The sequence below is a fragment of the Stenotrophomonas sp. HMSC10F07 genome (genome assembly GCF_001807895.1).
GTDB classification, from domain to species: domain Bacteria; phylum Pseudomonadota; class Gammaproteobacteria; order Xanthomonadales; family Xanthomonadaceae; genus Stenotrophomonas; species Stenotrophomonas sepilia.
Genome location: NZ_KV791378.1, coordinates 1 through 51,073 on the forward strand (window position 1 = coordinate 1; position 51,073 = coordinate 51,073).

Genomic DNA, 51,073 nt, shown 5'->3' on the forward strand with positions numbered 1-51,073 from the left:
TGGCCGGCTTCCCCAACAGCCGGCCAGCGGCCGGCTCTACAAAGGGGCCGCTCCGCAGAATCCCTGTAGAGCCGAGCCCACGCTCGGCTCCACGGCAAGCGGTTTACCCGCGCAGCGCCGCCAGCGATTCGGCCTGCAGCCGCTCGTAGATCTCGAACTCGTCGTTCACCGCCACGCCCAAGGCCTGCTCGAAGGCTTCGCGGTTGGCATGCGCGGCATAGGCGCGCTGTTCTTCGCCGCCCAGGTTCGACTGGAAGATGCCCGCGGCACTGACCGGCAGGAAATCCTCGTAGACGATCGGGTCAGCCGTGGCCAGGCCGGCGGCCACCAGCACTTCAGCGGGCAGATCGGCCACGCGCTCCGGCGCGGCGCGGCCAGCGTCGGTCAGCTGGTAGCGGTAATACCCCAGGCCTTCCTGGCGCAGGGTGTCATGGTCATCCGGGAAGCTGGCGAACACCGCCTGCAGGCGCTGGCCGTAGTCGCCGCCGGTGCTGCCTTCACCACCGGCGTCGCGGGCCTGCGACAACAGCTGGTCGTACAGCGCGCGGCCCTTCGGGGTCAGCGCCAGGCCGCGTTGTTCGATCTCGCCGAAGCGCGCGGTATGGGTGCCGGCATCGCCACCTTCGGCATCCGGGAAATGCACGGCTTCTTCCAGCGCCTTGAAGCTGGTCTGGCGCAGCAGGATCGGGCAGGCACGGCGCGGCGGGCCTTCGATCACGGCCTTGGCCGCCATGCCATGCTCGATCATTGCCGCCTGTGCAGCGTCGATGTCCAGCGTGCGCGGGGTCAGGTGGTTGATGTGTGGGCCGCGGAAACTGACCACGTCAGCCACCAGGCGGTGCGCGTTGTGCAGTGCGTGGTAGGTCGGCAGATCGACCGTGGCATCGCCGTGCCAGCGGAAGGTTTCCAGCGCCTGCTGGACGAAGCGCTCGGCATCGGCCTGCGACAGGCCACCGTCGCGCTCGGCCTGGTCGATCAGCGCCAGCGCGCCGTCGGTGAAGATGCGACGGCGCGCCAGGATCTTCGCCGACTCGGCACGCAGGGCTTCGTCTTCGATCAGCTCCAGGCGCAGCAGCGAGGTGAACACGCGGAACGGATTCTGCGCCAGCGCCGCGCCGGTCAGCGGGCGGAACGCGGTGGAGTGCACCGGCACGCCGGCCACCGACAGGTCGTAGTAGCCGACCGGGTACATGCCCATCACCGCGAACAGGCGGCGCAGCGTCGCCAGTTCCTGCACGGTACCGACGCGGATCGCGCCATGACGCTCTTCATCCAGCCGCGCACGCTCGTCGTTGCGCTGCAGCTGCGCGGCCAGCGCCGGGTCCTGGGCAAGCACCTGCGCGTTGATCCGCTCCACCAGTTCCACCAGCGTGCCGTACAGCGGCACTTCGGTGCGGTACATGCGGGACATGGCCTGCGCAAACAGGCGGCGGATCACATCAGGCGAAACGAAAGAGGCGCTCATCAGTCACTCGATTACGGGAACGGGGAACAGCTCGGACCCGTATTGTCGCCGGAGCGCCCGGCGGCGGCGATACGCAGAGCAACATGACGGGGTAGTGCCGGCCGCTGGCCGGCAACCCCGGATGCCTGGAAAGGCTGCAATTGCCGGCCAGCGGCCGACCCTACCGCTTCAACTGGCGCTTCAGCGCGGCATCCAGGGTGATCGGCCGGTCCCAGTGCTGGTAGCTGGCCACGATGGCATGGCGCACAGCCCGGTAGTGCAGATTGTCCGGCTTGGTGGGCATTCGCTTGACCACCGCCTCCCAGCCGCCCTCCGGGTCCTGGCTGAAGGCACGCACGCTGTCGCGGCAGGTCTGGCCACTGGCCTTGGCCCAGAAGCAGGCGAAATAGATGTCTCCGGCCTGCCAGCCGTGGGTGGTGAACAGCGCGCTGATGTAGCCGCGCGGCACGTCGGCATAGCGCGACACTTCGTCGAGGAAGGCGTCGGGGTAGCGTTCGGCGTAATGGTTGATGTCCTGCAGCTGGGCATCGACCCAGCTGTCGCCGGTGTCCACGTCGTAGGCGCTTGAGCGCTCGGCGGTCTGCTGGGCCAGCACGGTGGCCGGCGCCAGCAACAGGAACAACATCAGCGCGCGCAGTCGGTGGTTCATGCCCCGATTCTGCCGCAGCCGACGGGCCCTGTCAGGCCGCAGCGGCCTTTGCCTCGATCGCCGCCAGTGCGGCCGGCCAGTCGTGGGCGGTATCGGCGGTGACCATGCGCGGCTCGTCGTCGGCCACGCCATGCTGGGTCTCGTGCGCCCAGGTCACTGCGTACGGGGTATGCACGCCCCAGCCACCCAGGGTCACCACCGGCTCGATGTCCGAGCGCAGCGAGTTGCCGACCATCACGAAGCGCTGCATCGGCAGGTCGAATTCAGCCAGCACGCGGGCGTAGGTCTCCGGGTCCTTCTCGGAAACGATCTCGATGCGCGGGAACAGCTCGCCCAGGTTGGCGACCTTGATCTTCGCTTCCTGGTGGAACAGGTCGCCCTTGGTGATCAGCACCACCGGGTAGTGCTCGGCGATGGCCGCCACCGCTTCGCGTACACCATCGATCAGCTCGACCGGGTGGCGCAGGGTGTCGTGGCCGATCTCCAGGATGCGCTGGATGTCCTTGGCCTCGATGCGCTGGCCGGTGATGTCGATGGCCGCTTCGATCATCGACAGGGTCATGCTCTTGACGCCGTAGCCGAAGGTGCCCAGGTGGCGCTGCTGCACTTCCAGCAGGTGGCGGGCGGTCTGGGTGTCATGCACGTCGACATAGCGCGACAGCAGGTCAAGGTAATCCTGCTCGGCCTTGCGGTAGTAGTCCTCGCTCTTCCACAGCGTATCGTCACCGTCAAAACCGACCAGGCCGATGGCGCGCGACGGCGCAGGCGTGGGGGTGTTCATCGCGCAAGGATACAGGGGCCATGGTGACGAAAAAAACCCGGGCGGCCGAAGCCGCCCGGGTTCCCATACGCCCCGACGCAGGACTTACCTGCCCTGTGCACCCTGCGCTGCGCCACCGGCGCCGGCCTGCTGGGCGGCCACGTAGGCCTTGTACTCATCGGCGCTCAGCTCGCCGTCCTTGTTGGTATCGGCCTGGTCGAAGACCTGGGCAAGGCCGGCGTTCACCTGCGCCTCGGTCTTGCTGATGGTGCCGTTGCCATCGGTATCGATGCTGGCCCAGGTCTGGCCACCGCCATTGGCCTGTGCCGATGCCGCTGCGGCCGCATTGGTCGCCTGGTCGGCGGCCTGGCCGGCCTGTGCAGCCGCCTGCTGGGCCTGAGCGGCCTCGTTCTGCGCGTGCGCGGCCTGCTGCTTGGCCGACTGGGCCATCGCCGGGATGGCCAGCACGCTGCCAGCGGCGACGATCAGCGCGATCAGGGGCTTGCGGTTGCGAATAGTCATCAGGGGTGTCTCCTACCGATTGGGTGGTGTTGCGCGGCGTGTTGACTCCGCACGGCACCTACCCTGCCACCGCGTTTCTGAATCGATTTTGCGCCGCGACCGGCCCGCACACATGCGATTAACCACTCGCCTCCACGCATGCTTTAGCGCGGTGGTTAGGGTGAAGTGAGTGGCTCATAAGATGCGCATTCAGCGCCTCTGCATTTAACCGGCAGGCAACGAAAAACCTGCGTCAGTCGACGGTTTTTCCCGATGACCGCGAACTGAACAACACCCATGCAAGAGCAACACCGGCGAGCGCACCGGCGATTTCCAGCACCACACGGCTGCCAAGTTCGTTCGGATCGTGGATGGTGGCCAGGAAGATGCGCGCGTACAGCGGCGATTCCAGCCGCACGATGCCCATGTAGAACAGCTTCCACGCATCGATGCCGGCGGCGATGATCACGGCGATGACGCAGGACCAGCCGATCGCGTGCCCCATCGACCACCGCAGCAGGCGGCACAGCTGCGACCACAGGAAGTACACCAGCAGCCCAACCAGCATGGCGATGGCGCCGGCTTCCAGGGTACCGAGCAGGCCGAAGTGCAGAGGAAGGTTCATCGGATGGGCAACGGTGGGATGGCGGCCAGTGTAAGGGATCTGCTTCGGACCCAATCCGCTGGCCCCGGTAGATCCACGCCATGCGTGGATGAATCTCCATCGAGATCGAATATCTCCGGGGTTGAACGGAGAGCATCCACGCATGGCGTGGATCTACCGTGTCGACCAAGGTCGACAGCTACCAAGAGCAGCGGGAAATTGTCGAGGGCGCCCCCTGCCAACAAACGCTAAAGCACTGGGACGTCGTACGCGGTGCCGGGATCCGGTTCCGGCTGGAACGTGTAGTGCCACCACTCCTGCGGATAGTTCACGAAGCCACGCCGTGCCATTGCCTGCACCAGTTGCCGCCGGTTCGCGTGCTGCGTCTCACTCAGCCCGCTCGTCTGCGTATACGCACGTGGCCCGAAGAAGTCGAAGTCAGTGCCCATGTCCAACGGCGCACATGCACCGCTTCGGCAATCCAGCAGGCCCAGATCCACCGTGGCACCGCGGCTGTGGCCGGAGCGTTCGGCGATGTAGCCATCGGCCAGCAGGCGCGGCTTGTCCAGGTCCGGATACTGCTGTGCCTTGCGCGAGAGCTCGCGCGGATCGTTCACCCAGGCCACGAAGGCCTGCACCGAACGCACCGGCCGGTAGCAGTCGTAGAGGCGCAGGCCGAAGCCATCGGCGCGCAGGTCCTGTTCCACCTCGGCCAGCGCCTTCGCCACCGGCGCCAGCAGGTAGCACGAAGGCGCCTCGTAGCCGGGCACGCGCGCGCCGGTGAAGTTGTTGGCGCCCGCATAGCGGATGTCCAGGTCGATGCGCGGCGACAACGTACGGATCTCCACCAGCCCGGCGCTGGCCGCGTCGGTGGCCGGTGAAACGCGCGGTGGCTCAGCGGCGCTGGTGGTCGCTGCCAGGGCAATCGCCAGTACGAGTGAAATGCAGGTCCTGGAAGTCATAGCTGAAGTCGATGTCCGGATCGATGGCGCGCAGGTCCAGTGTCGGTGCCAGGCCTTCACCCGGCTGCAGCCACGCCTGCGCGTCTTCGCCCAGCGTATCCCAGCGCAGCAGCCAGCGCCCCTGCAGCTGCAGCACAGCCCCTTCCAGCCGGGGCGACTTGTCCACGCTGAAGCGCAGGCCGTCCTTGCCCGGGCACAGCGAGGCCGGCCCCAGCCACGGATCGGTGTAGCGGCCCTGCCAGCGCGGCAGATCGGCGTCCGATGTCGGCCGTGCCTCCGACGTCGCCGGCCGCTGATGGCCGCCTGCCGCCCGCATGGCCTGGTCAGCCTTCAGTTCGGCCAGGTACGCCAGCGCCGGACGCGCCTCATCGGGGGCGGTGAAGCGCTTCAGTGCGGCCTGCATCAATGCGATGCGCGCATCCTCGCCTTCACCGTTGATCAGCATTACCACACCCACCTTGCGCTCAGGCAGCAGCGCCAGCGACGAGTACATGCCCGACAGTGTGCCGGTGTGCGCCACCTTCCACTGCCCATCCATGTCCGACACGCGCCAGCCATAGCCGTAGCCGTAGAAATGCGCGTTGTCCCAACGCCTCTGGCGTTCACCCAGCGGCATCGGCATGTGCAGGGTCCACAGCGTACGGCGCTGCTCAGCATCCAACCAGCCAGGTGCCAGGGCGGGATCGAGCAGCACCTGCATCCAGCGCGTCATGTCGCGCAGCGAACAACGGATGCCGCCGGCGGCCATCGACGGCAGGTCCGGGCTGATCGCACCATCGGCGTTCACCACCGTATTGTGGTCGCCACGCCAGGCATGTGGCTGCGCCACGTTGCCGACCCGCTTCACCGACCACGTCCCCACTTGGCAGCGGGTCATGCCCAGCGGCTCGAACACCTGCTCGCGCATCAACTGGTCATACGGTTTGCCACCCGTCGCAGCGGCCAGTTCGCCGGCCACCACGTACATCAGGTTGTCGTAGGCGTAGCGGCTGCGGAAACTGCTGACCGGCTTCAGGTGCGCCAGCCCCGCGATGATGTCGGCACGGGTGAACGCGTTCGGCTCCGGCCACAGCATCAGGTCACCGGCGCCCAGGCCCAGGCCGCTGTTGTGGATCAGCAGGTCGCGCACCTGCATCTGCTCGCCCACCCACGCATCGTGCATGCGGAAGCCCGGTAGATGCCGCCGCACCGGATCCTCCCAGCGCAGCTTGCCCTGCTGCACCAGCCGCGCCAGCAGCGCGGCGGTCATCGCCTTGCTGTTGGAGGCGATCTTGAACAGCGTGTCCTGGTCGATGCGGCCGCCGTCGCCGCGCGCGCCCTCGGCATGCTGGTACACCACACGCCCCTGCTCGACCACCGCCATGGCCAGCCCGGGCAGGTGCTCGTGCTGGACCACGGCGGCGACGTCGGCATCGAGGGAGGCGATGTCGGTCGCCGAAGCGGACGGTGCGGCCAGTGCCGCCGCGACGATCAGCAGGTGGTACATGCGCGCAGCCCCTCCATTGCCCGCGCCGTCACGGTGGACGGCGCGGATCGTGGCCTCAGAAGTTCCAGGTCACCACCAGCTGGGTGTAGCGCGGGGCCTGCCAGCGCGTCCCGGTGGCGAACGTCGCCTCGCGGTACTGGCCGGGCTGCGCTTCATAGCGCTGGTGCACGTTGATGGTCTTCTGGTTGTTGAACAGGTTGTACACCGACAGCCGTGCACTGAGGTCGATGCCCTCCACCGGCAAACGCCAGGTCACATTGGCGCCCATGGTCCAGGTCCACGGCAGGCGACCGAACGCACCGCGTGGGCTGTACTCGAACTGCCGCTGGTTGTACGGGCCGGAACAGTTGGCCACGCACAGCCAGCCGGTGCCACCACCGCTACCTTCGCTGGAGGTACTACCACCGGCGATGGAATCGTTTGGCCACATCACGCCGTAGGCCGTGATGGGACCACCGGACTGCACCTGCAGCGTGGTTCCGAACGACCATTGCTTGTTCAGCGCGTAAGCGGCACGCAGCTTGAACTGGTGGCGGAAGTCGTTGAACAGCACGCCATAGCGCTCGTTGGTGGCCGGATGGTCCCAGAACTGAACCATGCCCGTGTCGCCGTAGTTGGTATCGGAATTCACAGGGCCTTCGAAATTGCCCTCGCTTTTCGACCACAGGTAGGACGCGTTGAACATCCACTTCTCGTCCCATGCACGGTCGATCTGGAACTCCAGTGCCTTGTAGGTGCGCTTGGGCTTGGAGTAACCGATCACCTCACCGCTGCCACCCTTGCGATAACCGCTGTTGGCGGTATCGATGGTGATCCAGCCCTCGTTGGCGCAGCCGATGCTCTTATCACCCCAGATCGTCAGGCTCTCGCTCGGGTTGGCGATCGGCCACAGCGTGCTCGGGGTCGGGCCGCACGGGGTGTAATTGATACGGATGTCGTCCAGCGCACGGGTCATCCGTCGATAGGTGGCGTTGACGCCCCACGACCATGCCTGGTTGATCATGTTCTGGAAGCCCAGGATGTACTCGTCCTGGTAGACCGCCTTGAGGTCGCGATCCACACTCAGGCGCAGGTCGGCACCGCCGGTGTTCATGCGGGTGTCGGTCGGGCCGATCTGCTGGCCGACGATCGGTGCCATGTACGGTGAGCCTGTCGGCGAGGTTTTCCGCTCCCAGCCGTTGAGCACGTAGTAGCTGTATTCGTCAGTGAGGCCACCGGCGAAGTTCACGTTGATGTTGTTGGTAACCGGAAGGTAGTAGCGGCCGGCGTTGCCGAACAGCTTGGTGCTGCCATCACCACGCATGTCCCACGAGAAGCCGACGCGGGGTGCGATCAGGTCATCCATCTTGATGAACGCCTTGCCGGCGGCGGTGCGGTTTTCGAAACGGTCCCAGCGCACGCCGAGGTTGAGCATCAGGTTCGGCGTGATGTTCCAGATGTCCTCCACGTAGAAGGCATTGGCTTCAGTCTCGAACGTGCCGCCCGATTTGCGGTTTCGCGCACGCAGCATTTCGGTAACGCCAGCCGGTACGTAGGCATTGGCACCATCCCAGACTTCATCGCCGGGTCGCGCCACGTAGGCGGTGTAGCTCAGTTCGGTCGGGCCGGGGTAGCGGGTGGACTGCTTTGTGGTCATCAGCTCACGGTCGACACCGAAGCGCAGCAGGTGGTCACCCAGCTGCCATTCGAAGTCCAGTCGCGCCACGTCACGAGTATCGTCACGCTCGGCCACTGCCGTGCCCGTAGGGTGGCAGCCTGCGCGCAGGCCCTGCAGCTTGCCCAGGCGCGGGCCGTAGGTACTGTCGGTGAACACCGGGCTGCAGGCCTGATCCAGCGATGAATTGGTGAAGGCACGCTGGTTGTTCTGGCCGACCATGGCGCGCGCGGTGAAGTTCTGCCCGAAGTGGCCGGTATACGTTGCCGACCAGTTGCGTCCCCCCGTCTCGGTGACCGAATCACCGCCCCATGCACCGAGCTCGTCTGCGTTCCAGTTGTAGCCATAGGAGGCATTGGTGACGTCTCCCTCGTCGGAGAACGCCAGCAGCGCCAGGCTGTGGTTGTCGTTGATGTTCCAGTCCAGCTTGGTGCCCCAGAAGCCGTTGCCGGAATCATTCTTGAACCAAGTGCTGCCGTCGGACGAGGTGTTGTGTCCCTTGTCGTTGCGGTCTTCGTACATCGCGAACAGGAACAGCTTGTCCTTGACGATCGGCCCCGAGCCCCAGACGTTCGTCTTCAGGAACGAGTTGTTGTCGCGGCTGCCATACGAATGCGGGGTTCCATCACGATGGAAGTGGTCGCCGCCACTGGCGCGCCACGCACTGGGCTCGGCGGTGACTTCGACGCCGCCCTCGAATTCGTTGCTGCCCGAACGGGTCACGGCATTGATCACGCCACCGGTGGAGCGGCCGAACTCGACCGAGTAGCCACCCGTCTTGACCTGGAATTCCTTGAAGAAAGCGAACGGCGCGGTGCTGAAGCCGCGACGGGTGTACATGTCGGTGACATTCAGGCCGTTGATGAAGACCGCATTCTCGGCCACCGATGAACCGGCGAACGACAGGCCGCCGAATGACGAGTTGCCGCCGACCACGCCCGGCGCCATCAGCGCGACCGCAGACAGGTCCTGCGCCACCGGCAACCGCGAGATTTCCTGACGGTTGATGTTGAACGATGTCTCGGTGGAGTAGACGTCCACGCGGTTGACCACTCGGGTGCCGACCACCTGCAGGGCATCAAGATTGGTGACGCCGCCGCCACTGGCCAGGTTGACCGTGGTGGTACCACCTACCGCCACACTGACAGCAACCTGATCGCCCAGCTTCTGGCCATCGCGGCTGAGCTGCAGCCGGTAGTCACCTACCGGCAGCTGGCCGAGGCGGTAGCTGCCGTCGGCGCCGACGGTAACGGTACGAGTCAGACCCGTACTGTTGCTGACCACGGTCACTTGGTCACCAGCGGTTGCACGGCCGGCAACTGCGCCGCTCACGTTCTGTGCCATCGCGATGCCGGGCAGCACTACGCCCAGACACGCCCCAAGGGCGACGCACAACGCCGCCCGCTTGATGCTGTAAGCCTTCATCCCCTGCTCTCTCCTGCAAGAATTGAATGGTGTGGAATGCGATGTGTCGCGCTAGCGTTGCCTGGCTGGCAGTACCCGCCACTGGAAGTCGTAGCTCCATTGGTCGAAGTACAGGTTGCCGCCTGCCCACTCGGCCTCGCCGCGCTGCGAGTCGACCGTTTCCGAGCGGAAGTGCTGCTTGGCCGGCACGAAGGGCTGGCCGAAATCGTCGTTGAAGGCGATGCGGTAGCCATCGAGGCCACCCAGATAGAAGTCACGGAGGGCCGGCACATCACTGGCCAGTGCGCCGGTGGTCACGTCCATCGGCAGCCAGCCATACGGCGCCAGGTAGACCTGCCCCCAATCATGCAGGTTGTTGTAGCCGCTGCCGTCGCCGGAGAACACCATGCCCGACTGCCAGCGTGCAGGAATACCGTTCAGGCGCAGCAGCGCGATCAGCAGCAGGGTCTGCTGCCCGCAGTCGGCATGGCCGGCCCGCAGCGCGTAATCGCTGATGTTGCTGATCGTGGAGTACTCGCGCGCACCGGCCCAGGGAATGCGGTCGACCGCAGCAAACAGCCTGCGCACCACTTCATACGGGCGCGTTTCACCCTGCAGCACCTGGTCGGAGAACAGCTTCAGCGCGGGAGTGAAGCGCACATGCGGCAGCTGCTCGGCCAGGTAGGGCTTCAGGGCCGGGTCGGCCGGGGTCGGTTGCACTACGGCCGGGTTGATCGCGGTATGCCGGGCGAAGATCGTGACCGCGTAGCGGATCTCGAAGCGGGTTGGCCGCCCGGCAACCGCTTTGGCTTCGAGGTAGGCGGTGCGCTGCTGGGTATGTGCCGGAGCCACCCGCGCCTTGCCCGGGGTGCTGCCCAGCCACTGCACCTGCTCCTGCTGGCCGGGGATCTCGCGGGGGTACGGAATCCACGCGCGGATCGTTTCACCGGCGGGCACCACATCGGCTTTCACCGTAAGCGACTGGGTGAATTCATAGCGCTGCGGCAATACCGACGCCTGGCCACTCTGTTCGGCCGCGGCAACCACGCCTGCATGGTGGGCGTTGAGCACTTCGTTGGGGCCCGGAGGCGGCACCGGTGCATCCGTGCGGCGGCGCGCGCGTGCTTCGTCGCTGAGCAGGAACAGGTTGGAGGGTGCGCGCTTGAAGTACCAACGCTCGCCATCGATATCGAGATGCTCGATCAGGCCGAGTTGGTCCCAGCGCCCAAATTCCTCGTCGGTCAGATCGGGAATGCCGCGCCGTACGGCGTCTTTGGCGGCGTTTTCGTCGAGGGCGAAATCCAGGCGGACACGGCGCATGCGCTCGCGCTGGAACGGCTCGTCTGTGGCGGCGGGTGTAGTGGCCAGCAGCGCATCGGCGTCGCGGAAACGGCCGCTGTCGACCAGGTCGATCACCTGCACTCCTCGCGCGCGCTGCTGGCTGCTGCGCTCGCCTGCTGCGTGCGCGGTCGACACCCACAGCAGCAGCGCGGCACTCAGGCCGGCGGCGGCAGTCAGACGCGGTTTGCGAACGGCAGGATCCACAGCGACACTTCCCCAGCGCGGGTGGTAACGGCTGTGTAACACGGGCCGGGACGCTGGTCAATAATTTATTCTTGCTTTCGCGGCCAAAAGGAATAAATATTCCAACAGGCATTCGAGGAGGGTGTGCACCGCATGAGCCTGGCTTTCCGCGAACGGCACCGGCATTGGCCGCGCCGCTTGACCCTGGCCCTGTGCCTGCTGGCCGCCCCGGCCTTTGCACAGGCGGCCCCACCGCCCGACCCGGGTGCGCCGCTGCCCTATGTGATCGGCCTGCACGAGGCCTATCTGACCCCGCAGTACTGGGCCGCGCGCCTGGACGGCGCCGATGCACCGATTCTGGATCGCGCCCAGATCGCAGCGCAGAACGCGCGGATGCGGGCGCAGGACAGCCACATCCAGGACATTGCCGCACTGCCCGTCCAGCTTGATGCGGCGACGGTGCGTGCCAGCATCACCGCGCTGTCGCGCTGGCCCACCCGCGCCCTCTACAACGACAAGGGCCAGGCGATCGCACCCGCGCTGCGCAGCGCGATCGAAGCCAACCTCGGTCTCGATGCGATTCCCGTCCAGGTGGCACCGGCCTACGGGATGGTGGTGAAGCGTGCCGCGCTGCGCACCTTCCCCACCCGCGAGCGCGTCTTCAGCAGCGTCGGTGACACCGACATCGACCGCTTCCAGGAATCGGCACTGTTCCCCGGCGACAAGGTGGCCGTGGTCCATCGCAGTACCGATGGCCGTTGGCTGTTCGTGCACAGCGAGCGCTACAGCGCGTGGATCGAAGCCGACGCCATCGCCAGCGGCGACAAGGCCACGGTGCTCGGCTACGGCGCGAAGGGACCGTACCGGATCGTCACCGGCGCCACCGCGCAGACCGCCTATACCCCGGAGGAGCCGCGCGTCTCGCGCCTGCAGCTGGACATGGGCGTGCGCCTGCCGGTGCTGGCCGACTGGCCCGCGTCAGAGCCGGTGAACGGCCAGCAGGCCCACGCCTCGTGGGTGGTGCAGTTGCCGGTACGCGAGGCCGATGGCCGATTGAAGCTGGTGCCGGCGCTGCTGCCGCGCTCGCAGGACACCGCCGCCGATTACCTGCCGCTGACCCCGCGCCTGTTGCTGCAGCAGGGCTTCAAGTTCCTCGGCGAACGCTACGGCTGGGGCCACGACTACGACACCCGCGACTGCAGCGGTTTCGTCTCCGAGATCTACCGCAGCTTTGGCGTGCTGCTGCCGCGCAATACCAGCGCGCAGGCGGTCAGTCCGGCGCTGGACCGCCTGCCGTTCACCGGCAAGGACGGCAAGGCGGTGCGCGACCGTGCCGTCGCCAGCCTGCAGGTGGGCGACCTGGTCTACATTCCCGGTCATGTGATGATGGCCATCGGCCACGTCGAGGGCCGCACCTGGGTCATCCACGATACGGCGGGCGGCAGCTGGTTCGGTACCGACGGCAAACGCGTGCAGGCCCATCTCAATGGTGTTTCGGTCACGCCGCTGGAGCCGATGATGGCCAGCGACACCGTCCGCTACATCGACCGCATCACCAACATCCAGCGCCTGCGGGCCAAGACTCCTGAATGAAGATCACCGCCATCGAACTGGGCATGCTGCGCGTGCCGTTGAAGACACCGTTCAAGACCGCGCTGCGCACGGTGGAGACCGTGGAAGACGTGGTGGTGCTGATCCGCACCGACAGCGGCAACACCGGCTATGGTGAAGCCCCGGCCACCGCAGTGATCACCGGCGATACGCACGGCTCGATCATCGAAGCGATCCGCCACTTCATCGCCCCGCGCCTGATCGGCCAGGACGTGGTCAACCTCAACCACCTGTGCACGCTGGTGCAGACCGCGATGGAGCGCAACACCAGCGCCAAGGCCGCGGTGGAGATCGCGCTGTACGACCTATGGGCGCAGCTGCACGGTGCCCCGCTGTACCAGATGCTCGGTGGCGGCGACCCGGTGATCACCACTGACATCACCATCAGCGTGGACTACATCGACAAGATGGTGGCCGATTCGTTGTCGGCGATCGAACGCGGCTTCGAGTCGTTGAAGATCAAGGTCGGCAAGGACATCGGACTGGACATCGAACGGGTCAAGGCAATCCACGCCGCCGTGGAGGGCCGCGCCCTGCTGCGCCTGGACGCCAACCAGGGCTGGACCGCCAAGCAGGCGGTGCATGCGATGCGCACGCTGGAGGAAGCCGGCGTGGTACTGGAGCTGCTGGAGCAGCCGGTGAAGGCCGCCGACATCAGCGGCCTGAAGTACGTCACCGACCGCGTCAACACGCCGGTCATGGCCGACGAGAGCGTGTTCAGCCCGAGCCAGGTGATGGACCTGATCCAGCAGCGCGCGGCCGACATCATCAACATCAAGCTGATGAAGACCGGCGGGCTGTCCAACGCGATCCGCATCGCCGACATCGCCGGCATCTACGGCGTGCCGTGCATGATCGGCTGCATGATCGAATCGAGCATCAGCGTGGCCGCGGCCGTGCACCTGGCCGTGGCCAAGAGCGATGTGATCACCAAGGTCGACCTCGACGGTCCCTCGCTGGGCCAGTTCGATCCGGTCAGCGGCGGCGTGCATTTCAACGAATCGGAGATCAGCATCAGCGAGGTGCCGGGGCTGGGTATCACCGAAGTGCGTGGGCTGGAGATGCTGGGGTGATTTCTGCCTTGCGGTTGGCCTGGCGTGCCACTGACGTTGGGTCGGGCGTTACTTTTCTTTTCGCGAAAGGAAAAGTAACCAAAAGAAACGCTCCGCCGACCGCGAGCCGGTGCTACGCACCGGTTCCCTGCGCTCCTCGGCCCGTCGAGGGACGGCGCGGGAACTCGCTGCGCTCAGACACCCGCACCTCTTCGCCCTCGCCGGACCTGCGGTGCTCGGCTCGCTTGAAGGCGGACTCAACGTCAAAGGCAACAACTGCGCTCCGTAACCTCTTCGAGGCTGGAACCCGCCCGACCCATTCCATGACACGCTCTACGCTGCCAACCGCAACGCGCCTACACATGCCCGGACGCCCCGCATGCCGCCCCTGCTGAAGATCCGCACCGAGCGCGGGCAGATGTCTGCCATCGAGCGCCGCATCGCCGACTTCATCCTCGACAACGCCCACCTGCTGCGCGACTACTCATCGCAGCAGCTGGCCAGTGCGCTGGGCATCAGCCAGTCCAGCGTGGTGAAGTTCAGCCAGAAGCTCGGCTTCAAGGGCTACCCGGACCTGAAGTACTCGATCGGCCAGGACGTGGCCCGCGCCGGTGCCGATCCACAACAGGTGCCCAGCGAACCCGACAGCGGCGATGACTACCTGCGCCTGGGCGAGGCCCTGCGCCGCAGCAAGGCGCAGGCCGAGGAGGAAACACGCCAGGCCAATCCACGCGAGGAGATCGAGCGCATCGTGCAGCTGCTCGACGGCGCACCCAAGCTGTTCGTCCATGGCCTGGGTGACGACGGCCTGTTCGCCCGCGAGTTCGCCATGCGGCTGTCGCTGCTCGGCCTGCTGGTCGTGCCGCATACCGACCCGATCCTGATGCTGGCCAACCTGTCGGCCGCACGCCCCGGCGATGTGCTGCTGGTGTTCTCCGAATTCGGCAACCTGCCGCAGCTTTCGCAGCTGTCGCGGCAGTTCCAGGACATGGGTGGCAAGGTGATTTCCATTACCCGCCACACTGCCAACCCGCTGCGCGCGCATGCTGATGCGGCACTGGCGGTCTGCGCGCACGACCGCACGCCGCAGGTCGCGCAGCTGCTGTACCGTAGCGCCATGCACGCCCTGCTCGATTTCCTGTTCGTGCTGCTCTGCCACACCAATCCGGACCGCCAGCAGCAGCTGGCGGTGAACCTGGAGCGGATCGACCACCTGCTGGATTCCTGACCGGAGCACCTGTTGATGAAATCGCTGGTTCGCCTCGCTACCGCTGCGCTGCTGCTTGCTGCGACGGTGTCCGTTCAGGCGGCGCCGCTGGATGGCGCGCGCCAGCTGATCGTGGTCACCAGCGATGGCTGGGACAGTACCCAAGGGCAGCTGCAGGCCTATGTGCGCGATGGCAAGGGCTGGCACACGCACGGACAGGCGTTCCCGGTGGCGCTCGGCCGTACCGGCAGCGCCTGGGGACTGGGCCTGCATCCGGCACAGGCCGATGGCCCGCAGAAGCAGGAAGGAGACGGTCGCAGCCCGGCCGGCATATTCGCGCTCGGCAGTGCGTTCGGCTATGCCGTCACACGCCCCGGCACCGCAATGCCTTACCAGCCGATGCTGGACAGCAGCTACTGCATGGACGTGCCCGGTTCGCCGTTCTACAACCGCATCGTCGATGAGAAGAAAGTCGGCAGTGCAGCGATCAAGGGCTCCACCGAGCCGATGCGGCTGGATCTGCACAACAAGGGCGACGTGCGCTACCGGGAGGGCTTCGTCATCGCCCACAACCCGGACAACCAGCCCGGCAAGGGCAGCTGCATCTTCGCCCATCTGTGGCGCACGCCCGGCGAGGCCACCGCCGGCTGTACCGCCATGCCACAAGCGCGCATGCAGGCGCTGCTGGACTGGCTGCGGCCGCAGGATACGCCGCGCTTCGTGCTGCTGCCGCGCACCGAGTACCAGCGACTGGAGGCGCAGTGGCAGCTGCCCGCGCTGAGCGGAGACGCCCGTTGAGCGCGCAGGACGAACCACAGCTGCAGCGCGCGGTCAGCCGCTGGCAGATCGTCGGCCTGTCGATCAACGATGTGATCGGTAGCGGTATCTACCTGCTGCCGGCCGCCACCGTTGCCCTGCTCGGCCCCTTCAGCCTGTGGGGCGTGGTCGCCGCTGGCATCGTCGTCGCGCTGCTGGTGCTGTGCTACGCGCAGGCCGCCAGCTACTTCGATGAACCCGGTGGCAGCTACCTCTACGCACGCGAGGCCTTCGGCCGCTTCGCAGGGTTCGAGATCGGCTGGATGATCTGGCTGACCCGCATCAGCTCGGCGGCCGCATTGAGCAACGCGCTGGCCGATGCGGTCGCGCGCTTCTGGCCGTGGGCCGGCGCCGGCATGGGTCGCATCGCGGTGATCGTGGTGTCGCTGGGCTTCCTGACCGGCGTCAACATCATCGGCGTGCGCTCGGCCGCGCGCACCGGCGTGGTGCTGGTGATCGGCAAGATGCTGCCGCTGTTGCTGTTCGTGGCCATCGGCGCGTTCTATATCGATCCACAGCTGGCCTTCTCCGGCCAGCGCCCGGACCCGCATGACCTGCAACGGATGGGCGAGGCCGCCCTGCTGCTGCTGTACGCCTACGCCGGCTTCGAGAACATCCCGGCCGCGGCCGGCGAGTACCGCAATCCACGCCGCGATATTCCGTTCGCGCTGATCACCATGATCATCACTGTCACCGTCATCTATGGCGCGGTGCAGGTGGTGGCGCAGGGTACGCTGGCCGGCCTGGCCAGCTCGGCCACGCCGCTGGCCGACGCCGCAGCCGGTTTCGGCGGCGAGGCCCTGGCACTGATCCTCACCATCGGCGCGACCATCTCCATCCTGGGTACCAACAGCAACACGATGATGATGGGCCCGCGATTCCTGTTCGCACTGGCCCGCGATGGCTACGGCCCGAAGATCCTGGCGCAGGTGCATCCGCGCTTCCATACGCCGGCCGCATCGATCCTGTGCCAGGGCCTGATCGCGCTCGGACTGGCGCTGTCCGGTTCGTTCGTGCAGCTCGCCCTGCTGTCGATGACCACGCGCCTGTTCGCCTACATCGGCACCGCTGCCGCCGTCCTGGTGCTGGCCAAGCGCTACGCGGATCGCCCAGGCGCGTTGAAGCTGCCCGGTGGCCCGCTGATTCCGATACTGGCGCTGCTGCTGTGCCTGGCCCTGTTCGCCAGTGCCAGCTGGCAGAACATCGCCGCTGCACTGGTCGCGTTCGTCATTGGCGCGGTGATCTACACGCTGCCGCGCAAGGATGCGGACGCCGGGTGAACGGAGCGCCGGGCCATGCCCGGCGGATTGATCTGGCAATCACGCTGTCGGACCGGACCGTTAACCGCCACGCAGGCACGATCAGGCTTCGTCCACAACGGAGCCTTTTCATGACCGAGTACCAGATTCCCGGCCGCGTACCGGACGACAGCACGCCGCGCGACGCGGTCAGCGACTATTGGCGCGAGCGCTACACCGCCGAGCCGTACTACGACGACCAACTGTTCTTCGAGGACTACGAGCCGGCCTACCGGATCGGCCATGCCGCGCGCGCGCAGGACATGATCCGCGCCTACGAGGAAGTGGAGCGCGAACTGGAATCGCGCTGGGCCAGCGAACGTGGCCGCAGTCGCCTGGACTGGGCGCAGGCACGCAACGCCGTGCGCCGTGGCTGGGACGAAGCGCAGCTGGCGGATCCGCGCTTGAAGCGATAGCACCAGGCTGCTGTAGAGCCGAGCCTACGCTCGGCTCTCGCCCCACGTTTAGGGTCGAGCCATGCTCGGCTGAGCCGAGCATGGGTTCGGCGCTACCGAATCATTCCTGTTCAGGCAGCGGCGGCACGATCGCGCTGCGCTTGCTCTCGCCACCACCGGCGGCGATCAGGTCGCGGGTGTTCTTCTGCACAGCCACCGCACCGAACAACGACAACGCATACGCCATGCCGTAGAAGCCCTTCTCGCTGGGTGCCAGCGTGGCGTTCCACAGGCCGACCAGCAGCAGCATCAGCGCCGACAACAACGCGAACCAGCACAGCGCGTAATACAGGCCGCTGACCGGAATGCCTTCGACGCGGTCGCGCACGCTCTTCTGCAGCGACACCGCCGCGAACAGGCCGAACAGCAGCAGGGTCAGGTAGTAGCCCTTCTCGTTGAGCGCCATCGTGGCATTGAACAGGCCGATCAGGTACGCCGCCGCACCCAGCAGCAGGGCCACCCACGAGGCGGCGATGAAGGCGGTGGAGGGCTTGTGAGGCATGGCAGTATTCATTGCAGGTCCTTGGCAGGCAGACGGGCATGCTTGCCCGGGCGTGCCCACCCTAGACGATCCCGCCGCTGCCGCACAGGGGGCGCAGGACCTTCGGGCCACGACGGTAACGGCTGCGGTGGTATACAAGGAGCAGCCCGGCCATCCGCATCCCCGCCCTGGAGATACCCATGACCCGTACGCCCCTGCTGCTCGCCCTCGGCCTCGTACCGATCCTCGCCACCTCCGCCTGCAACGCCGCCGATCCGGCTTCGGGTACCGCCCAGGCCACAGCGCCTGCAGCCACCGCCACCGACCAGCGGCCGTTCACCGCCACCGACGTCAGCCGCTTCGACCAGCCCTGGGCGATGACCTTCCTGCCCGACGGCAGCCTGCTGGTCACCGAAAAGCGCGGCACGCTGCAGCACCTGGACCCGGCCAACGGACAGAAGCACGAGATCACCGGCGTTCCCAAGGTCGCCTATGGTGGCCAGGGTGGCTTCGGCGACATCATCCTGCACCCGGACTTCGCCCAGAATCATGTTGTTTACGTCAGCTACGCCGAGGAAGGCACGCTCGACACCCGCGGTGCCGCGGTGGCCCGGGCCACGCTGGCACTGGATGCCGACGGGGGTGGCCAGCTGAAGGACCTGAAAGTGATCTGGCGGCAGAGCCCCAAGGTCAGCGGCGAGGGCCACTACGGGCATCGCCTCGCGTTCGGCCCGGACGGCAAGCTGTGGATCAGTTCCAGCGAGCGCCAGAAGTTCGATCCGGCCCAGGACATGGGCAGCAACCTCGGCAAGATCATCCGCCTCAACGACGATGGCAGCCTGCCCGCCGACAACCCGTTCGCCTCACAGGGCGGGGTTGCCGCACAGGTGTGGTCGCTGGGCCATCGCAACATCCTGGGCATGGCCTTCGACGCCAACGGCAAGCTGTGGGCGCATGAGATGGGACCCGCCGGTGGCGACGAGTTGAACCTGATCGTGCGTGGCGCCAACTACGGCTACCCGATCGTTTCCAACGGTGACCACTACGACGGCCGTCCGATTCCCGACCACGACACCCGCCCGGAATTCGCCGCCCCGAAGGTGACCTGGACGCCGGTGATCTCGCCGGCCGGCTTCATGATCTACAGCGGCAGCCTGTTCCCGCAGTGGAAGGGCAGCGGCTTCATCGGCGGCCTGTCGTCCACCTCGCTGGTGCGCGTGGCCTTTGATGGCGACAGCGCGCGCGAAGCCGAACGCTTCAACATGGGCGAGCGCATCCGCGAAGTGGAACAGGGCCCGGATGGCGCCCTGTGGCTGCTGGAAGACGGCAGCAAGGCGCGCCTGCTGAAGCTCACGCCGAAGGCATGAGGTGCCGCCGGCCGCTGGCCGGCACGTTTCTCCGCAACGGCCCCGCGTGCGGGGCCGTCTGCGTTCACTGGATGGTGATGACCTTCACCTCGGTCTGCGTGCAGGCCTTGTCCAGGCACGTTCCGTTCAACCACACCTGTCCATCGCCAATCATCACGCCCTGCTGGTTGACGAAGACCTTGCCGAAGTCTTGCTCCGACACTGCCTTGACCACCGCCGGGGTAATGATCTTCTCGTAGTTCCGCTGGAACTCACCGGGGCCAGTGATCTTCTTTCCGTCGCTGATGTTCAACGGGAAGCGCACTTGCTCGACCACCGCGGCACGATCACCGCCGACCACGGCGGTCTTGAACGCGTTGAAGACCTTCTCGAACTGCGCGGCATCGCCGAGCAGCGATTCGATGCGCGCACGCGCGTCCTCGGCGGGCGCCTCCGCAGCCGGTGCGGCGGCGGCAGGTTCGGCAGCCGGCGCCGCCGGTTCAGCGGCAGGCGTCGCTGCCGCGTTCGCTTCCATCGGCGGCGGCGCATCCGCCGCAGGCTGCGCCGGCGGCTCAGGCTGCGAACAGGCCGCGAGCAGCAGAGCGGGAATCAGGTAGGCCATCCGGCGCATACGCGCACTCCATCGAAACAGGAAGCCCGATGGTAGCGCCGCCACAGTGACGGCAACAAAAAGGGGACGGAGGGGATTAAGTCGTTAGTGGCACAAACGACTTAATCCCCTCCGTCCCCTTTTTTCTGATCAGGCCTTCAGCAGTTCGAACTGCACGGCTTCGCCGGCGGCCGACGAGGCGCAGACCCACAGGTCGAACTGGCCCGGCTCGGCACGCAGCACGCCATCGCGGCCGGTGAACGCCAACTGCTCGCGGGTCAGGGTGAACACCACGTCGGCAGACTCGCCCGGCTGCAGCGCCACCTTGCGGAAGTCCTTCAGCTCACGCACCGGACGTACGCGGCTGGCCACGCGGTCGTGGATGTACAACTGCACCACTTCCTCCCCGGCCACATCACCGCTGTTGGTCAGCGTGGTGGTGATGGTCAGGGTGTCGTCCCAGCCAAGCTGCACAGCACTCAGCTGCGGCACGCCGTAGGCGAAGGTGGTGTAGCCGATGCCGTGGCCGAACGGGTACAGCGGCTCGTTCGGAATCTCGCGCCAGCGGGCCTTGAACTCCGACATGGTCGGCAGCTCCGGACGGCCGGTGCGCGGGTGGTTGTAGAAGTACGGCTGCTGGCCGGACACCTGCGGGAAGCTGACCGGCAGGCGGCCGGACGGGCTGTAGTCACCGAACAGCACATCGGCCACGGCATGGCCGGTCTGCGTACCCAGGTACCAGGTCACCGCCACGGCCTGCGCATTGCGCACCGCGCCCTGCAGCGCCAGCGCGCGGCCATTGCGCAGCAGCACCACCAGCGGCTTGCCGGTCATCGCCACGGCCTCGGCCAGTGCCTGCTGTGCCGGCGGCAGGGTGATCTCCACGCGCGACTGCGCTTCACCGCTGTAACGCTGCGGTTCGCCCAGCGCCAGCACCACCACATCGGCGCGCAGCGCGGCAGCCACCGCCGCTTCGGTACCGCCCGGAATGGCCGCTTCCAGTTCGCAGCCCGGCACGATTTCCAGCAGCGCTTCGTCGCCGATGGCGGCACGCACGCCGGTTTCCAGGTCGACGTAACGCTGCTTGTCGCCGAACAGCGTCCAGCAGCCTTCGATGTTCTCGCGGTCCTGCACGAACGGGCCGATCAGCGCGATCTTCTGCCCGGTCTTCTGCAGCGGCAGCACGTTGTCGCGGTTGTTCAGCAGCACGATCGAACGGCGCGCGGCATCGCGCGACAGTTCATCATGCGCAGCGATATGCGAGGTATCCGCTTCGCGCGCCGGGTCCAGCGAACGGTACGGGTCGTCGAACAGGCCGATGGTTTCCTTCAGCCACAGGATGCGGCGCACGCCTTCATCCAGCACCGCCATCGGCACTTCGCCGCTCTCGACCAGGCCCGGCAGGTGCTCGGCGTAGAAGCCGCTCTGCATGCTCAGGTCCAGGCCGGCGGTGAATGCCTTGGCGGTGGCATCGCGGTCGTCGGCTGCATAGCCGTGGGCGACCAGCTCCATGTCGGCGGTGTAGTCGGAGATCACCACGCCCGGGAACTTCCATTCGCCGCGCAGGATGTCGGTCAGCAGTTCAGCGTTGGCACTGGCCGGCACGCCGTTGATGTCATTGAACGAGGACATCACGGTGATCGCGCCGGCCTCGAAGGCGGCCTTGAACGGCGGCAGGTGCACATCGCGCAGGGTCTGCGGCGAGATGTCCACCATGTTGTATTCCATGCCGGCCATCACCGCGCCGTAGGCGGCGAAGTGCTTCGGCGTGGCCAGCAGCGAATCGGCGGCGCGCAGGTCGCTGCCCTGGAAGCCACGCACGCGGGCGGCGGCGAACGCACAACCCAGCACCACGTCCTCACCGGCACCTTCGGCACCCCGGCCCCAGCGCTGGTCGCGGGCGATGTCCACGGCCGGGGCATAGGTCCAGTGCAGGCCGGCAGCGGTGGCTTCGATGGCGGTGGCGCGCGCGGTGCGCTCGGCCAGGTCCGGCTCGAAGCTGGCGGCCTCGCCCAACGGAATCGGGAACACGGTACGCATGCCGTGGATGACGTCGGCGGCCAGGATCACCGGGATGCCCAGGCGGCTCTCCTCGGTGGCGACCTGCTGGATGCGGCGGCCCAACTCGGCGCCCACGCCGTTGAACAGCGAGCCGACCTTGCCCTCGCGCACCTGCTGCAGCACCTGGTCGGCATTGCGCACGTTGGCTTCCGGGTTCACGTCCGGGGCGAACGGGCGGACCATGTCCGCGAAGACACCCAGCTGGCCGACCTTTTCCTCGACGGTCATCTGGGCAATGAGGGATTCGATGCGATCGGAGGCCACCGGCAGTCCTTGATGAAAACGTTTACAAGCCCGGCATTCTAGCGATCCCGAGCCATTTGGCGAGAGGTTTCTTCGTTCAGTTTCAGCCAACAGCGGGGCCCGTATGGTCCCACCGGGAGCACCGCAGCTTACTCCGAGCCGGCCATCTGGCGCTGCCCGGCCATCAACATGGCATCGCTGGAGGCCTGGAACACCCGCAAGCCGAACGCCGGCAGAATCGCCAGCAGGTGGTCGAAGATGTCCGACTGCACGGCCTCGTACTCGCTCCAGGCGGTGCTGCGGGTGAAGCAGTACAGCTCCAGCGGCAGGCCTTCGGTGGTGGGCTGCAGCTGCCGCACCAGCAGGGTCATGTCGGTATGGATGCCCGGGTGGCTGCGCAGGTAGCGCTCCACGTAGGCGCGGAAGGTGCCCAGGTTGGTCACGCGGCGGCTGTTGACCTCGGCCACGCCCTGCTCGCGCAGGCGCCCGTTCCACTGCCCCAGCTCCTGTTCCTTCTCACGCAGGTAGTCGCGCAGCAGCGCGAATTCGCCGAGGAAGGCCAGGTCGCCCTCGTCCAGGAAGCCGACGCTGTGCTGGTCCAGGTACAGCGCGCGCTTGATCCGGCGGCCACCGGCCTCCTGCATGCCGCGCCAGTTCTTGAACGACTCGGTCACCAGCTTCTTGGTCGGGATGGTGGTGATGGTCTTGTCGAAGTTCTGCACGGTGATGGTGTGCAGGGCGATGTCGATGACGTCACCGTCGGCGTTCTGGCTGGGCATCTCGATCCAGTCGCCGATGCGCACGCGGCCATCGCCACTGATCTGCACGCTGGCCACCAGTGACAGGATGGTGTCCTGGAAGATCAGCATCAGCACCGCGGTGGCGGCGCCAAGGCCGGTCACCAGCGGGCCCAGCTTCACCCCAAGCAGGGTGGCGACGATGGACAGGCCGGCGGCCACGAACACCACGATCTTGACCACCTGCAGGTAGCCCTTGATCGGCTTGTTGCGCGCATCGGGCTTGCGCTCGTACAGGCTGTTGGCCGCGTCCAGCGCATGCGAGAACGCCATCGACACCGTCAGTACGGCCCACACGATGCACAGCTTGATGATGACGTTGACCAGGCTGGGCGGCAGGTCGGGGATGAGGGTGATGCCCGAAGCGATCACCTGACTGGGCACCACGTTGGACAGGCGCGAAATCACCCGCATCAAGTGGCTGCCGCGGCCGGACTCGGCACCTGGAAGGCGCTGCAACAGGCGCCGCAGGCCACGCAGCAGGATGCGCTTGGTCACCCAATTGGCCAGGCCGGCGGCGATCAGCAGCGCCGAGATCATCAACGCCAGGTAGGCGCCGGGATAGGGTTCCAGTGTGTTCTGCAGCCGTTCCAGCCACTGTACCGCCACCACCGCATCCACCATCCGTTGTCTCCTTGCTTTGTCGTTGTTGTTGGGGTTGCCGGCCGGCGGCCGGATTTACCGGATCAGTCCCGCGAGCGTTCGATGATCACGCCCACCGCGCGCGCGCCGCGCACCGCGCCCGGCTTGCTCAGCTTCAGGCGCAGCCACTTCACGTCGAACTCGTCCAGCACGATCTGCGCGCAGCGCTCGGCCAGCGTCTCGACCAGGCCGAACTCCGACTCGCGCACGAACTGCTCCAGGCGCTTGCTCACCGCCTTGTAGTTCAGGGTGTGGGCGATGTCGTCGGTGGCCGCAGGGCGACGGTTGTCGAAGCCCATTTCCAGGTCGAACACCAGGTCCTGGCGGATCCGTCGCTCCCAATCGTAGATACCGATCAGGGCGTCGATCGTCAGCCCCTCGATGAAAACCTTGTCCATTGCGGTTACCAGCGCCAATACAGGCGGCCATGGTAACGGCACGGCGGTGACCCTGCCCGGAACGGGCGGTGAGCGGCCGACAGGGAGACGGCGCCGGAAAAAACAAAGGGCCCCACTAGCAGGGCCCTTTGGTACTACCGTTTGTCCCCGGGGGGGCTGTTGAACAGCCGCGGGTCCGGTGGCGCAGGCTTTGAAATTGAAGCAGGTCAGGCCTGCTGAACAAGAGGCGATTACGACTGTGCCGGTGTCTCAAAAGACAAAGGGCCCTGCTAGCGGGGCCCTTTGGTACCTCTCAACGTCCCCAGGGGAAGCTGGAATCCAGCCGCGAGTCCCGGAGCACACGCCGCAAGGTTAGGAGTGCCCCCCAGACCAGTCAATTGGCAAATGCGTCACGGCAGACGACCGGCCGAAAAACCGAGCCGATCCACGAAAAAACACTGACGATCATGATGCCGTTTTCTGATGTTCCTACCTCGTTCCCAGGGTCAACGTGAAACCACGTTCCCTGGGAGTGAGTTGATGAAGGAAAGCAGGATCCTGCAGGCAGCACTATCCCGGCAGAGATGGTCGACCTACGAGCGCATCGCTTCTCGTTGCGAATCCGATCCCGCCACGCTCTATGCCTGGAACATGCAGATGTGTGCTGCTCTCCTGCCACCGTTGCACATCTGTGAAGTTGTGATCCGCAATGCAGCCGCTACGGCACTGGTGCATCGTTATGGTCGATGCTGGCCCTGGCATCCAGCGCTGCTGCGCAGCCTTCCTGCCGAAGGCGCCCTTGCCTCGCTATGCAAAGTCCGCGGCAGCGCCGGAGCTCCGCGGGATGTACCGGAGGTCATCGCCAAACTGCGATTCGGCTTCTGGCAGCAATTGTTCGCTCGACGGTTCGAGCATTCGATCTGGGCCGGGACCATGGGCCTGGCGCTGCCACACGCACCCTCGGTGCCGCTGTCCGTCCTTCGTCGGTCCATCCATGCCGACCTCGACCGCATCCGCCACCTGCGCAACCGCATCGCCCATCACGAGCCCATCCTCGAGCGCGACATCGGCGCCGATCTGGCCGCGATCGGGCGGCTGATCCATGCGCGCTGCCCGCACACCCTGGGGTGGCTGCAGCGCCATGAGCGGGCGACGACGGTATGGGCGGCGTCGCCGTTGGCCGGGCGTCCGTAAAGCGTCCGCCGGGCGTGGCCCGGCGCTACCGGCTCAGACCGCCGGCAGGGTCGCCATGTCCCAGCGCGGGGTCACATCCACCTTCGGCGGGCTGTGCTGGCCAGCCTGCAGCCGCAGTGCGCCAGCGAAGGCGATCATCGCGCCGTTGTCGGTGCACAGTGCAGGCCGCGGGAAGCAGGCGCGGCCGCCGAGGCGCTCGGCCATCTGCTGCAGGCGGGCGCGCAGGCGCTTGTTGGCACCTACACCGCCGGCAACCACGATCACGTTGGTCCCGGCCGCTTCCAGCGCGCGCTCGCACTTGATTGACAGGGTCTCGACCACCGCGTCCTCAAAGCCCCGGGCAATGTTGGCGCGGGTCTGCTCGCTCTGGTCGCTGTCGCGCCAGGCCATCAGGACCTGGGTTTTCAGGCCGGAGAAGCTGAAATCCAGCCCCGGGCGGTCGGTCATCGGCCGCGCGAAGCGGTACGCGCCCGGCGTGCCCTGCTCGGCCAGCCTGGCCAGCTGCGGGCCGCCCGGGTACGGCAGGCCCATCAGCTTGGCGGTCTTGTCGAAGGCCTCGCCAGCCGCATCGTCCAGGGTTTCGCCCAGCAGGCGGTACTGGCCGATCGCGTCCACCGCCACCAGCTGGGTATGGCCACCGGACACCAGCAGCGCCACGAACGGCGCTTCCGGCGGGTCGTCTTCCATCAGCGGAGCCAGCAGGTGGCCTTCCATATGGTGTACGCCGACGGCCGGTACCTCCAGCGCCCAGGCCAGCGATCGGGCCACGCCGGCGCCGACCAGCAACGCGCCGACCAGACCAGGCCCGGCGGTGTAGGCCACACCATCGATATCGCCCACGCCCAGGCCGGCGTCGGCCAGGGTCTGGCGCACCAGCGGCAGCAGCTTGCGGACGTGGTCGCGGCTGGCCAGCTCGGGCACCACGCCACCGTATTCGGCGTGCAGGGCGATCTGGCTGTAGACCGCATGGGCGCGCAGGGCCGCGCTGCCGGCCAGGTCGGTGTCATACACCGCCACGCCGGTCTCATCACAGGAAGATTCGATGCCAAGGACTCGCATGCCTGCTATTATGACGCCCCTGCCGCCCCCTCGGGGGACGTGCAGATCTCACTGCTTTCGAACCGCCGGCCCGTATTCAGGGTTGGCCGCTTGCAGTTTGTCGATTCGCCGCTATAATGTGCGGCTCGCCGGGCGTGACCCGGTTCTACTGTGTCCCGGAGATTCCATGCCCAGCGTCAAAGTCCGCGAGAACGAGCCCTTCGAGTTTGCTCTTCGCCGCTTCAAGCGCACTTGCGAAAAGGCCGGTGTGCTGGCCGAAACCCGCAAGCGCGAGTTCTACGAAAAGCCGACCCAGGAGCGCAAGCGCAAGGCCGCCGCTGCTGTGAAGCGTCAGCTGCGCCGCTCGTCGCGCGACGTCACCAAGCGTCAGCGCCTGTACTGATCGGACGCATCTTCATTGCGGCGGGCCTGCCCGTCGCGATGGAGCCGGAGCCGGCACGCGCGAGCGTCGCCGGCTTTTTGCGTTTCCGGGTTCGGGCATCCGCCCCGCCCCACCTACCACCACGAGGTTCCTCATGAGCATGAAGCAGCAGCTCACCGAAGACATGAAGGCCGCCATGAAGGCGGGCGAGAAGCACAAGCTGGGCGTGATCCGCCTGATCAATGCCGCCATCAAGCAGCGCGAAGTGGACGAGCGCATCGAGCTGGATGACACCGCCGTGATCGCCGTGCTCGACAAGATGGTCAAGCAGCGCAAGGACTCGGTCAGCCAGTACGAAGCGGCCAACCGCGAAGACCTGGCCGAGATCGAGCGCGCCGAGATCGTGGTCATCGAAGCCTATCTGCCGGCCAAGATGGGCGAAGCCGAGATCGTGGCCGCCATCCAGGCCGCCATCGCCGAGACCGGCGCCTCCGGCCCGGCCGACATGGGCAAGCTGATGGGCGCACTGAAGCCCAAGCTCGCTGGCCAGGCCGACATGGGGCTGGTGTCCAAGCTGGTCAAGCAGCAGCTGGCGTAATCCGGTACACGGAGTCGGATCCCTTTCGCAACGCGAAAGGGCTCTGACCCCATTGATGCACCCGCTTCACCGCACCTTCGTCGCTCGCCTGCTACAACCACACCCATGGTTGAACCCGAGCCCAACGTTCCCGTGTCCCTGCACAAGTACCTCAAGCGTCTGCAGGACAGTTTTCCGATGGCGGTGGCCAAGCGCTTCATCGACGTCGACGTGCTGACCCAGGCCGCCTCCGTTTCCTTCTACGCCCTGCTGTCGATGGCCCCGCTGCTGGTGCTGCTGCTGTGGTTGACCGCTTCGCTGTACCCGCCGGCACAGCAGGCGCTGATCGACCAGATCAGCTCGGTGGCTGGCAGCAGCGCGGCTACGGTGGCCGAAACCGTCCTGAAGAACGCCGACAACCAGCCCGACGTCGGCTCGTTGGCGGGGCTGTGGAGCACGCTGCTGCTGTTCGTCGGCGCCACCGCCGTGTTCGCGCAGCTGCAGAACGCGCTCAACCTGATCTTCCGCACCAGTGGCGAGCGCCTGGAGGGCATCAAGGCCTGGCTGCGCAAGCGTGTGTTCTCGTTCGGCGTGGTGCTGGCCCTGGGCTTCCTGCTGATCCTGTCGATGACTGCCACCACGGTACTGCAGGTGGCCTTCGCGCAACTGCCCTCGATCCTCCCCGCGCTGGGCTACGTCACCAGCCTGCTGCTGTACGCGGTGGGGTTCGCCTTCATGTACCACTACCTGCCCGACCGCCGCGTGGCATGGCGCCAGGCCTTCATCGGCGGCGTCATCACCTCGGCACTGTTCGCACTGGGCCGCTACGGCATCGGCGTCTACATCGCCACCGTGGCCCCCGGCAGTGCCTACGGCTCGATGGGCGCGCTGGTGATCTCACTGGTCTGGATCTATTACGCGACCGTGGTCTTCTTCGTTGGCGCGCTGATGACCGCGGTGATCGATGAGCGCCTGCGCGCGCGCCATCACCTGGCCGCCGCCGGCATCGATCCGGCCACCGCCAGCCAGGTGCCCGACAGGGGGTAAACTAGGGCAACCGCCCCCGGTTCCGTCGCGTGGTCCTGTACCGCGCCCTGCCCTGTTGCCCATGGCCCGTATCCCCGACGCTTTCATCGACGACCTGCTGGCCCGCACCGACATCGTCGAGGTGGTGGGCAGCCGCGTGCCGTTGAAGCGCCAGGGCAAGGAATACGCCGCACGCTGCCCGTTCCATGACGAGCGCTCGGCCTCGTTCACGGTCTCGCCCACCAAGCAGTTCTATCACTGCTTCGGCTGCGGCGCGCACGGCACCGCGATCAGCTTCCTGATGAGCTACGACCGCCTCGAGTTCCTCGACGCGGTGGATGAACTGGCCAAGCGTGCCGGCATGGACGTGCCGCGCAACGAAAACCCGCGCAGCCCCCAGCAGCAGGACGACAGCCGCGAGCTGTACTCGGCGCTGGACGCCGCCACCAGGTTCTTCCAGAAGAATCTGGAAGGCAGCGAGAAGGCACGCGCGTATCTGGAAAGCCGTGGCGTGGACGAAGCGAACCGCGCGCGCTTCCAGATCGGCTACGCACCGGATGGCTACAGCGGCCTGCGCGATGCGCTGGGCAAGGACGAGCGCCGCATGAAGCTGCTCGACCGCGCCGGCCTGTTCTCCAAGAACGATCGCGGCCACGTCTACGACAAGTTCCGCGACCGGGTGATGTTCCCGATCTTCGACCGCCGTGGCCGGGTGATCGCCTTCGGTGGCCGCGTGTTCGAGAAGGACGACGGCCCCAAGTACCTCAACTCGCCCGAGACCGCGCTGTTCCACAAGGGCCGCGAACTGTACGGCCTGTGGCAGGTGCGCCAGGCCAACCAGAAGATCGAGCGGTTGATCGTGGTCGAAGGCTACATGGACGTGGTCTCGCTGTTCCAGTTCGGGGTCACCCAGGCGGTGGCGACGCTGGGCACGGCGACCACGCCGGACCATGCCGAGCTGCTGTTCCGCAACGCGCCGGACGTGTTCTTCTGCTTCGACGGCGATGCCGCCGGCCGCCGAGCCGGCTGGAAGGCCCTGGAGTCGGTGCTGCCGCGCATGAAGGACGGCCGCCAGGCGTTCTTCCTGTTCCTGCCCGATGGCGAGGACCCGGACAGCATCGTGCGCAAGGAAGGCGCCGAGGCCTTCAACGAGCGCCTGAAGCAGGCCACGCCGCTGTCGCAGTTTTTCTTCGATGAACTGACCCGCGAGATCAACCTGGGCACGCTGGACGGCAAGGCACGCCTGGCCGAACGCGCAAAGCCGATGCTGGCGCAGATTCCCGACGGTGCCTTCGGCGACCTGATGAAGCAGCAGCTGGCGCAGCTGACCGGCCTGGGCGGCACTGCCCAGGCCACGCGCGCGCCGATGCCGCAACGCCAGCCACAGCGGACAATCCAGCCGGTGGCCAAGCGCAGCCTGGTGCGCGGCGCGATCGCCGTGCTGCTGCAGCAGCCGTCGCTGGCGCTGACCCTGGGCGGAAAGCATCACTTCCAGGGCCTGCGACTGCCGGGCGTGGAGCTGCTGCTGGAACTGCTGGGGCTGGTCGAACAGCGCCCGGACATCAGCACCGGCGCCCTGCTGGAACACTTCGACGGCCGCGAGGAACAGGCGTCGCTGCACACCCTGGCGGCACAGACTCTGCCTGGCACCGAGGCCAGCTGGACCCAGGAACTGCACGACGCGGTGGCACAGCTGGAGAAACAGCTGCTGGTGCAACGTCTGGAGGAGTTGTTGGCAAAGCAGCGCCAGCAGGGCCTGGATGATACTGACAAATACGAACTGCGCGAGCTGCTGAAGGCCCGCGCCGGGCTGCGCCTGTAGCGGCAGAACGTTTTCACGGAGAGGACCATGCTGCTGCGCCTGACCTGCCTGCTGTTGTTGTCGCTCTGCCTGCCACTGGCGGCCCTGGCCGCAGATGGCCCGCTCAGGGAAGTCCGGCCGGGCCTGTATGCCGGCGGCCAGCCCTCCGCCGCACAACTGGGCGAACTTGCCGCGCAGGGCGTGCGCACCGTGATCGACCTGCGCCAGCCCGGCGAGGACCGGGGGTTCGACGAAACGCGCGTTGCCGAATCATTGGGCCTGCGCTACGTGCGCATTCCGGTGGCCGGTGCCGAGGGGCTCGATGCCGCCAACGTGCGCGCCGTGCACCAGGCCCTGCGGCAGAGCCAGGGGCCTGTGCTGCTGCACTGTGCGTCCGGCAACCGCGCCGGCGCCGTGCTCGGCCTGGTCAACGCACGCTACGAACATGCCAGCCCCGAACAGGCCCTTCAGCTGGGCCAGCGTGCTGGCCTGACCTCGCTGGAAGCCGCCACCCGCCAACGCCTGGCCACGCCGGTCACCTCACCCTGAACCCTCCGCACCAAGGACTCTGCCCACCATGACCCGCTGGTGGTCGCGCCTGCGACCGGACAACTTCACCCTCGCCCTGCTGTGCACCGTCGGCCTGGCCTCCCTGCTGCCGATGAAGGGCGCCGCCGCCATCGTCCTGGACGATGTCACCACCGTCGCCATCGCTGCACTGTTCTTCCTGCATGGCGCGCGCCTGCCACGTGAGTCGATCATTGGCGGCATGCTGCACTGGCGGCTGCACCTGACCATCCTCGCCTGCACCTTCCTCCTGTTCCCGCTGCTCGGGCTGATGTTCAAGCCGCTATCGGGCTGGCTGCTGACCCCGGAGCTGTACCTGGGCGTGCTGTTCCTGTGCACCCTGCCCTCCACCGTGCAGTCGTCCATCGCGTTCACCTCGATGGCGCATGGCAACGTGCCCGCAGCGGTGTGCAGTGCCTCGTTGTCGAGCATTCTCGGCGTATTCCTGACCCCGCTGCTGCTGACCGCGCTGGCGGGCACCTCCGGCGGCGTGCACGACCCGCTGCATGCGATCGGCGGCATCATGCTGCAGCTGCTGGTGCCGTTCGTGGCCGGCCACCTGCTGCGGCCGTGGATTGCCGGCTGGGTGGAAAAGCAGCGCGCGCTGCTGCGTTACACCGACCAGGGCACGATCCTGCTGGTGGTGTATTCGGCGTTCGGCGAGGCGGTGACCGAAGGACTGTGGAGCAAGACGCCGCTGCTCTCGTTGCTGGCCGTAGCAGTGGTGGCCGCCGTGCTGCTCGGCATCGCCATGCCGCTGATCACCTTCATCGCCCGCCGCCTGCGTTTCAACCGCGAGGACGAGATCGCCATCGTGTTCTGCGGCTCGAAGAAGAGCCTGGCCACCGGCGTGCCGATCGCCAAGGTGCTGTTCGCCGGCGGCAGCCTCGGCGCCATCGTGCTGCCGGTGATGATCTACCACCAGATCCAGCTCATCGTCTGCGGCGTGATCGCGCAGCGGTACGCGAAGCGCGCGCCCTGACCCGACGGGAGGACATCCACGCATGGCGTGGATCTACTGTAGAGCCGAGCCCGCGCTCGGCCAACACCTGTGATCCGGAGTAGATCCACGCCATGCGTGGATGGTTTGCCTGACGCTACGGATCCACCAGCGTCCCGACGCTCAATTCCGGCATCCATACCCATAGGTCGTACGGCCGTTCCGCACCGGCAGCGACCCGCGGCCCCGTGGCAACCTGCTCTCGAAGTGGCCGCGCCATGCAACCGCCCGCGCATCCCCACGTCTGACCACGTTGCGCGCCCAACCGTACGCTGTAGATATCCAGGTCCCGCAGCTGCGACGCCATCGGATGCATCTGCATTTCTGGCGGCATACCTTGCGGCCTTTGCAGCATCGCGTGCACGTTACCAGTCAGCACCAGCATGCGCGTATTGGCCGGTAGGCCTCGATAGAGCCGCCGCAACTCGGCTGCCATGAGGTCACCGCGTACCTGGTTGCCGCCTTTGCTGGCGTTGACGTCATAGCCAACGACGTCGATCACACGTCCCTGCGACTTCAGCACGCGTAGGCTTTCGATCATTGCCAGCATGTCGCGGCTGCGACGGCCATCATGCTGGTCATCGCGCACGGTCCAGAACGCACGCCCGCGCAGATGCTGGCGTGCCTTCTCCCCGCCATCGGAAGCCAGGTAATCGCGCAGCGTGGAGGTTTCCCCGCGTGGCAGTTCCAGCGCCAGCAGGACCGGCCCGGTGCGGCTGTAGTCATCCACCAGCTGCCGCACCAGCAGCGGCGTCTCGCGGGTTCCATGGAATTCGCCCAGCACCAGCAGGCGGTGATCACCGGCGTGCTGGCGGATCTGCGCGGCGGTGTCGTCGGCATGCGCGGTCACGGCCATGCCCAGCGCCAGCATCAGCGCGGTGGTCCAACGGAAGATCGTATGCATCCCTGCTCGCTCCATTCCTTGGGGTCAGGAACAGCAATGGCGACGCCGCTGGAAGAGATCAAGTGCAGAGCCGAGCCCACGCTCGGCTGCTCTTCCAATCCCCCCTCAGCCGAGCATGGGCTCGGCTCTACAGGTGGTGCTTCACAACCAGGGCAGGATCCAGTGGTCGACCAGCAGGAAGGCGAACAGCGCCATCAGGTAGACGATGGAGTAATAGAACATCTTCATCGAGAACAGCTCATCCGGTGGGTCGAGCATGCGCCAGGCGTACCAGAGGAACACGGCATTGAGCACGATCGCGCCGCCCAGGTAGAACGCACCGCTCATGCCCACCAGGTAGGGCAACAGGCAGACCAGCGCCAGCACCACCGAATACACCATGATCTGCTTGCGGGTGTGCGCCACGCCGTGGGTCACCGGCAGCATCGGGATCTCCGCCTTGGCATAGTCCTCGCGGCGGAAGATCGCCAGCGCCCAGAAATGCGGTGGCGTCCAGATGAAGATGATCAGCACCAGCAGCGACGAGTATGCCCAGTCCGACGAGCCCTGCATGCCGGTCACCGCAGCCCAGCCCAGCATCGGCGGCATCGCGCCGGCCAGGCCACCGATGACGATGTTCTGCGAGGTCGCACGCTTCAGGTACACGGTGTAGATCACCGCGTAGCCGATCAGCGAGGCGAAGGTCAGCACCGCAGTGATCAGGTTCACCCACAGCACCAGGATGGTCATCGACAGCACGATCAGCACGCCGGCGAACACCAGCACCTGCCATGGCTTGACCTTGCCGACCACCAGCGGGCGCCACGACGTGCGTGCCATCTGCGCATCGATGTGCGCATCCAGCAACTGGTTGATCGCAGCGGCCGCCGAAGCGGCCAGCCAGATGCCGAGGAAGCCGAGCAGGCCGGCGCGCACCTGCTCCCAGCTGGGCACGCCCGGGACAGCCAGGACCATGCCGACCAGGGCAGTGAAGACAATGAGGGCGACAACCTTGGGCTTGGTCAGGTCCCAGTACTGGCGGTAGTTGGAAAACATGGAATCAGTCCGGGGCGCGCAGGCGGGCCAGCAGGCTGACCAGCACGAACAACAGGGCAACGGCCACGCCGTTGTGGGCCACGGCCACTTCCAGTGGCAGCGCCAGCTTCACATTGAGGATGCCGAGGGTGACCTGCAGCACCAGCAGCGCGATCAGCGCGCTGGCCCAGCCGCGCATGCTCGGCAACCGGAACAGGCGCACGCCCAGCCACAGCAGGTAGATGGCCACCACCGCCGCGAACAGGCGGTGCGCCATCTGGATGGCGATACGCGAGGCGCCATCCAGCACGCCGCCTTCGTAGTCCACGCCGATGCCACGCCACAGGGTGAAGCCTTCGACGAAGTTGTGCTGCGGCCACCACTGGTTGGCACAGCGCGGGAAGTTGTCCAGCGATGCACTGCCGCCGCCGCAGGCCAGCGCCGCGTAGTTGGCACTGACCCAGCCGCCCAGTGCGATCTGGGTGACCAGCACCGCCAGGCCGATGCGCAGCAGCCACTTCAGCTTCGGTGCCTCGGCCAGAGTGATCGGCATGTGCGTCGCACGCCAGGCCATCCAGGCCAGCAGCGCGAACATCAGCATGCCGCCCAGCAGATGGCCCATCACCACGATGGGTTTGAGCAGCAGGGTCACCGTCCACATGCCCAGCAGGGCCTGGAAGATCACCACCGCCAGGGTCAGCAGTGCAGCGCGTGCCAGGTCGATGTTGCTCCAGCGCAGCGCGGCGATCAGCAGGATCGCCTCGCCGACCAGAGCCAATGCGCTGGCGGTGCCATGCCAGCCCATCATGTACAGCGGTATGCCAGCGGCCACCAGCACGCAGGCGGTCACCACTGCCGTGGTTCCAAAGCGGCGCTTGCGCGTGGCCAGCAGGGCCAGGGTCAGGATCTCGATGCCCAGCGCGCCGGCCAGGAAGCGGTGCACCTGCTCACGCCAGGCCTTGTGGGTCTCCAGCGGGCGGATCTCCGCCGCCGGGTGGCCGATGGTCTCTTCCACGTGCTGCGGCCAGGTGGCCTGGCCATAGCAGGTCGGCCAGTCCGGACAGCTCAGGCCGGCATCGGACAGGCGTACGAACGCGCCGAACATGATCGTGCTCGCGGTCATGATCATGGCGAACCACGCCAGGCGGTGGAAATTGCGGTGCAGCGCCGGACGCGCGGAAAGGCTCATCAAACGGGACTCACTTCAGTTTCAGCAACGTGGCCATGTCCTTGCGCAGGCCACCCAGGTCGGAACCCGGGGCATGGCGCATGATCACGAAGCCGTTCGGATCGATCACGTAGACCGGCAGTCCCGCCGGATCATCGACGCCCGGCAACGCCGCGCGCAGGGCTGGCGACGGAGCCAGCGGCCGCAGCGCGGGCAGCGAGGCGATCGACGCCGGTGGCGTACCCAGCCACAGGATCTCGACATTATCGGCGTTATGGCCGAACAGCTGCCACACCTTGCCCAGTCCCTGCGACAAAGTGACGCACTGCGCGTCGCAGGCACCGGCCGGTGCCACCAGCAGGCGCCAGGTGCGGGCCTCGGGGTTCCAGGGATAGGGCTGGCCGCTGGCCAGGGTCGGCGTCTGCTGGCGCAGATCGACCGGCGGCTTCAGCAGCTGTCCCGCATTGCGGTGGCCGGTGGGCTGCCAGCCGGAGAAGCGCAATACCGCGGCCAGCGCCATCGCCCCGAAGAACACGGCAAACAGCAGCACCAGGGTCCGGCGGCCGGAGCCGCGCGCCTGCGGGGACGTAGCAGTGTTCATGTGGGGCATTTTCTCATGGTTGGGTAAACGATGCCGGTAGTGCCGGCCGCTGGCCGGCATCCAGGAATCCGAGTGCGTGCCCGCCAGCGGCCGGCACTACCCGGCGATGGGCCGTCTCCTGCGCCGCTCCAGCACCAGCGCCACCACCAGCACGGTCAGGGCCAGGCCGAACCACTGCACGGCGTAGCCCAGGTGTCGCTGCGGTGGCAGCGTATTTGGCAGCAGGTCCATGTCACGCTCGTCGCCGAAGGGCAGCGCCGGGTCCAGTCGCAGCACCCGCTCTGGCAGCGCTCGCAGTCCCAGCGCGCGGGCCAGGCCTTCGGCGGGCAGACGGCTGGCCAGCCAGCGGCCCGCTTCTCCGGTGGCGGAGAATGCGGGACCCAGTGCCAATCCGGCCGCCGGTGGCGGTGCCAGCAGCCCGCGCACCGCCACCGGCGAGGGCGGCGGCGGCACCTGGGGCAGCGTGCGATCCGGCGGCAGCGCGCGCCAGCCAAGATCGACCAGCAGCACGCTGCCTTCGTCACTGCGGAACGGGCGATAGATCTTTACGCCGGCACGGCCATGCCGGGTCTGGTTGTCCAGCAGCACCACGCCAGGCAGGAAGCGACCGTGATCGGCCACACCGTGCAACGCACCGGGGGCTGCCAGAGCCTGGGCCAGCGGCAGCGCCTGTGCCACCGCTGGCCCCTGCGCATCCAACATTGACTGTTTGGCATGCATGCGCTGCAGCTGCCACAGCCCCAATGCGGTGAAACCGGCCATTGCCAGCACGGCCAGCAGCCATCCGAGCACGCGCGTGTGCTGGCGCATCATGACAAGTCTGCGCAAACGCGGTCAGATAGGCACATCCACCCTGCCCTCGAGCCGCGCATGAGTGATTCGCTGAAGACCCTGCTGGTAATCGCGTTTCTGATCGTCATCGTCTGGAACCTGGGCGCCGGCCTGTATTACCTGCTGGTCGACCGCGGGCAGACCAAGCGCACGGTCAACGCACTGACACGTCGCATCGCGGTGTCGGTGGCGTTGATCGTACTGGTGATCGTGAGCATCTACATGGGCTGGATCAAGCCGCACGGCGTCGGCGGCTGAGGCCACCGATGCGTGCGTGGTCAAAGCACGTAGACGAACAGGAACAGCATCAGCCACACCACGTCGACGAAGTGCCAGTACCACGCGGCCGCTTCAAAACCGAAATGGTTGTCGCGGGTGAAGTGTCCCTTGGCCGAACGCAGCCACATCACGATCAACATGATCGTGCCCAGCAGCACGTGCGCACCGTGGAAGCCGGTCAGCATGAAGAACGTCGAACCGTAGATGCCCGAGCCCAGCGTCAGGTTCAGCTCCTTGTAGGCGTGGATGTACTCTTCCGCCTGCAGGGTCAGGAAACCGAGGCCGAGCACCACGGTCAGGCCCAGCCAGATCAGCAACTGGCGGCGGTTGCCGGCCTTCAACGCGTGATGGGCGATGGTCAGGGTCACGCCTGAGGTGAGCAGGATCAGCGTATTGATCAGCGGCAGGCCCCACGCCGGGATGGTCTGGAAGGCACCACCGATCGCCGCCGGGCCATTGGTCGGCCATCCGGCGGAGTAGCCCTGCCAGAGCAGCTCGTTGGTCATCACCCCGCGGCCTTCGCCACTGAGCCACGACAGGCCCAGGTTGCGGGTGTAGAACAGCGCGCCGAAGAAGGCGCCGAAGAACATCACCTCGGAGAAGATGAACCAGATCATCCCCATCCGGAACGAGCCATCGACCTGGTGGTTGTAGTTGCCGGCCTGCGATTCGCGCACCACGTCGCTGAACCACCAGAACAGGGTCAACACCAGCATCGCGATGCCGATGTAGAACGTCCAGCGCCCCCAGCTGGCATCGTTGAGCCAGCTGGCCACGCCCACCATGGTCACCATCATCGCGATGGACCCCACGAAGGGCCATTTGCTCTGGGCCGGGACGAAGTACACGTTGGCGTCGGTTGGTGTCTGGGCCATGTCGGTATCCGGGTCAGGGTGCGGCGTGCGCGCCGTCCGAGGTGGCGGCCGGGGCCAGCCGATCGGACAGCGCGTCGTTGCGGTAGAAGGTGTAGGACAAGGTGATCGTCTTGATCTCCGGCGGCAGGTCCGGATCGACGATGAAACGCACCGGCATGTCGCGCTTCTCGCCGGCCTGCAGCGTCTGCGCGGTGAAACAGAAACATTCGGTCTTGCTGAAGAAGCCCGAGGCACGCGCCGGCGCCACCGAAGGCACCGCACTGCCGACCACCGCCTGCTGGCTGTCGTTGCGGGCGAAGTACAGCGCCTCGTTGAGTTCGCCGGGCACCACATCCATGGTCAGCTGCTCGGGATGGAACGACCACGGCAGGCGCGAATTGACGCCGCCATCGAACTCCACCCGCACGGTGCGCTTGCCAGCTGCGGCACCCGTACTGGCTTCACCACCCGGGCCGCGTTCCAGGCGCACGCCGAATACCTTCTCGCAGGCAATGCGGTACAGCGGCACCAGCGAGAAGGTCAGCAGGAACACCGCCACTGCCACGCCGATCAGGCGCGGCAGCCCGGCACTGGGTGACCGCGTGCTGGCCGGTGCCTCGCTCATCGGCCGATCACCCCGCTGAGGATGAAGCCGACGTAGACCAGCACCGCGATGGCGCCGACCCACATCGCCGTGCGCCGGGCACGCTGGCGTTGCTGTTCGATGCCGTTTTCCGGGGCGTCGCCCGGGCTGTTGTAGAGCCGAGCCATGCTCGGCTGCTCCACGTCAGCCGAGCATGGCTCGGCTCTACAGGTCTGCAGTGGGCTCTCGTTATGCATGCCCCACCTCAATGCGTGATGTCGTCATGCGCCAGATCGCCCGGGCGGATGGTCGGCGGCGTGGTGAAGGTATGCGCCGGTGCCGGCGACGGCAGCGTCCACTCCAGCCCGCGCGCGCCTTCCCAGCTACGGGCCTCGGCCTTCTCGCCATTGCGCAGCGAGGACAGCAGGATCGCGGCCATCATGAACGGCGTGACGAACATGCCGAACGCACCGATCGAGCTGATCAGGTTCCAGTCGGCAAACGCTACGCTGTAGTCCGGAATGCGGCGCGGCATGCCGGCCAGGCCGAGGAAGTGCTGCGGGAAGAACAGCAGGTTGACGAACACGATCGACCACCAGAAGTGCACCTTGGCCCACTTCTCGCTGTACATCCGCCCCGTCCACTTCGGCCACCAGTAGTACACCGCTGCAATCAGCGCGAACACCGCGCCGGTCACCAGCACGTAGTGGAAATGCGCAACCACGAAGTAGGTGTCGTGGTACTGGAAGTCGGCCGCCACGATGGCCAGCATCAGGCCGGAGAAGCCACCGATGGTGAACAGGATGACGAAGGCCACCGACCACAGCATCGGCGCCTCGAACGTCAGCGACCCCCGCCACATGGTGCTGACCCAGTTGAACACCTTCACCCCGGTCGGGATCGAGATCAGCATTGTGGCGAACATGAAGTAGATCTCGCCGCCCAGCGGCATGCCCACGGTGAACATGTGGTGGGCCCAGACGATGAACGACAGGAACGCGATCGCGGCGGTGGCGTACACCATCGCCTGGTAGCCGAACAGCGGCTTGCGGCTGAAGGTCGGGATGATCTCGCTGACCACGCCGAAGGCGGGCAGGATCATGATGTAGACCTCGGGATGGCCGAAGAACCAGAAGATGTGCTGGTACATCACCGGGTCACCGCCACCGGCGGCATTGAAGAAGCTGGTGCCGAAGAACTTGTCGGTCAGCAGCATGGTCACCGCACCGGCCAGCACCGGCATCACCGCGATCAGCAGGAAGGCGGTGATCAGCCACGCCCAGCAGAAGATCGGCATCTTCAGCAGGTCGATGCCCGGCGCGCGCATGTTGAGCACGGTGGCGATGATGTTGATCGCACCCATGATCGAACTGATGCCGGCCACGTGGATGGCGAACACGCTGAAGGCCACGTTGTAGCCGCCCTGCAGCGACAGCGGCGGATACAGCGTCCAGCCACCGGCCGGTGCACCACCGGGCAGGAACAGCGTCAGCAGCAGCAGGCTGAAGGCCACCGGCAGCAGCCAGAACGACCAGTTGTTCATGCGCGGCAGCGCCATGTCCGGCGCACCGATCTGCAGCGGGATCATCCAGTTGGCAAGGCCGACAAACGCCGGCATCACGCCGCCGAAGATCATCACCAGCGCATGCACGGTCGTCATCTGGTTGAAGAACTCGGGCTTGACGAACTGCAGGCCCGGCTGCGCCAGCTCGGCGCGGATCACCACGCTCATCGCCGCGCCGATGATGAACATGATGAAGCTGAAACCCAGGTACAGCGTGCCGATGTCCTTGTGGTTGGTCGAGAAGAACCAACGCTCGAAGAAACTCTGGTGGTGATGGTGATCGTCGTGCCCAACTGCCGAGTGCGCCATTGCAAAACACCTCTCAGAATCGGTTGTCACCACGGCCGCGAGCGGCCGCGGGCTTTACATCACGCGCCGCTGGCCGCAACCGCAGGTGCATTGCCGGCTTCGGCAGCAGCAGGTGCCGCCGGTGCTTCGCCCGCAGGGGCAGCCGGTTCTGCAGGTGCCGCAGGGGGGGCGGGCTCGGCCGGCGGTGCAGGCTTGCGCTGCGCCAGCCACTGCTTGAAGTCCTCCTTGGACACCGCCTCGACCACGATCGGCATGAAGCCGTGGTCCTTGCCGCACAGCTCGGCGCACTGGCCGCGATACACCCCGGGCTGCTCGATGCTGGTCCAGGCTTCATTGATGAAACCGGGGATCGCGTCCTGCTTCCAGCCCAGCGCAGGCACCCACCAGGCGTGGATCACATCATCGGAAGTGATGACGAAGCGGACCTTGGTATCGACCGGCAACACCAGCCGGTTGTCGACGTCCAGCAGGTAGTGCGGATGGCTTTCGCGGGTCGGCACGATGCCACTTTGCCGCACGCGGTCGGATTCGCGGTCCAGGCGGCTGGTGAAGGTGACGTTCTCCCCGAGGTATTCGTACTTCCACATCCACTGGTAGCCGGTGACCTTGACCGTCATCTCGGCATCGCGGGTGTCGTACATCTTGATCAGGTTGGCCGTGGCCGGCCACGCCATCACGATCAGGATGATCACCGGGATCACCGTCCAGATGATCTCGGCCTTGGTGTTATGGCTGAAGGTGGCGGCGACCGCGCCCTTGGATTTGCGGAACTTGAAGATGGCGTAGGCCATCGCGCCGAACACGATGACGCCGATCACCGTGCAGATGATCAACGAAAGGTTGTTCGATTCCCAGGCCAGGCGCGAGGTCTGGGTCACCCCCTTGCCCATGTTCAGCTGCCACGGCTTGGGATCGGCCGCCTGGGCCCAGGCCAACGCCGGCATCAGTCCCCCGGTCGCCAGCACTGCGGCAACCGCGTTCACGCACTTCGTGCCCCACCTGCTGCTTTGCTTCATTGCCTAGACCCTTAGCGTCGTCGGTTGCCGCCATCGCTGGCGGCGAGCAAGCTTTCAAGTGTCTCTGCGAGCGTCTGACGTTCGGCCGGCGCGAGGAAACTCCCCACCTCCACCTGCCGGCCGCTGGATGCCAGCCGGACCCTCTCATCGTCGGTGAGCAGGCGCACCCAATGCGGGTGGGCCCGGAACACCGGCGATCCACCGGGTACGGGAATGACCTCCACGTACGCCGGCACTACCCGGATCTCCTCCTGTCGTTCACCGCTGCGCCACAAGGCACGCAGCGCCGCCGCCAGCACCAGGCTGTACAGCAGCGCGAACAGGGGGGCGAATGCATTGCCGGCCCACCACCCGAGGGCGGACACCAGCCACATCGCACCCGACAACACGGTGAACAACAGGACGAACTGCCGGGCATCGAGCGCCCGTGGGGGACGCAGCCGCAGCTGCGTACCTGACCCATCCGGAGCTGGAAGCACCTCGATCATGTCGCAACCGCGTTCCTGCCGCGGGAAACGTCTCGATGGTAGCCCCGCCCTCTCGCCGGTAGCAAGGGTGCATTCACACTTTTTCCGATGCTGCAACACAGCATGCGGTCGGCGGCACGGATGACGAATTCAGCACAAACATCGCCGGGTTTGCTGAACACGCCGAATCCACCACCGTTAGCGGCTATCAGCCCTTCATGAAGGTGTCTGCGTGGCACTTCCGAAGGCCTCAAAAATGATTAAAATCGCCAAGTTTTCCACTGGCCGGACCGGCATGAACGCACCTTCCTCCTCCCCTGCCGCCCACGACGCCCCGCGTCCGGGCGCGCTGCTGTCGCCGGAACTGCCGGCGCCCCCCAACCCGTTCCGCCAGGCCATCACCGATGCCTGGTTGAAGGACGAGGCCAGCCACGTCCGCGAGCTGCTGGCGCAGGCGCGCCTGCCCGCCGAGGAACAGGCCAGGGTGCAGGCGCTGGCCGCCGACCTGGTCGGCCGCGTGCGCGTGCGTGCCAAGGACCAGGGCGCGATCGAAGCCTTCATGCGCCAGTACGACCTGGGCAGCGAGGAAGGCGTGCTGCTGATGTGCGTGGCCGAAGCGCTGCTGCGTATTCCGGACCAGGACACCGCCGACAAGCTGATCCGCGACAAGCTGGCCGATGCCGACTGGGAAAAGCACCTGGGCGGCAGCGACTCGGTGCTGGTCAATGCCTCCACCTGGGGCCTGATGCTGACCGGCAAGCTGGTGCAGATGAACGACGCCACGCGCGCCGATGCGCCCAGCGCATTCAAGCGCCTGGTCGGCCGCGTCGGTGAGCCGGTGGTGCGCCTGGCCGTGCGCCAGGCGATGAAGATCATGGGCCACCAGTTCGTCATGGGCCGCACCATCAGCGAAGCGCTGGCGCGCTCGCACAAGGGCGACAACGCCAGCTACCGCTACTCGTTCGACATGCTCGGCGAAGGCGCGCTGACCATGAAGGACGCGCTGCGCTACCTGGAAGACTACCGTCGTGCGATCCACGCCATCGGCGGCGATCACAAGGCCCGCGGTGGCCGTCCGGACGGCGACGTCAACAACGCGCCGGGCATCTCGATCAAGCTGTCGGCGCTGTACCCGCGCTACGAGCACGCCAAGCGCGAGCGCGTGCTGAAGGACCTGGTGCCGGGCGTGCTGGAACTGGCACAGCTGGCCAAGAGCTACGGCATCGGCTGCACCGTCGACGCCGAAGAGTCCGACCGCCTGGAACTGTCGCTGGACATCATCGAGCAGGTGTTCTCCGACGCCTCGCTGGCTGGCTGGGATGGCTTCGGCGTGGTCGTGCAGGCCTACCAGAAGCGCACGCCGTACACGATCGACCACCTGGCCGACATGGCACGCCGTGCCGGTCGCCGCCTGCAGGTGCGCCTGGTCAAGGGCGCCTACTGGGATGCCGAGATCAAGCGCGCGCAGATCGAAGGCTACCCGGGCTACCCGGTGTTCACCCGCAAGCAGAACACCGATGTGTCCTACCTGGCCTGCGCCAAGCGGCTGTTCACCCATGCGGACGCGATCTACCCGATGTTCGCCACGCACAACGCGCACACCATCGCGGCCGTGCGCAGCATCGCCAACGGCGGCGTGTACGAGCACCAGAAGCTGCACGGCATGGGCGACGACCTGTACGCCGAAGTGGTGCCGGCCGATCGCTTGAACCTGCCCTGTCGCGTGTACGCCCCGGTCGGTTCGCACGAAGACCTGCTGCCGTACCTGGTGCGCCGCCTGCTGGAAAACGGTGCCAACTCCAGCTTCGTCAACCGCATCACCGACGAACGCGTGCCGATCGCCGACCTGATCCGCGATCCGGTCGAGATGGTCGCCTCGTTCGAATCGATTCCGCATCCCAAGATCCCGCTGCCGGTTGACCTGCTGCGCAGCCAGAACCACGACAGGAAGAACTCCATGGGCGCCAACCTCGCCAACGACAACGAACTGCGCGCCCTGGCCGAGCAGCTCAACGCCGCCGTGAAGCCGTGGCAGGCCTCGCCGCTGGTACCGGGTGCCAACCCGGCCGGCGCCGCGCTGCCGGTGACCAACCCGGCCGACACCCGCGAAGTGGTCGGCCAGTGGCTGGCCGCCGATGCCGCCACCGTGCAGAAGGCCCTGGCCAACGCCGTGGCCGCACAACCGGCCTGGGACCGCACCCCGGCCGCCAGCCGCGCCGCCATCCTCGAACACGCCGCTGACCAGCTGGAAGCGCGCATGCCGGAGTTCATGGCGCTGTGCGTGAAGGAAGCCGGCAAGAGCCTGCCCGACAGCATCGCCGAAGTGCGCGAAGCCGTGGATTTCCTGCGCTACTACGCCAAGCAGGCGCGCGAGCAGTTCAGCCACGCCGAGAAGCTGCCCAGCCCGACCGGTGAATCCAACGAGCTGCAGCTGCACGGCCGCGGCGTGTTCGTCTGCATCAGCCCGTGGAACTTCCCGCTGGCGATCTTCCTGGGCCAGGTCGCCGCCGCACTGGCCGCCGGCAACAGCGTCATCGCCAAGCCGGCCGAGCAGACCAACCTGATCGGCTACTACGCGGTGAAGCTGCTGCACGATGCCGGCGTGCCGGCCGAGGTGGTGCAGTTCCTGCCGGGCGACGGCGCCACCGTGGGTGCAGCGCTGACCGCCGACCCGCGCGTGGCCGGCGTGGCCTTCACCGGCTCCACCGAGACCGCCCGTGCGATCAACCGTGCGATGGCCGCGCGTGACGCCGCCATCGGCGTGCTGATCGCCGAGACCGGTGGCCAGAACGCCTTCATCGCCGACTCCTCGGCACTGCCGGAACAGCTGGTCAAGGACGCGATCGGTTCGGCCTTCACCTCCGCCGGCCAGCGTTGCTCGGCCGCGCGCGTGCTGTTCGTGCAGGACGACATCGCCGACAAGGTGATGACCATGCTGGCCGGCGCGATGAAGGAACTGAAGGTCGGCAACCCGGGCCTGCTGTCTACCGACGTCGGCCCGGTGATCGACGCCGACGCGCTGAAGATCCTGCAGGAACACGCCGAACGCATGGACCGCGAAGCGCGCCTGATCGCCGCCGCCGAGCTGTCCGCTGAAGCCGCCAACGGCACCTTCTTCGCACCGCGCGCGTATGAACTGAAGGACCTGGGCCAGCTGCACAAGGAAGTCTTCGGTCCGGTCCTGCACGTGATCCGCTGGAAGGGCGACCAGCTCGACGCGGTGATCGACCAGATCAACGCCACTGGCTACGGCCTGACCCTGGGCGTGCATTCGCGCATCGACGAAACCGTTGACCGCATCAGCAACGGCGTCCACGTCGGCAATGTGTACGTCAACCGCAACCAGATCGGTGCAGTGGTCGGCGTGCAGCCGTTCGGTGGCCAGGGCCTGTCCGGCACCGGCCCGAAGGCCGGCGGCCCGCACTACCTGCTGCGCTTTGCCACCGAAAAGACGGTGACGGTGAACACCACCGCCGCCGGCGGCAACGCCTCGCTGCTGACCCTGGGCGACTGATCGTCAGCCTCATGCAGTGAACGAAAAACCCCGCGAAAGCGGGGTTTCTTGTGCTTTGCTTCCTGTAGAGCCGAGCCCACGCTCGGCTTTCCTGGCGCAGCCGAGCATGGGCTCGGCGCTACAGAGGCAGGGCGACACTGAACCGGTTGTCCGCACGCTTAGCCAGCTCGCGCTGTACGCGCGCGATGCGCGTCTCCAGATCGCCTTCCAGCAGCACATGGTCGACGCCCCGCGCCTGCAGCTCGCGCACGTACCACGCATGCTGCTGCGCACGGAATGCTTCCCCCACCCGTGTGCCGTCCTGGTCGAACGGAATATCCGGCGCGCACAGGAACAGCAGGTCATATGGCCGCAATGCAGCCTGCCGCAGTGCCTCCGGCGCCGTACCAGACATCCAGCCGCTGTAGCCCAGCGTCACCAGCGGCGTGCTATCGCAGAACAGCCAGCGATGTGCCCGCCGCGCAACCTCTTCTTCATGCTGCGGCTGGGTCATTGCGATACGAAGCAGATCGTCCGGCATCAGGTCGCCGCCCTGCTGCTCCCAGAGCGTGCGGCCATACTCCGGCACCCAGGTGGTCTGCAGGCGCTCGGCCATCACCCGCGCCAGCGTGGTCTTGCCACTGGACTCGCCACCAATGAAGGCCACGCGCTGCACGTATCCGGCGTACACCTCCGGTGCGAGACCATGGCGGTGCGCGTGCGGATCGGCGCGCAGCTGGGTGCCGCACGCCTGCCCGGCGTCCAATGCGCGTTCGAGCCGCTCATGGCGTACCGGCGCACCGAAGTGCGTGGCCAGCGCCTGCGCGAAGCCGTCACCGTAGTCCTCGCCGGTGAATACCGCCTGCACCGGGCCACCGAACAGGTGCTGGCACAGCCAGGCGGTGAACATGCGCTGCACTTGCTCGCTGTTGCTGTCGTGCGGCAACACGTGTGGCGGCACGCCATGTTCGGTACACAGGGCCGCCAGCCGCGCATCATCCAGCACCGCCACCGTTGCCCGGGGGAAGCGCGCACGCAACCAGCGTTCGCGGCGAGCAGCGCTGTAGCCGGCAAAGCCTGGCTGTGACCAGCCGATCACCAGCAGCTGCGTGCAGCGCGTGGCGGCGAAGTCGATCAGGCGTTCGTGACCGAGATGCAGCGGGCAGAACTTGCCCACCACCAGGCCGCGCTCGACACGCTCAGGCAGCGGCATCGGCCGCCCTGGCCTCGTCCCGCATCAGGTGCCGCCAATGGCGCAGTGCCACCAGCGCGTTGATCCAGAAGCCCACGTACAGGATCGAGGTCAGATGCAGGCCACGGCTGTAGTACAGCGGCACCGCCACGGTGTTCACCAGCAGCCACACCCACCACGATTCCAGCTTGCGCCGCATCATCAGGATCTGCGCGATCACGCTCAGCACCAGCACCGCCGAATCGATGTAAGGCGCATAGGCGTTGGTCAGACGGGTCAACATCCAGCCGTAGCCGAACGTGGCCACCAGCGCCAGCGGCGCCAGCCAGGCCCAGGCGCGCGGCCGCAGCGCAGTGATCGGCAGCGGCGCGCCATGGTCGCCACGCAGCCACTGCCACCAGCCCAGCACGCTGATGGTGATGAAGAAGAACTGCAGCACCATGTCTGCATACAGGTGCGAGCGCTCGAACACTGCAGCAAACAATGCGCAGCCGACGATGCCCAGCCACCAAGTGTGCACGTTGTTGCGGCCGGCCAGCAGGATCGAGCCGGCGACGGCGATGTTGGCGGCCAGCTCCAGCTGGAAGCTCGGGTCGGACAGGTTCATCGCACCATTGTCGCGTAGATCCGCGCCCTGCGTCGTCGGACCAGCAGATCCATGCCATGCGTGGATACCCTCCGCAAAAAGAAAGCCCCGCTTGCGCGGGGCTCTCCTCGTACTGCTTCAGGCAATCGCCCGAATCAGAACTTGTACTGCATCGACGCCGCCAGCACGTCGCCGCTCACCTTGTACTTGCCGGTCACGGTGTTGGCAGTGGCCGAGGTCGAGGTGATGTTCGGATCCTTGGTGAACAGGTGGGTGTAACCCACGCTGTATTCCATCTTGTCCGAAGCGGCGTAGGTCAGGCCCAGCGACAGCCACTTGCGGGTGGTGTCCGGCACGCGCACGTCACGGTGGGCGTCGGTGGTCGGGGTCTGGTCGTAGGCCAGGCCGCCACGCAGGGTCAGCTTGTCGTTCACGCGGAAATCGGTACCGATCGACGCGAAGGTGGTGTCGCGGTAGTGGAACGGCAGCACGCTGTCCGGCTGGTTGGAGTCATAGTCGACGGTGACCTGGTCGAACTTGCTCCACGCCGTGCGCGTGACCTCGGCCATGATCTGCCACTGGTCGTTCACGCGGTGGGTGAAGCCCACGGTGGCGCTGGCCGGCAGGGTGATGGTGGCGCGGCCGTTGCTGTCGATGAAGGTACCCGGGGCAGCAGTGGCCAGGAAGGCGGCAGCGTTCTGCGGGATGGTGAAGTCGGCCTTGCCATCGGTGATCTTGTGCTCGACCTTCGAGCGGTAGCTGAAGGCGATGTTGGTGCCTTCCACCGGGGTGACCGTCATGCCCAGGGTGTAGCCGACCGACACTTCGTCGCCCTTGATGCGCAGGTAGCCATCGGCGGTGCCCGGCGAGAAGCCGAGCTGGGCGGCCTGGCGTGCAGCGGCCTGCGAGGCCGCCGCCGCCTGGGCCGCAGTGCCGCCGGCAGCCAGCACACGCGCCGCAGCGGTGCGCTGGGCCGTGGCGTTGATCGCGGTGCCGGTATCGACAGCGCTGGTCAGGTCGACGTTCAGGCGCTCAGCGAACACCGAAGCACCGAACGACAGGTACGGGTTGACGTCATAGGAGAACGCCACGCCCAGGTCGATGGCCTGCAGCTCGGTCTTGACGCCGTTGTAGCGGCCGACCCAGTCGCGGTCGTATTCGGTCTTGAAGCCGAACGGCACGGTCAGCGAAGCACCGAAGTGCATGTTGTCGTTCTCGCCGAACGGCACGTGGAAGTACGCGGCCGGAACCGGGGCGATCATGCCGGCGTCGCCGCCGTTGCCACCGGAAATCGGCGCGCCGTTGCCGTACTTGCCCTGGCCGCGGAACTTGGCGCCGAAGCTGATGGCACTGACGTCGCCCTGGACCAGGGTGCCGTCGAGCAGGCGCATGGAGGCCGGGTTGGTGGCGATGACCGAGGCGTCACCTTCGGTCGAGGTGGAGCCGGCGAACGCGCGGCCCAGGCCCTTGGCGCTGTTTTCCTTCAGCTGGAAGGCGGCAGCATTGGCATCGGCGGCGGCCAGCGCACCGGCAACGCCGACGGCCAGCAGGGTCAGTCGGGCAATGGTGGAAGCGGTTTGCATCGTAGTTCTCTCTCTCCGGTAAGCGGTGATGGTGCTCTGAGTGCGCCTGCGCCCGCCGGGTCCTGGGACCCATCGGAGCGCGCCGGATTCCCCTCCCGACATACGACGCCGTATGCGAGTATTACCCAGAGCTGTTAATGAAACAATAACAGCGCAGGCGGTTTTTTCGTCTCAAAAGCTGAACAGGACCGTCCCCACCGAAAGTGGCCGCACGCTAGGCTATTGGCATGTTCGTCTCGCTCCCGTCCCGCAAGAAGGCGGCCCTGCGCTGGGCCACGCCCGTGCTGTTCGCGTCATTGTGGCTGGCATTCCTGTGGTCGATCTCGCGTCCGGACGATGCCCGCGGCAGCCTCTGGCTGGACTGGGGCGCGCTGTCCACAGGTCTGACCCACCCGCTGGACTGGTGGGCGACCCTGCAGGACGGCAGCGTGCTGCGGCTGTTCACCGCCCTGTTCCTGCACGCGGACTGGTCGCACCTGCTGGGCAACCTGGTGTTCCTGTTGATCTTCGGCCTGCCCGCCGAGCGGGTGCTGGGGCCGTGGCGGCTGCTGCTGCTGTTCCTGGTCGGCGGCGCAGTGTCGAACCTGGTGGCGATCTACACCATGGGCAGCCCGGACCAGATCATCATCGGCGCCAGTGGCGCGGTGTCGGCCCTGATCGGTGCGTATCTGGCCCTGTTCCCGGGCGCGCGACTGGGCGTGGTGATCCCGCTCGGCCTGTTCCTGGAGTTCGTGCGCGCCCCGGCCTACCTGCTGATCGGCGTCTGGGCGGCGCTGCAAGTGGTGTTCGCCCACATCGGCCCAAGCTTCGGCATGGTGGCCTGGTGGGCGCACATCGGTGGCTTCGTGTTCGGCGTCGTGTACGGGGTCTACGTGCGGGCTGCGATCGCGCGCCGCCTGCGCAAGCGCCACGGCTTCTGATCCAGGTAGTGCCGGCCGCTGGCCGGCTCCACGCTCACCCGCTCGTTCGTAGACCAGGAATCAAGGCTTGGCCGGGACCGGTGCGGGCTTGGCTTCGGGCGTGCTGTCTGCCTTCGGTTCGACCTTCGGCTCCGGCTTGGCTTCGGGCTTCACCGCAGCGGCCTTCGCGGCGTTGGCGGCATCCGCCTTCGCGGCCTCGGCCTTCAACCGTGCGGCCACCGAACCGGGGTTCTTCAGCTCGGCCAGCGCGTCGTTGATCGGGCCGTCGCCCGGCAGCACCGCACCGGCGTGGTAGCCCTCGGTGCCTTCGTCGTCGCCGCGCAGATGGCCTGGCAGGGTGGCTTCGCTGTAATCGCTCAGGCTGGCCGGCAGGGCATCCTCCGCCGGGGTGGCGGCGGGCTTCAACTCCACATCCGGCACGATGCCGGTGGCCTGGATCGACTTGCCGCTGGGCGTGTAGTAGCGCGCGGTGGTCAGCTTCACCGAATCGCCGTTGTCCAGCGGCAGCACGGTCTGCACCGAGCCCTTGCCGAAGGTGCGGCTGCCCACCACGCGGGCGCGCTTGTTGTCGCGCAGCGCGCCGGCCAGCACTTCCGAGGCGCTGGCCGAACCGGCATCGGCCAGCACCACCACCGGTGCGCCCTTCAGCAGGTCGCCCGGGGTCGCGTCGAATCGGGCATCGCTGATGCTGATGCGGCCACGGGTGCTGACGATGTTGCCCTTGTCGAGCAGATCGTCGGCGACCTGCACGGCGGCCGTCAGCAGGCCACCCGGGTTGCTGCGCAGATCCAGCACCAGGCCCTTGAGCTGGCCACCGGACTGCTTCTGCAGCTGCTGCACATGCTTCTGGAAATCCGAGCCGGTATCGGCCTGGAAGGTGCTCAGGCGGATATAGCCATAGCCCGGCTCGAGCAGGCGGCTGCGCACGCTGGTCACGCGGATGGTCTGGCGGGTCAGGCTGACATCGAACGGCTTCGGCTTGCCATCACGCACGATGGTCAGCACCACCTTGCTGCCGGCCGGGCCACGCAGCGGTTCGCTGGCATCGATCGCGCTGATCGGCTTGCCGTCGATGGCGATGATCAAATCGCCGGCAAGGATGCCGGCCTTGGCTGCCGGCGTGTCGTCGATCGGCGCGATCACCTTCATGCTGGCATTGTCCGGCTGCTGCTGCAGCTCCACGCCGATGCCCTCGTAGGCACCGTTGGCCTGCTCGTCGAAGGCCTGCGCGTCTTCCTTGTTGAAGTAGGTGCTGTGCGGATCAAGGTCGAGCAGCAGGCCACGCACGGCTGACTGCATCAGCTTCTTGTCATCGACCGGGTCGACATAGGCGGCGCGCACCGCGTTGTACACGGCCACGAAACGGCGGATTTCCTCCAGCGGCACCTTCGAGGTCACCGCCTCCTCGCTGTTCGCTGCCTGCCCGCTGGTCTCCGGGCTGGGGGCGGGCGCGGTCTGCTGCGCCCAGGACAGCGCTGGCAACAGGGCCAGCAAGAGGGTGGCGGTACGGGCTGCGCGCATGGATCACTCCTGTCGACGGTGGCATGGTGCCCAAGGCACATGCACCGATTATGCGCGAAGCACAGCTAAATTCCCGTTGAATCCGGCCCGCATCCGGCGGGCCAGGATTCAGCGCCGCTGCAGCCAGCTGTCCGGGTTGACCGGCTGCCCGCCACGGCGCAGCTCGAAGTACAGCGCGGTGACGCCCTGGCCGCCGGAATTGCCGACCTTGGCCACCGCATCGCCGCGGCTGACCCGCGCGCCAGCATCCTTCAGCAGGGTGTCGTTATGCGCGTAAAGGCTCATGTAGCCGTTGCCGTGGTCGACGATCAGGATCATGCCGTAGCCGGTCATCCAGTCGGAGAACACCACGGTGCCATCGGCCACGGCCGTGACCGTGCTGCCGGCTGGCGCGCCGATCAGCACACCGCTGCTGGTGCGCCCATCGGGCAGCTTGCCGCCATAGCGGGCCAGCAGGTTGCCGGACAACGGCCACCCCAGGCCGCCGACCTTCGGCGCCGGTGCCGACGCCACCGCAGGTGGAACCTTGGTGGGCGGCGGTGGACGGCCCTGCGCGGCGGCCTGGCGTGCGGCGCGCTCGGCAGCGGCTTTCTCGGCG

At 66.7% G+C, this 51,073-nt stretch carries 48 protein-coding genes; 17 read left to right on the top strand and 31 right to left on the bottom strand.

Going from position 1 to position 51,073, the window contains the following annotated elements; translation table 11 throughout:
- Positions 1-103: 103 nt before the first annotated feature.
- From HMPREF3114_RS09900 to HMPREF3114_RS09940, 9 genes are all read right to left on the bottom strand, one after another.
- Positions 104-1,465: a 2-oxoadipate dioxygenase/decarboxylase HglS gene (locus HMPREF3114_RS09900; protein ID WP_053499040.1), complete on the bottom strand. Its 1,362-nt coding sequence runs from the start codon at positions 1,463-1,465 to the stop codon at positions 104-106.
- Between the two features lie 160 nt (positions 1,466-1,625).
- Positions 1,626-2,114, bottom strand: coding sequence for a hypothetical protein (locus tag HMPREF3114_RS09905; RefSeq protein ID WP_005415036.1), 489 nt, complete (start codon positions 2,112-2,114; stop codon positions 1,626-1,628).
- Between the two features lie 31 nt (positions 2,115-2,145).
- The gene (locus tag HMPREF3114_RS09910) at positions 2,146-2,895 is read right to left on the bottom strand and encodes an HAD family hydrolase (RefSeq protein ID WP_053499038.1); all 750 of its coding nucleotides are present in this window, start codon (positions 2,893-2,895) and stop codon (positions 2,146-2,148) included.
- Between the two features lie 84 nt (positions 2,896-2,979).
- Positions 2,980-3,396, bottom strand: coding sequence for an EF-hand domain-containing protein (locus tag HMPREF3114_RS09915; protein WP_005407824.1), 417 nt, complete (start codon positions 3,394-3,396; stop codon positions 2,980-2,982).
- A gap of 232 nt (positions 3,397-3,628) precedes the next feature.
- Positions 3,629-4,000: a hypothetical protein gene (locus HMPREF3114_RS09920; RefSeq protein WP_053499036.1), complete on the bottom strand. Its 372-nt coding sequence runs from the start codon at positions 3,998-4,000 to the stop codon at positions 3,629-3,631.
- A 227-nt stretch (positions 4,001-4,227) separates the two neighbouring features.
- Positions 4,228-4,941: a M15 family metallopeptidase gene (locus tag HMPREF3114_RS09925; RefSeq protein ID WP_256337640.1), complete on the bottom strand. Its 714-nt coding sequence runs from the start codon at positions 4,939-4,941 to the stop codon at positions 4,228-4,230.
- The gene (locus tag HMPREF3114_RS09930) at positions 4,874-6,427 is read right to left on the bottom strand and encodes a serine hydrolase domain-containing protein (RefSeq protein ID WP_070489687.1); all 1,554 of its coding nucleotides are present in this window, start codon (positions 6,425-6,427) and stop codon (positions 4,874-4,876) included. The genes HMPREF3114_RS09925 and HMPREF3114_RS09930 overlap by 68 nt, the downstream gene beginning before the upstream one ends.
- 55 nt (positions 6,428-6,482) lie before the next feature.
- Positions 6,483-9,506, bottom strand: coding sequence for a TonB-dependent receptor (locus HMPREF3114_RS09935; RefSeq protein ID WP_070489690.1), 3,024 nt, complete (start codon positions 9,504-9,506; stop codon positions 6,483-6,485).
- Between the two features lie 51 nt (positions 9,507-9,557).
- Positions 9,558-11,030, bottom strand: coding sequence for a transglutaminase-like domain-containing protein (locus HMPREF3114_RS09940; protein ID WP_070489692.1), 1,473 nt, complete (start codon positions 11,028-11,030; stop codon positions 9,558-9,560).
- A 132-nt stretch (positions 11,031-11,162) separates the two neighbouring features.
- Here HMPREF3114_RS09940 and HMPREF3114_RS09945 point away from each other — a divergent pair, with 132 nt between their 5' ends.
- The 6 genes from HMPREF3114_RS09945 (at position 11,163) to HMPREF3114_RS09970 (ending at position 17,409) form a co-directional block, all read left to right on the top strand.
- Positions 11,163-12,602, top strand: a complete 1,440-nt coding sequence (locus HMPREF3114_RS09945) for an SH3 domain-containing protein (protein ID WP_070489693.1) — start codon at positions 11,163-11,165, stop codon at positions 12,600-12,602.
- Entirely contained in the window at positions 12,599-13,693 is a 1,095-nt protein-coding gene (locus HMPREF3114_RS09950) for a dipeptide epimerase (protein ID WP_070489695.1), read from the top strand. Before HMPREF3114_RS09945 ends, HMPREF3114_RS09950 begins: the two co-directional genes overlap by 4 nt.
- Before the next feature lie 358 nt (positions 13,694-14,051).
- Positions 14,052-14,900: a MurR/RpiR family transcriptional regulator gene (locus HMPREF3114_RS09955; protein ID WP_053498690.1), complete on the top strand. Its 849-nt coding sequence runs from the start codon at positions 14,052-14,054 to the stop codon at positions 14,898-14,900.
- A gap of 15 nt (positions 14,901-14,915) precedes the next feature.
- On the top strand, positions 14,916-15,677 hold the full coding sequence (locus tag HMPREF3114_RS09960; protein ID WP_070489697.1) for a L,D-transpeptidase family protein: 762 nt from the start codon (positions 14,916-14,918) through the stop codon (positions 15,675-15,677).
- The gene (locus HMPREF3114_RS09965; RefSeq protein ID WP_070489699.1) at positions 15,674-16,975 is read left to right on the top strand and encodes an APC family permease; all 1,302 of its coding nucleotides are present in this window, start codon (positions 15,674-15,676) and stop codon (positions 16,973-16,975) included. The genes HMPREF3114_RS09960 and HMPREF3114_RS09965 overlap by 4 nt, the downstream gene beginning before the upstream one ends.
- Before the next feature lie 110 nt (positions 16,976-17,085).
- Positions 17,086-17,409: a hypothetical protein gene (locus HMPREF3114_RS09970; RefSeq protein ID WP_005415023.1), complete on the top strand. Its 324-nt coding sequence runs from the start codon at positions 17,086-17,088 to the stop codon at positions 17,407-17,409.
- 100 nt (positions 17,410-17,509) lie between these two features.
- Here HMPREF3114_RS09970 and yiaA read toward each other — a convergent pair whose 3' ends face one another.
- Positions 17,510-17,962 (bottom strand): inner membrane protein YiaA, encoded by a 453-nt coding sequence (gene yiaA / locus HMPREF3114_RS09975; protein WP_014645710.1) that lies wholly within the window; start codon positions 17,960-17,962, stop codon positions 17,510-17,512.
- 167 nt (positions 17,963-18,129) lie between these two features.
- On the opposite strand from yiaA, the gene HMPREF3114_RS09980 reads away from it, so the two are divergent.
- Positions 18,130-19,296 carry a PQQ-dependent sugar dehydrogenase gene (locus tag HMPREF3114_RS09980; RefSeq protein ID WP_053498695.1) on the top strand — a complete coding sequence of 389 codons (1,167 nt, stop codon included), beginning with the start codon at positions 18,130-18,132 and terminating at the stop codon, positions 19,294-19,296.
- Positions 19,297-19,360: 64 nt separating this feature from the next.
- On the opposite strand, the gene HMPREF3114_RS09985 is transcribed toward HMPREF3114_RS09980, so the two are convergent.
- The 4 genes from HMPREF3114_RS09985 to folB form a co-directional block, all read right to left on the bottom strand.
- Positions 19,361-19,906 carry a hypothetical protein gene (locus tag HMPREF3114_RS09985; protein WP_053498696.1) on the bottom strand — a complete coding sequence of 182 codons (546 nt, stop codon included), beginning with the start codon at positions 19,904-19,906 and terminating at the stop codon, positions 19,361-19,363.
- A 129-nt stretch (positions 19,907-20,035) separates the two neighbouring features.
- A complete protein-coding gene (locus HMPREF3114_RS09990) occupies positions 20,036-22,210 on the bottom strand; it encodes a glycoside hydrolase family 3 N-terminal domain-containing protein (protein ID WP_005415018.1) in 2,175 nt (724 codons plus the stop codon).
- Positions 22,211-22,338: 128 nt separating this feature from the next.
- Positions 22,339-23,610 (bottom strand): mechanosensitive ion channel family protein, encoded by a 1,272-nt coding sequence (locus HMPREF3114_RS09995; RefSeq protein ID WP_053498700.1) that lies wholly within the window; start codon positions 23,608-23,610, stop codon positions 22,339-22,341.
- Positions 23,611-23,672: 62 nt separating this feature from the next.
- On the bottom strand, positions 23,673-24,026 hold the full coding sequence (gene folB, locus HMPREF3114_RS10000) for a dihydroneopterin aldolase (RefSeq protein WP_005415016.1): 354 nt from the start codon (positions 24,024-24,026) through the stop codon (positions 23,673-23,675).
- Positions 24,027-24,545: 519 nt separating this feature from the next.
- On the opposite strand from folB, the gene HMPREF3114_RS10005 reads away from it, so the two are divergent.
- Positions 24,546-25,199, top strand: coding sequence for a hypothetical protein (locus tag HMPREF3114_RS10005; protein WP_053498702.1), 654 nt, complete (start codon positions 24,546-24,548; stop codon positions 25,197-25,199).
- 33 nt (positions 25,200-25,232) lie between these two features.
- On the opposite strand, the gene tsaD is transcribed toward HMPREF3114_RS10005, so the two are convergent.
- The gene (gene tsaD, locus HMPREF3114_RS10010) at positions 25,233-26,258 is read right to left on the bottom strand and encodes a tRNA (adenosine(37)-N6)-threonylcarbamoyltransferase complex transferase subunit TsaD (protein WP_005415014.1); all 1,026 of its coding nucleotides are present in this window, start codon (positions 26,256-26,258) and stop codon (positions 25,233-25,235) included.
- A gap of 166 nt (positions 26,259-26,424) precedes the next feature.
- On the opposite strand from tsaD, the gene rpsU reads away from it, so the two are divergent.
- The 6 genes from rpsU to HMPREF3114_RS10040 all read left to right on the top strand — a co-directional run bounded on the left by rpsU (position 26,425) and on the right by HMPREF3114_RS10040 (position 31,572).
- Positions 26,425-26,640 (top strand): 30S ribosomal protein S21, encoded by a 216-nt coding sequence (gene rpsU, locus HMPREF3114_RS10015; protein ID WP_002808376.1) that lies wholly within the window; start codon positions 26,425-26,427, stop codon positions 26,638-26,640.
- A 133-nt stretch (positions 26,641-26,773) separates the two neighbouring features.
- Positions 26,774-27,217, top strand: coding sequence for a GatB/YqeY domain-containing protein (locus HMPREF3114_RS10020; RefSeq protein WP_005415013.1), 444 nt, complete (start codon positions 26,774-26,776; stop codon positions 27,215-27,217).
- Positions 27,218-27,322: 105 nt separating this feature from the next.
- The gene (locus HMPREF3114_RS10025) at positions 27,323-28,243 is read left to right on the top strand and encodes a YihY/virulence factor BrkB family protein (RefSeq protein ID WP_005415012.1); all 921 of its coding nucleotides are present in this window, start codon (positions 27,323-27,325) and stop codon (positions 28,241-28,243) included.
- A 61-nt stretch (positions 28,244-28,304) separates the two neighbouring features.
- Positions 28,305-30,044, top strand: coding sequence for a DNA primase (gene dnaG / locus HMPREF3114_RS10030; RefSeq protein ID WP_070489700.1), 1,740 nt, complete (start codon positions 28,305-28,307; stop codon positions 30,042-30,044).
- A 27-nt stretch (positions 30,045-30,071) separates the two neighbouring features.
- The gene (locus tag HMPREF3114_RS10035; RefSeq protein ID WP_053498704.1) at positions 30,072-30,572 is read left to right on the top strand and encodes a protein tyrosine phosphatase family protein; all 501 of its coding nucleotides are present in this window, start codon (positions 30,072-30,074) and stop codon (positions 30,570-30,572) included.
- 28 nt (positions 30,573-30,600) lie between these two features.
- The gene (locus HMPREF3114_RS10040; RefSeq protein ID WP_065179432.1) at positions 30,601-31,572 is read left to right on the top strand and encodes a bile acid:sodium symporter family protein; all 972 of its coding nucleotides are present in this window, start codon (positions 30,601-30,603) and stop codon (positions 31,570-31,572) included.
- A gap of 115 nt (positions 31,573-31,687) precedes the next feature.
- Here HMPREF3114_RS10040 and HMPREF3114_RS10045 read toward each other — a convergent pair whose 3' ends face one another.
- The 5 genes from HMPREF3114_RS10045 to HMPREF3114_RS10065 form a co-directional block, all read right to left on the bottom strand.
- Entirely contained in the window at positions 31,688-32,494 is an 807-nt protein-coding gene (locus HMPREF3114_RS10045; RefSeq protein ID WP_070489702.1) for a calcium-binding protein, read from the bottom strand.
- 141 nt (positions 32,495-32,635) lie between these two features.
- Entirely contained in the window at positions 32,636-33,529 is an 894-nt protein-coding gene (cyoE, locus tag HMPREF3114_RS10050; protein ID WP_053498710.1) for a heme o synthase, read from the bottom strand.
- Between the two features lie 4 nt (positions 33,530-33,533).
- Positions 33,534-34,697: a COX15/CtaA family protein gene (locus HMPREF3114_RS10055; protein ID WP_065179434.1), complete on the bottom strand. Its 1,164-nt coding sequence runs from the start codon at positions 34,695-34,697 to the stop codon at positions 33,534-33,536.
- A gap of 10 nt (positions 34,698-34,707) precedes the next feature.
- On the bottom strand, positions 34,708-35,277 hold the full coding sequence (locus HMPREF3114_RS10060) for a hypothetical protein (protein WP_005415005.1): 570 nt from the start codon (positions 35,275-35,277) through the stop codon (positions 34,708-34,710).
- Positions 35,278-35,373: 96 nt separating this feature from the next.
- Positions 35,374-36,090 carry an SURF1 family protein gene (locus HMPREF3114_RS10065; RefSeq protein WP_070489704.1) on the bottom strand — a complete coding sequence of 239 codons (717 nt, stop codon included), beginning with the start codon at positions 36,088-36,090 and terminating at the stop codon, positions 35,374-35,376.
- Between the two features lie 57 nt (positions 36,091-36,147).
- Between HMPREF3114_RS10065 and HMPREF3114_RS10070 the strand changes: the two genes are divergently transcribed.
- A complete protein-coding gene (locus HMPREF3114_RS10070) occupies positions 36,148-36,366 on the top strand; it encodes a twin transmembrane helix small protein (protein WP_049416782.1) in 219 nt (72 codons plus the stop codon).
- Positions 36,367-36,386: 20 nt separating this feature from the next.
- Here HMPREF3114_RS10070 and HMPREF3114_RS10075 read toward each other — a convergent pair whose 3' ends face one another.
- Genes HMPREF3114_RS10075 through HMPREF3114_RS10100 form a run of 6 tightly spaced genes read right to left on the bottom strand, consistent with a single transcriptional unit; the run spans position 36,387 to position 41,201 of the window.
- On the bottom strand, positions 36,387-37,262 hold the full coding sequence (locus HMPREF3114_RS10075) for a cytochrome c oxidase subunit 3 (protein WP_005407793.1): 876 nt from the start codon (positions 37,260-37,262) through the stop codon (positions 36,387-36,389).
- 13 nt (positions 37,263-37,275) lie between these two features.
- A complete protein-coding gene (locus HMPREF3114_RS10080; protein ID WP_053498717.1) occupies positions 37,276-37,866 on the bottom strand; it encodes a cytochrome c oxidase assembly protein in 591 nt (196 codons plus the stop codon).
- Positions 37,863-38,081, bottom strand: a complete 219-nt coding sequence (locus HMPREF3114_RS10085) for a hypothetical protein (RefSeq protein WP_053498719.1) — start codon at positions 38,079-38,081, stop codon at positions 37,863-37,865. The genes HMPREF3114_RS10080 and HMPREF3114_RS10085 overlap by 4 nt, the downstream gene beginning before the upstream one ends.
- An 8-nt stretch (positions 38,082-38,089) precedes the next feature.
- Positions 38,090-39,697 carry a cytochrome c oxidase subunit I gene (gene ctaD / locus HMPREF3114_RS10090; RefSeq protein ID WP_005407790.1) on the bottom strand — a complete coding sequence of 536 codons (1,608 nt, stop codon included), beginning with the start codon at positions 39,695-39,697 and terminating at the stop codon, positions 38,090-38,092.
- Between the two features lie 59 nt (positions 39,698-39,756).
- The gene (coxB, locus tag HMPREF3114_RS10095) at positions 39,757-40,713 is read right to left on the bottom strand and encodes a cytochrome c oxidase subunit II (RefSeq protein WP_053498721.1); all 957 of its coding nucleotides are present in this window, start codon (positions 40,711-40,713) and stop codon (positions 39,757-39,759) included.
- Between the two features lie 11 nt (positions 40,714-40,724).
- The gene (locus tag HMPREF3114_RS10100) at positions 40,725-41,201 is read right to left on the bottom strand and encodes a DUF2244 domain-containing protein (RefSeq protein WP_021202927.1); all 477 of its coding nucleotides are present in this window, start codon (positions 41,199-41,201) and stop codon (positions 40,725-40,727) included.
- Positions 41,202-41,475: 274 nt separating this feature from the next.
- On the opposite strand from HMPREF3114_RS10100, the gene putA reads away from it, so the two are divergent.
- Entirely contained in the window at positions 41,476-44,694 is a 3,219-nt protein-coding gene (putA, locus tag HMPREF3114_RS10105) for a bifunctional proline dehydrogenase/L-glutamate gamma-semialdehyde dehydrogenase PutA (protein WP_053498723.1), read from the top strand.
- Between the two features lie 118 nt (positions 44,695-44,812).
- Here the strand turns inward: putA and HMPREF3114_RS10110 are convergent, their stop codons facing one another.
- The 3 genes from HMPREF3114_RS10110 to HMPREF3114_RS10120 all read right to left on the bottom strand — a co-directional run bounded on the left by HMPREF3114_RS10110 (position 44,813) and on the right by HMPREF3114_RS10120 (position 48,034).
- The gene (locus HMPREF3114_RS10110) at positions 44,813-45,886 is read right to left on the bottom strand and encodes an AAA family ATPase (RefSeq protein WP_053498724.1); all 1,074 of its coding nucleotides are present in this window, start codon (positions 45,884-45,886) and stop codon (positions 44,813-44,815) included.
- Positions 45,873-46,472: a nicotinamide riboside transporter PnuC gene (gene pnuC / locus HMPREF3114_RS10115; protein WP_053498725.1), complete on the bottom strand. Its 600-nt coding sequence runs from the start codon at positions 46,470-46,472 to the stop codon at positions 45,873-45,875. Before pnuC ends, HMPREF3114_RS10110 begins: the two co-directional genes overlap by 14 nt.
- Before the next feature lie 134 nt (positions 46,473-46,606).
- Positions 46,607-48,034, bottom strand: coding sequence for an outer membrane protein transport protein (locus HMPREF3114_RS10120; protein ID WP_053498726.1), 1,428 nt, complete (start codon positions 48,032-48,034; stop codon positions 46,607-46,609).
- 227 nt (positions 48,035-48,261) lie between these two features.
- Between HMPREF3114_RS10120 and HMPREF3114_RS10125 the strand changes: the two genes are divergently transcribed.
- The gene (locus tag HMPREF3114_RS10125) at positions 48,262-48,954 is read left to right on the top strand and encodes a rhomboid family intramembrane serine protease (protein ID WP_053498727.1); all 693 of its coding nucleotides are present in this window, start codon (positions 48,262-48,264) and stop codon (positions 48,952-48,954) included.
- A 60-nt stretch (positions 48,955-49,014) separates the two neighbouring features.
- On the opposite strand, the gene HMPREF3114_RS10130 is transcribed toward HMPREF3114_RS10125, so the two are convergent.
- Positions 49,015-50,475, bottom strand: coding sequence for a S41 family peptidase (locus HMPREF3114_RS10130; protein WP_053498728.1), 1,461 nt, complete (start codon positions 50,473-50,475; stop codon positions 49,015-49,017).
- 108 nt (positions 50,476-50,583) lie between these two features.
- A partial coding sequence (locus HMPREF3114_RS10135) for a murein hydrolase activator EnvC family protein (RefSeq protein WP_147628981.1) occupies positions 50,584-51,073 on the bottom strand: 490 nt, incomplete at its 5' end.

Bases quoted from the DNA above. Each gene is read 5' to 3' on its own strand.
- rpsU (WP_002808376.1), top strand. From the start codon at position 26,425: ATGCCCAGCGTCAAAGTCCGCGAGAACGAGCCCTTCGAGTTTGCTCTT.
- putA (WP_053498723.1), top strand. From the start codon at position 41,476: ATGAACGCACCTTCCTCCTCCCCTGCCGCCCACGACGCCCCGCGTCCG.
- pnuC (WP_053498725.1), bottom strand. From the start codon at position 46,472: ATGAACCTGTCCGACCCGAGCTTCCAGCTGGAGCTGGCCGCCAACATC.
- HMPREF3114_RS09905 (WP_005415036.1), bottom strand. From the start codon at position 2,114: ATGAACCACCGACTGCGCGCGCTGATGTTGTTCCTGTTGCTGGCGCCG.
- HMPREF3114_RS10025 (WP_005415012.1), top strand. From the start codon at position 27,323: ATGGTTGAACCCGAGCCCAACGTTCCCGTGTCCCTGCACAAGTACCTC.
- HMPREF3114_RS10125 (WP_053498727.1), top strand. From the start codon at position 48,262: ATGTTCGTCTCGCTCCCGTCCCGCAAGAAGGCGGCCCTGCGCTGGGCC.
- HMPREF3114_RS10075 (WP_005407793.1), bottom strand. From the start codon at position 37,262: ATGGCCCAGACACCAACCGACGCCAACGTGTACTTCGTCCCGGCCCAG.
- HMPREF3114_RS10060 (WP_005415005.1), bottom strand. From the start codon at position 35,277: ATGAACACTGCTACGTCCCCGCAGGCGCGCGGCTCCGGCCGCCGGACC.
- HMPREF3114_RS09950 (WP_070489695.1), top strand. From the start codon at position 12,599: ATGAAGATCACCGCCATCGAACTGGGCATGCTGCGCGTGCCGTTGAAG.
- HMPREF3114_RS09970 (WP_005415023.1), top strand. From the start codon at position 17,086: ATGACCGAGTACCAGATTCCCGGCCGCGTACCGGACGACAGCACGCCG.
- HMPREF3114_RS10020 (WP_005415013.1), top strand. From the start codon at position 26,774: ATGAGCATGAAGCAGCAGCTCACCGAAGACATGAAGGCCGCCATGAAG.
- cyoE (WP_053498710.1), bottom strand. From the start codon at position 33,529: ATGTTTTCCAACTACCGCCAGTACTGGGACCTGACCAAGCCCAAGGTT.
- HMPREF3114_RS09960 (WP_070489697.1), top strand. From the start codon at position 14,916: ATGAAATCGCTGGTTCGCCTCGCTACCGCTGCGCTGCTGCTTGCTGCG.
- HMPREF3114_RS10040 (WP_065179432.1), top strand. From the start codon at position 30,601: ATGACCCGCTGGTGGTCGCGCCTGCGACCGGACAACTTCACCCTCGCC.
- ctaD (WP_005407790.1), bottom strand. From the start codon at position 39,697: ATGGCGCACTCGGCAGTTGGGCACGACGATCACCATCACCACCAGAGT.
- HMPREF3114_RS10065 (WP_070489704.1), bottom strand. From the start codon at position 36,090: ATGATGCGCCAGCACACGCGCGTGCTCGGATGGCTGCTGGCCGTGCTG.
- yiaA (WP_014645710.1), bottom strand. From the start codon at position 17,962: ATGAATACTGCCATGCCTCACAAGCCCTCCACCGCCTTCATCGCCGCC.
- HMPREF3114_RS09925 (WP_256337640.1), bottom strand. From the start codon at position 4,941: ATGACTTCCAGGACCTGCATTTCACTCGTACTGGCGATTGCCCTGGCA.
- HMPREF3114_RS10005 (WP_053498702.1), top strand. From the start codon at position 24,546: ATGAAGGAAAGCAGGATCCTGCAGGCAGCACTATCCCGGCAGAGATGG.
- HMPREF3114_RS09995 (WP_053498700.1), bottom strand. From the start codon at position 23,610: ATGGTGGATGCGGTGGTGGCGGTACAGTGGCTGGAACGGCTGCAGAAC.
- HMPREF3114_RS10110 (WP_053498724.1), bottom strand. From the start codon at position 45,886: ATGCCGCTGCCTGAGCGTGTCGAGCGCGGCCTGGTGGTGGGCAAGTTC.
- HMPREF3114_RS10085 (WP_053498719.1), bottom strand. From the start codon at position 38,081: ATGCATAACGAGAGCCCACTGCAGACCTGTAGAGCCGAGCCATGCTCG.
- HMPREF3114_RS10070 (WP_049416782.1), top strand. From the start codon at position 36,148: ATGAGTGATTCGCTGAAGACCCTGCTGGTAATCGCGTTTCTGATCGTC.
- HMPREF3114_RS09945 (WP_070489693.1), top strand. From the start codon at position 11,163: ATGAGCCTGGCTTTCCGCGAACGGCACCGGCATTGGCCGCGCCGCTTG.
- HMPREF3114_RS10045 (WP_070489702.1), bottom strand. From the start codon at position 32,494: ATGCATACGATCTTCCGTTGGACCACCGCGCTGATGCTGGCGCTGGGC.
- HMPREF3114_RS09930 (WP_070489687.1), bottom strand. From the start codon at position 6,427: ATGTACCACCTGCTGATCGTCGCGGCGGCACTGGCCGCACCGTCCGCT.
- HMPREF3114_RS10035 (WP_053498704.1), top strand. From the start codon at position 30,072: ATGCTGCTGCGCCTGACCTGCCTGCTGTTGTTGTCGCTCTGCCTGCCA.
- coxB (WP_053498721.1), bottom strand. From the start codon at position 40,713: ATGAAGCAAAGCAGCAGGTGGGGCACGAAGTGCGTGAACGCGGTTGCC.
- HMPREF3114_RS09915 (WP_005407824.1), bottom strand. From the start codon at position 3,396: ATGACTATTCGCAACCGCAAGCCCCTGATCGCGCTGATCGTCGCCGCT.
- HMPREF3114_RS09920 (WP_053499036.1), bottom strand. From the start codon at position 4,000: ATGAACCTTCCTCTGCACTTCGGCCTGCTCGGTACCCTGGAAGCCGGC.
- HMPREF3114_RS09935 (WP_070489690.1), bottom strand. From the start codon at position 9,506: ATGAAGGCTTACAGCATCAAGCGGGCGGCGTTGTGCGTCGCCCTTGGG.
- HMPREF3114_RS09980 (WP_053498695.1), top strand. From the start codon at position 18,130: ATGACCCGTACGCCCCTGCTGCTCGCCCTCGGCCTCGTACCGATCCTC.
- HMPREF3114_RS10100 (WP_021202927.1), bottom strand. From the start codon at position 41,201: ATGATCGAGGTGCTTCCAGCTCCGGATGGGTCAGGTACGCAGCTGCGG.
- HMPREF3114_RS10080 (WP_053498717.1), bottom strand. From the start codon at position 37,866: ATGAGCGAGGCACCGGCCAGCACGCGGTCACCCAGTGCCGGGCTGCCG.
- HMPREF3114_RS09910 (WP_053499038.1), bottom strand. From the start codon at position 2,895: ATGAACACCCCCACGCCTGCGCCGTCGCGCGCCATCGGCCTGGTCGGT.
- HMPREF3114_RS10055 (WP_065179434.1), bottom strand. From the start codon at position 34,697: ATGAGCCTTTCCGCGCGTCCGGCGCTGCACCGCAATTTCCACCGCCTG.
- folB (WP_005415016.1), bottom strand. From the start codon at position 24,026: ATGGACAAGGTTTTCATCGAGGGGCTGACGATCGACGCCCTGATCGGT.
- HMPREF3114_RS10120 (WP_053498726.1), bottom strand. From the start codon at position 48,034: ATGCAAACCGCTTCCACCATTGCCCGACTGACCCTGCTGGCCGTCGGC.
- dnaG (WP_070489700.1), top strand. From the start codon at position 28,305: ATGGCCCGTATCCCCGACGCTTTCATCGACGACCTGCTGGCCCGCACC.
- HMPREF3114_RS10130 (WP_053498728.1), bottom strand. From the start codon at position 50,475: ATGCGCGCAGCCCGTACCGCCACCCTCTTGCTGGCCCTGTTGCCAGCG.
- HMPREF3114_RS09985 (WP_053498696.1), bottom strand. From the start codon at position 19,906: ATGCGCCGGATGGCCTACCTGATTCCCGCTCTGCTGCTCGCGGCCTGT.
- tsaD (WP_005415014.1), bottom strand. From the start codon at position 26,258: ATGCGAGTCCTTGGCATCGAATCTTCCTGTGATGAGACCGGCGTGGCG.
- HMPREF3114_RS09900 (WP_053499040.1), bottom strand. From the start codon at position 1,465: ATGAGCGCCTCTTTCGTTTCGCCTGATGTGATCCGCCGCCTGTTTGCG.
- HMPREF3114_RS09955 (WP_053498690.1), top strand. From the start codon at position 14,052: ATGCCGCCCCTGCTGAAGATCCGCACCGAGCGCGGGCAGATGTCTGCC.